We start from the raw sequence: 57,671 nt of genomic DNA, 5'->3' as shown, positions 1-57,671 counted from the left end.
TTTCGCTGGCATTGCTACCGGCGCTGCAATGAACGGTTTAAGACCAATTGTTGAATTCATGACTTTCAACTTTTCATTGGTAGCGATTGATCAGGTAATTAATGGTGCTGCGAAAATCCGCTCGATGAGTGGCGGCCATTTCTCTGTTCCGATTGTTTTCCGCGGCCCGACTGGAAATGCTGGTCAGCTAGGTGCACAACACTCTCAAAACTTCGAGAACTGGTACGCTAACTGTCCTGGTTTGAAAGTTGTTGTACCGTCAACTCCTTACGAGGCAAAAGGATTACTAAAATCGTCTATCCTGGACCCTGATCCTGTGATTTTCATGGAATCAGAAGTGATGTACGGCGATAAAGGACTAGTACCTGACGAGGAATACTACATCGAGATTGGCAAAGCGAACGTGGTGAAAGAAGGAACTGATGTTACCATCGTAACGTTTGGTAAAATGCTTTCACGAGTAGTTAACCCAGCTGTTGAAGAGCTAACAAAAGAGGGAATCAATGCTGAAGTGATCGACCTTCGTACGGTTCGCCCGATCGATTATGCAACAATCATTAATTCAGTTAAAAAGACAAATCGTTTGGTAATTGTTGAAGAGGCTTGGCCACTTGGTTCCATCGCAACTGAAATTACCTACAAAGTTCAGCAGGATGCTTTCGATTATCTGGACGCCCCGGTAACCAGAGTTGTTTCTGCGGATACGCCACTTCCTTATGCACCTACTTTAATTAAAGAGGCCTTACCAAATGCAGAACGTGTGGTAAAAGCGGTAAAAAATGTACTGTACGTAGCAAAGTAAAAACTGCTACTCAAAATAAAACCCGGTTTGAAATTTCAAGCCGGGTTTTTTTATGAGTGAACAATTGCTGTATTAGCTGTTCAGGCTGATCTGCCGTTTGATACTTTCCTCCAGAGAGATAAACGTTTCCGTGCGCTGAATTCCTTCTACCGATTGAATGCTATCATTCAACACTTCCCTCAAATGATTGGTATCCCTGCAAATGATCTTTGCAAACATACTATAGGCGCCGGTACAGTAGTGCAACTCCACGATCTCCTTCACTTTCCTCAGCTTTTCTACCGCATCTTTATAAATGGAACCTTTCTCTAAAAAGATACCAAGAAAGGCACAGACATCATAGCCAATCTTTTGAGCATCAACCAGTAAGTTAGAACCTTTGATAATTCCAAGGTCCTGCATTTTTTTCATCCTTACGTGAATAGTTCCGCCAGACACGATCAGCCTTTTAGCGATCTCTGTGTATGGAATGGTAGCATCTTCCATGAGTAAGGAAAGTATCTGGATATCCAGATTATCAATTTCTGAATTTACGCCTTTTTTTTCCATGGGATATTTGAAGGATTCTAATTTATATACGAAGTAAATAAAAACTTTATAAAAATTAAAATAAAATGTTAAAATATTTGCAAGGAATATTCAATTTGCTTTAAATTTGTATCAAGCAAGTAACAAAAAGCTTTGCTTAACACTGTAGGGTGGTGAAACAGGCAGACACACCTCCTTGTCTCGGTGGCGGAGAATCTGGGAAAGCCAGCAACGGTTCAACCACTCCTTGAAGGTTCGATTCCTTCCCCTACAGCTCCTTTCGTTTAATTTAGGTTTATAATTGGTTAGTTTGAGCTCTCGCCCATCGAGAGCTTTATTTTTTTCTAAATATCCCATCAATTTTTCTAAGTTGTTACTAGGTTCAGAGCTATATTTAGCCTTTCAGCTGACCTCGCTTCTGGTTTTACCAGAGCGAATTCCCCTTTCCTCCAATATTTTGACAACAGCCTCAAGCAAAATTTGGGAAGCTTCTATTTCTTCCTTTCGAATGGATACGCTTTCAATATTCAACCCAAAGGGTATCTTCTTCGAATCGCAGAAATCAATAATTTCCTCAGCTATTTTTATGCACATATCTACTGAAGTCCCTAATATATCATGGCAGTGAGACAATTCATTAGCTAACCAGGAAGGCACATGAATTCCAAGCCAGTCGAGGAACTTCAGCGTTTTTAACGAACCGCAAGGAGTCAGAGTGAATATAAGCGTAGGAAATTCTAAGTTTCGCTCCTTGCTGTGATAATAAACATCAGAGATTAGATTCTTTACATACTCGATATTGTAGACACACTGAGTGATGAAAAATGAACAGCCGTGCTGCATTTTATTCAGCATCTTAAGATGTTCGTCTTTTTTCGAAAAATGCCTTTCGGGAATGGCTACAGCTCCCAGCGGCACGTTACCAGCTGTTTGTTTCCAAATTTGATAAGCCCGGCTCAATGTAATGTTTACCGGATGTTCTTTGGAAGGAACCCCAACAAATACTGTTGCATTGCCGTCAAACTTCTGCTCCAGGCGCGCCTGCAACTCGGCTTCCTGCAACTTACCTACCGAACAGTAAACTACTTTAGGTGCTTGTAATTGCTGGAGATACTCGGTAGCGTAAACATAAGCATCTAAGGTTGAAGAAAAAGGAAATGGCCGCTCGCTAGGGTTCCTGGACGTTTCATCCTGCAGATCGTAAATCACCAAGCCGTCCACGTTTAGGTTATTTACCCTATTGATTGTTTTATCTGCGATTTCTGCAATCTTCTCACTGGTATTGCTCGCCTTGGGTGGAGTAATGCCGTAAAGTAGAATTCCGGATTCTTTCCTTTTTATCTTTTCGTTAAACATTAATGCAATTCATTTTGACTGACAAGGTTCAGGCATTCAAAACTCAAATTTAGGATTTTAAATAGACACTGAATCATCTGCACGTAAATTCAACTCCATTGTTTAAAATTCACCCCCCTAAGTTTTTTTCAAAAAATAAAAACCATAGCCCAAACCCGTTGTTTTGACCTACTGACGAGGATTAAACCGCTTTTCAGGTTTCCGAACGGTACAAGTGTGAGTGATGAACAGGGTAACAATTCTTTTTTACCTCTCATTTATTTTAAGTACATCAAAGAAACTGCTCTCAAGAAAAGTATGATGACGTTCAACTTTGGATATATAGTTGCAGAAATGCGATGCTTTAATACATTTTATAACCTAGGGTAGCAATACTTTCATGAGTTCCCGGCTTTGCCAGGAATATGGCCAACTAGTCGATTCATTATATAAATATATGGAACAGGAAATTTTGTTAGAGAAGGAAAACACTAACCACCTTGCCACAGAACTAGAAGAGTCTTTGGATTTGAAAGAACTTCTTAATGTACTTTCCCAGGTTAAGAATGGGAAACTAAACGTTCGGATGCCAGTAACTCAGGCAGGGATTAGTGGTAGAATTTGTGAAGTACTGAACGAGATCATCGATATGAATGAGCGTTTGGTGACAGAAATCTGTACCGCCGAAAAAGTAATTGGAAAGAAAGGAAATCTTTCGAAACGGATTGAACTACCTGATGCCCGCGGAGAGTGGGCCGTTGGAGTAAAATCCTTAAACAATCTTATCACCGACCTTACATATCCTACCCTTGAAATTGCCGGAATGATCAATTCCGTTGCAAATGGAAATCTATCTAGACAAATTCCATTGGAGATAAACGGCCAGCCGCTTAAAGGAGAATTCCTTCGTATTGCGAAAGAATCGAACCAGATGATCGAGCAGCTCCGTTTATTTACAATGGAGGTAACACGGGTTGCTCGTCAGGTAGGTGCTGAAGGAAAACTAGGAGAGCAGGCAAAAATTAAAGGAGTAGACGGTGTATGGGCCGAGCTTACCGATTCAGTAAACCTGATGGCAGGTAACTTGACAGCCCAGGTACGTAATGTTGCTGCGGTAACAACAGCGGTGGCAAAAGGCGACCTTTCAAGAAAAATCACGGTAGAAGCTAAAGGAGAGATCCTGGAGCTGAAAAATACAATTAATACGATGGTGGATCAGCTAAACTCCTTCTCATCCGAGGTAACGCGTGTGGCGCTCGAGGTGGGTACGGAAGGAAAGCTGGGTGGACAGGCAAAGGTACCGGGGGTTGCCGGAACATGGAAGGATTTAACAGACTCCGTAAACCGGATGGCCGGTAACCTGACTTCACAGGTGCGTAATATTGCTGGTGTAACGACGGCGGTAGCCAACGGTGACTTGTCTAAGAAAATTACCGTAGACGTAAAAGGGGAGATGTTGGAGCTGAAGAAAACCATCAATACGATGGTGGATCAGCTGAACTCCTTCGCATCCGAGGTAACGCGTGTGGCGCTCGAAGTAGGTACTGAAGGTAAGCTGGGAGGCCAGGCGAAGGTAAAAGGTGTCGGCGGGGTTTGGAAAGATTTGACAGACTCTGTAAACCAGATGGGATCTAACCTTACCGACCAGGTGCGTAACATTGCGGACGTAACAACGGCGGTAGCGAAGGGAGACCTTTCCCGTAAAATTACGGTAGATGCGAAAGGTGAGCTTCTCGAGCTTAAGAATACGATCAACACGATGGTGGACCAGCTGAACTCCTTCTCGTCTGAGGTAACTCGTGTGGCGAGAGAGGTAGGTACAGAAGGGAAACTGGGTGGACAGGCAAATGTACCGGGTGTTGGAGGTACCTGGAAAGATTTGACCGACTCGGTAAACCAAATGGCTGGTAACCTTACGGGCCAGGTGCGGAACATCGCCGAGGTAACGACGGCGGTAGCCAAGGGTGACCTTTCCAAGAAAATTACGGTGGACGTAAAAGGGGAAATGCTGGAGCTGAAAGTAACTATCAATACGATGGTGGATCAGCTGAACTCCTTCGGTTCGGAGGTAACGCGGGTAGCACGTGAGGTAGGTTCTGAAGGGCAGCTTGGAGGTCAGGCAAACGTACCCGGAGTAGGTGGTACCTGGAAAGACTTAACCGACTCGGTAAATAAGATGGCCGACAACTTAACGTCTCAGGTACGTAACATCGCTGAGGTAACAACGGCGGTAGCAAAGGGTGACCTTTCCCGAAAGATCACGGTAAATGCAAAAGGCGAGCTCCTGGAGCTAAAAAATACAATTAACACGATGGTGGACCAACTTCGTGGCTTTGCATCCGAGGTAACTCGTGTAGCACGGGAGGTGGGTTCTGAAGGTCAGTTGGGAGGTCAGGCAAACGTACCGGGAGTAGACGGAACCTGGAAAGACTTAACTGACTCGGTAAATAAAATGGCCGGTAACTTAACTGCACAGTTACGTAACATAGCGGATGTATCCATCGCGGTAGCAAACGGTGACTTGTCTAAAAAGATTACGGTCGACGTACGAGGCGAGATCCTGCAGCTGAAAGAAACGATCAATACGATGGTGGATCAGCTTCGCGGTTTTGCATCCGAGGTAACTCGTGTGGCACGGGAGGTAGGAACCGACGGTAACCTGGGAGGTCAGGCATTCGTGCCTGGGGTAGCGGGTACCTGGAAAGACTTAACAGACTCGGTGAACCAGATGTCGTCGAACTTGACATCTCAGGTACGTAACATCGCCGAGGTGACGAAAGCGGTAGCATCCGGAGACTTAAGTAAAACGGTAATCATCGATGCGAAGGGAGAGGTATTGGAGTTGAAAAACACGATCAACACGATGGTGGATCAGCTGAACTCCTTCGCATCCGAGGTAACGCGTGTGGCACGTGAGGTGGGTACAGAAGGTAAACTGGGTGGTCAGGCACACGTAAAAGGTGTGGCGGGTACCTGGAAAGACTTAACAGACTCGGTAAACCAGATGGCTTCGAACCTGACGGTACAGATCCGGGGTATTGCGAAAGTAGCGACGTCCGTGGCGAAAGGTAACCTGAAACAACGGCTGTCGATCAATGCGATGGGTGAGGTTGCTCAGCTGACCGATGCAATTAACGAGATGATCGACACACTAGCCGTATTCGCTGACCAGGTAACAACGGTAGCACGTGAGGTGGGTGTGGAAGGTCGATTGGGTGGTCAGGCGAGTGTACCCGGAGCATCAGGAACCTGGAAAGACTTAACAGAGAACGTAAACCAGCTGGCACAAAACCTCACGGTTCAGGTGCGTTCCATCTCGGAAGTAGCATCGGCGGTAACGAAGGGAGACTTAACCCGGACCATCCGTGTGGAAGCAAAAGGAGAGCTGGAAGCATTGAAAGATACGATCAACCAAATGATTGCCAACCTTAAAGGAACAACCTTAAGGAACCACGAGCAAGACTGGCTGAAATCGAACTTAGCAAAGTTCACGCAGATGCTTCAAGGTCAGCGCGATAGAAATGCGGTGGCTAACAAAGTACTTTCTGAGCTGGCAGAACTTGTAAATGCACGTTACGGAGCATTCTACATTTTGGAACAGCCGGAAGCGGCCGAAGCAAAGCTGAAACTATTTGCGGGATATGCATACAACAACAAGAGAAAGATCAACGAGGAGTTCTCTTTAAGCGAAGGACTTGTTGGACAATGTGCTATCGACAAAGAAAGAATATTACTAACCAACGTCCCCGGAGATTATCTCCAAATAAACTCTGGTATCGGAAATGCCACCCCTTCAGCATTGGTAATCCTTCCGGTACTATTCGAGAATAATATTAAAGCCGTAATCGAACTGGCCTCGTTTGAAAACTTTAGTCCAACTCACTTGGACTTCCTGGATCAGCTAACTGAATCTATCGGTATCGTACTAAATAACATCGAGACGAATACCCGTACAGAGGAACTTCTTGCGCAGTCGCAATCTCTTGCCAACGAGTTGAAGGCGCAGCAGGAAGAGTTAAGAAGAGCCAATGACGAGCTTCACGATAAAGCACAGCTTCTTGAGAAACAAAAAGAAGAGGTGGAGCAGATCAACAAGGAAGTAGAAGAAGCCAGAAGATCATTAGAAGAAAAAGCAGAGCAGCTCACGCTAACATCCAAATATAAATCTGAATTCCTTGCAAACATGTCGCACGAGTTGAGGACACCGCTCAACAGCTTACTGATCCTTGCTCAGCAATTGTTTGAAAACCATGACGGGAACTTAACCGAAAAACAAATCCGCTTTGCGAAAACTATTCACTCTTGCGGATATGACCTGATCCAATTGATTAATGACATCCTCGATCTCTCTAAGATCGAGTCGGGAGTTATATCGGCAGACATTATGCCGGTTAGCTTCCGGGAGATCGCTTCGTTCGTGGAAACCACATTCAAGCCGATTTCAGAAACCAAGAACCTTAACTTCGAGATCGACATCCAGGAGGATCTGCCAGAGATCATGGAGACCGATATTCAGCGTCTGAATCAAATCCTGAAAAACTTACTTTCAAATGCCTTCAAGTTTACTGAGAAAGGTAGTGTGAAGCTTCGTATTCAGCGTCCTGACGCCGCAGTTCGAAATCCGCTGACAGGTGTTGACCATGTGATTGCATTCTCGATTGAAGATACCGGTATTGGTATCTCGAAGAAAACCCAGGGAATTATCTTCGAAGCCTTCCAGCAGGCGGAGGGATCTACCAGCCGTAAATACGGAGGTACAGGACTGGGACTTTCTATCAGTAAAGGCTTTGCCGAACTTTTGGGGGGTACAATTACTGTAGAATCAGAACTTGGCCGGGGAAGTGTATTCACCCTATTCCTGCCATTGAAGTATAAAGAAGGAACAAAGGCAATAGGCGAAACTGCAAAAGCTACCTATCCGGCAGCGGCTGCAAAAGCCACTCCTGAAGTTACGGAGTCTTTAGTGGATGACGACAAGCACAACATCGCTCCTGGCGACAAGGTAATCCTGGTAGTTGAAGATGACCTGCGCTTCACCAAAATCATGGTTGACAAAGCTCGCGACTTTGGTCTGAAAGCGATAGTGGCGGTTAACTATCTCGAGATATTTGACGCCCTTCAAAACTACAGTCCTATCGCTATTACCCTGGATGTTAACCTTCCGGAATCGAACGGCTGGAAAATCTTGAAATTACTTAAGAACGATCTTCACTTAAGGCATATTCCTGTTCACCTGATTTCTGGCGAGGATAACCGGGCATTGGCCTTGAAATACGGTGCAAAAAGTTTCCACCTAAAACCATTATCGAACAAGTCGCTCGATGAGTTGATCACGGAAATCTTATCCTTCCATGAGAAGAAGAGTAAGAAGGTGTTGATAATTGAAGAGGAAAAAGACGAACTACAACGCTTAACACGAACACTAGATAATACCAGCCTGGAGCTGTCTACGGCACCTAATGCGAATCACGCCGCCTCTCTGCTTAAAGAGGAAAGTTATGATTGTATCATAGTTGATTACAGCATACCCGAATCAGAAAAAATAGCAAACCACCTTAATCTGAACAAGCAGTTCCAGACATCGATTATCATCCATTCGAAGAAGGAGTTTAGCCAGGATGATCTGATTCACCTAAAACGCCTTCCTCACAAGACGGTGATGAAGTCGAACAATTCTGACGCTCTCATCCTGGATGAGGTTTCTAAAATGCTTCACGTAGATACGAAACTGCTTGCAGAAGAAAAAGCGCAGCTACTTGCTCGCCTTAGGAGCGGAAGCGATATCCTCGATGATAAAAAAGTATTAATCGTGGATGACGATGTGCGTAACCTTTTTGCGCTGACTGCAGCTTTCGAACGTTCCAGGCTGCAAGTTGTTACGGCAGAAAGCGGCCGGGAGGCACTGGAAATATTGAATGAAAACAAAGACATCGATATTGTGCTGATGGATATCATGATGCCGGAGATGGATGGCTATGAAACGATTCAGTGGATCAGAAAAGAGCCTAAAAACAAACAGCTGCCAATCATTGCTGTAACTGCAAAGGCTATGATCGGCGATAGGCAGAAGTGTATTGCATCGGGTGCATCAGATTATATTACGAAGCCCGTGAAAACCGATCAGTTGCTTTCATTGATGCGGGTTTGGTTATATAAATAGTACCTTTTGGGGAATTTACGCGATAAAAGAGTGGTTTCTGATACGATAAAAATACTTTTAGTTGACGACCGGGAAGACAACCTGATGTCGATGGAAATCGTGCTTGAAAAACAGGGTTATTCATTTGCCAAAGCCACGTCTGGCATTGAGGCTTTGAAAATCCTCCTGAAAGAGGACGATTTCTCTCTCATCCTACTGGACGTTAAAATGCCTATTATGGATGGGTATGAAACAGCGGAACTTATTTACCAAAGAGAGAAGCTAAAAAACATCCCCATCATTTTTATCACCGGTCAGGACTACGAAGAAACAGCGGTTTTTAAAGGCTATCAGGCGGGGGCAGTAGACTACATTCGAAAACCCTTTAACCCTCAGATACTTCGCTCGAAAGTTGCTGTATTTGCAGAACTTTACAAAAAAAATCAGCTCCTGAAAAAACAGGAAGACAAGCTGAAAGCGATTAACGAAGACCTGGTGAAGCTTAATCAGGATTTGGAAAATCGGGTTAGAGAACGCACGCTTGAATTGGAGAACCTGAATCACGAGTTAAGAGGATTGAATATTGCAAAGGACAAAATCTTGTCAGTTATTTCGCATGACCTCCGCAATCCCTTTACTGCACTTCTTGCTTCTTCAGAAAAGTTAAATAGAGACTTTGAACGCCTTGAGCCGAGGGAAATTAAGAATTTCTCGAACATCATCTATAGAACTTCCAACCGCATTTTGGGCCAACTTAATGACCTGGTAGAATGGGCAAAGCAGCAAAACGAAAAAAGCCGCTTCAGCCCAACAAAAATTCATTTGGTCGAAGGACTGAAAGAATCGCTGGAATTGCTCAAGAGCAATGCTATTCAAAAGGGTATCCGCCTCGAAAACAACGTTCCTAGCAACATTTTTGTAAAAGCAGACGCGCTCATGCTACGTTCCATCCTTCAGAATATCGTAACTAATGCCATTAAATTCACTCCTGAGGGAGGTTCAGTTAGGCTAAAGGCGGATGAAGTTGAAGCAATGGCCGAAATTTGTGTAGAGGATACCGGAGTTGGCATGAGTGAGGAGATGAAATCAAAACTTTTGCTCGAGCCGGGCTCGCATTCTGTGTCGGGCACTAACAATGAGCAGGGATCTGGCCTGGGACTAATCCTGGTGCGCGACTTTGTGGCCCAGCATGGCGGTGTAATAAAAGTTGAAAGTGAAATCGGAAAAGGGACTTGCTTCAAATTCACTATCCCATTGTATAACTAGTTTTAGCGGCCTTACTGCTAAAAACACTTTTTAGCTGATGAAAATATCAACTCTGATTTTTTTGGGGTTTTCCGTTGTTCTTACACTCTCTCTGGTAGACTCGTATGTAAATAATCTTTTATCCCGGCAGGTAAACAAGAACACAGTGTTTCTTGCCAACTCAGAGTCGGTGATAAGAAATTCAAGCAAGCTCCATAAAAGCATTATCGACATGCAAAGTGCTTTTAGGGGATATCTTCTTACTGATGACGAGAACTTCCTAACACCTTACGACTCTGGATTGAAGGAAATCCCGAGGCTCTACATAGAACAACGCAGGCTGGTTAAAGACTCTGCGCCTCAGCTATCCAGACTGGATTCTATTTTCGCTTTACATAAAAATTGGGTTAACTACGCTAACGATCTTATCTCTTCAAGAAGGGAATCGCTGGCAGCAAATGGCAGTAGCAACCGCTACCGGGAGCTTTTCGACACTAAGTTCAGGAAACAAGTTGGGCAAAAGCTGAACTCCAAGATCAGTGATATTTTCAGGGACTTCGATCGCTTTGAGTACAAGATCAGAGAAACCCGGCGAGACACCTTAACTATGTCTATTGAACGCACGGAGACGTTCTCTTTCACCTTCGTAATACTTACCATCGTGGTTGCAGTCACCACCAGCGTGTATGTGGTAAAACTTATTTCAAAACGAATTGCAATGATGGTAAACCTGGCCGAAAGTATTTCCAAAGGTAAATTTGCTATTGTTAAGGACAATAAAAACGATGAGCTTACCAGTCTTTCTACCTCATTAAACATCATGTCGGAAAGATTAAGTAAGAACATTAAAGAACTCGAAAAAAGAAACTCGGAGCTTAACCAATTTGCCTATGTAGTCTCCCACGACTTAAAAGCTCCTATTCGCGGTATTTATAACGTAGTTCAATGGATCGAGGAGGATTTGGCCAACGAAATCTCTCCACAAATGCGGAAATACCTCAGCTTTATTCCTCAACGGATCAACCGGATGGAAGGACTGATCGATGGCTTGTTGGATTATGCAAGGATTAGTCGAGACAAGGCGTTAAAGGAAGTAGTCGACGTCAACCTCCTTCTTAAGGACATTGTTGACTTATTGGTACCAAAGCAGTTTACTGTCCAGATTGGAGAAATGCCGGTTCTTTTCACGGAGCGAATTCGCCTGGAGCAAGTCTTCAGCAACCTTATAAGCAATTCGGTAAAGTATACCAATCACGCTGACAGTCAGATCCGCATTTCTTATAAAGAACTAAACCACTTTTATGAATTTACTGTTGAGGACAACGGTATAGGTATTGATCCCGAGTACAACGATAAAATTTTCGAGATTTTTCAAACCCTGCGGGAAAAAAATGATCAGGAAAGCACCGGAATTGGCTTGGCAATAGTGAAAAAGATTATCGACGATCAGCATTGTACAATCAGAGTTAAATCAGAACTGGGTCAGGGAGCTAAATTCATTTTTACCTGGCCCCAAAATTAATAAGCACATGAAAAAGGTTATACTACTTGTAGAAGATGATGAACTGGACGTGATCAGCGTGGAAAGATCTTTGAAAAAAAATGATCTCGATTACGAACTATATACTGCCTATAATGGGATAGAAGCAATGGAGATGTTGAAGAGCAACAACGGCGAAATAAAACTTCACCCCGATGTAATCCTGTTGGATCTTAACATGCCAAAGATGAACGGTATCGAATTTTTGAAGGCGCTCAGGAAGGATGAAAAGCTAAAGGACATTAAAGTGTTCGTAATGACAACATCCGGGGACGAAGCCGACCGTAAAACAACAGAGCAACTTGGAGTTTCAGGTTATCTTATCAAACCCTTGAATTTTAACAATAACAGCAAGCGTACCGACTCGATGGATGGCTTCTTTCAATTTCACATCCGTAAAATATTTGCTTCGTAATTCAATTGAAATAGGGAAAGCAATAACTTTTTCGTTATTTTGATCCAACAAATTAAAACTCAATGTATCCAGCACTACTCGAAATTCACTCTATCACACGCTTTGTAATACTCATTGCCATAGTGGTGGCTATCTTATTAGCCTTTGCGGGATGGTTTGGAAATAAAGAATATTCGAAGGGTAACAAAATATTCAATCTGCTGACACTGATATCCACCCATATTCAGATCGTTATCGGAATCATTCTATACTTTGTTAGCCCACTGGTAATGACCAACGATATGGGCGCAGCAATGAAAGATGAGTTGGCAAGATATTGGACAGTGGAGCACGGGGTAATGATGATTATCGCTGCGGTACTCATTACTGTGGGGTATTCTAAGCACAAAAAGGCTACTTCTTCTTTAATAAAACATCGTACTATCGCTATATTTTTCACGCTTGGCTTACTGACTGTTCTAGCTGGAATACTCCTTAGCGGCCGTCCCTTACTTGCAACTACAGTCTAAAAAATAAACTTGCGTTTTTAAAAATCTTTACTTTTTTTTGTGCAAATGTTAGACTCTCTGCATACTAAGATCTGGTGGTGGCAAGCAACAGCATGCGCCGGGTAAGGTATGTTTATTAGGATAGGATCATTCAACCGAAAAATAAATATAGCCCGACGCGAAAACGTCGGGTTTTTTATTTTAAATCATCAAAAACATGAGAAAATTTTCGTTAAAAACTTCATATAAAAAACTGCTTGCAGACACCACTACTCCGGTAAGTATTTACCTGCGGTTAAGGGATGTGTTTCCGAACAGCTTGCTTCTTGAAAGTTCGGACTACCACAGCCGGGAGAATAGTATGAGCTACGTCTGCTGTGACCCGATGGCAGGAATTGTCCTTGACAAGAATACCCTCAGCACCTACTTTCCCGACGGCACCACAGAAGAGGTAGCGATCGGCGGTCTGAAACTTGCTGACGAGGTTACCAAATTCCGCAGCAGCTTTGAATCAAGCCTCGATACTCCGTTTAAATTTAGCTCAAATGGCCTCTTCGGCTACTTCGCCTATGAGACCATCGAGTTTTTTGAAGATATCAAACTTACAACAGAACGCAGGGGAGAGCGAGACATCCCGCTAATGCAGTATCATCTTTATCGCTATGTTATTGCAATAGATCATTTCAAAAACGAATTATACCTTTTTGAACACCTGGCAGACGAAGAACAGGAGTCGGGTCTGGAGCGCCTTCAGTACCTGATACAGAACAAGAACTTCCCTGAATATCCCTTTGAGTCGACAGCAGAAGAAAATTCAAACTTCACCGACGAGCAGTTTATTCAGGTAGTTGAAAGCCTGAAGCAACATATCTTCCGCGGAGACGTTTTTCAGATAGTTCCTTCCCGTGGTTTCTCGAAAGCTTTTACTGGGGATGAATTCAACGTCTACAGAGCCCTGCGATCCATCAACCCATCACCGTACCTCTTCTACTACGACTATGGTAACTTCAAGCTGTTCGGATCTTCTCCTGAAGCTCAGTTAACTATTAAGAACAGGGAGGCTACCATTTACCCGATTGCCGGAACATTCAGAAGAACCGGGAATGATGTTTTGGATGCCGAGCTGGCAACCAAGCTGGAGAATGATCCAAAGGAAAGCGCCGAACACGTGATGCTGGTGGATCTCGCACGAAATGATCTGAGCAGGCACTGCGATAATGTGCAGGTAAAAGCGTTTAAGGAAGTGCAGTACTATTCGCATCTTATTCACCTGGTATCAAAAGTTACTGGCCAGCTTCAGGAAAACGCGAACCCGTTCTACGTAGTAGGAGACACCTTCCCTGCAGGAACATTGAGCGGTGCACCGAAATACATGGCGATGACTTTAATAGATCGTTTCGAAAACGGACCAAGAGGCTTCTACAGCGGTGCTATCGGTTTTATGGGCTTTAATGGCGACTTTAATCATGCCATTATGATTCGCTCATTCATGAGCCGGAACAACGTATTGCATTACCAGGCAGGAGCAGGTATCGTGGCAGACTCAGATCCACAAAGCGAATTAAACGAGGTAAATAATAAAATAATGGCTTTACGAAAAGCGATAGAGATGGCGGGCAGTATAGTTCCACAAGTTGAAAAGATATAACGATGAAGATTTTAGTTGTTGATAATTACGATTCATTTACCTTTAATCTGGTGCACCTGTTGCACGAGTGCGGATATGAACCTACAGTTTGGAGGAATGACAAATTTGACCTGAGCGATGTGGAGCAATTCGATAAAATATTGCTTTCTCCCGGGCCTGGAATACCGTCAGAAGCGGGCTTATTGTTAGACGTTATCAAAACCTACGCACCAACCAAAAGCATTTTAGGAGTGTGTTTGGGAATGCAGGCCATGGCGGAAGTGTTTGGCGGAAGCTTATACAATCTATCATACCCCGTTCATGGCCGCGCCACTGCAATGCAAGTGCTGGACGAAGAGGAAACACTTTTTTCGGAACTCCCTTCATCCTTCAACATTGGCCGGTATCACTCCTGGGCAGTTAGCAGAGAAGGTCTGCCTGAAGAAGTAAAAGTGACAGCAAAAGATGCCGAGGGGGTAATAATGGCCTTACGCCATTTGAAATACGATGTTCGGGGCGTTCAGTTTCACCCTGAATCGGTACTAACAGAACACGGCAAACAAATGATTAAAAACTGGTTAACAAAAAGTCCGGAAAAGGCCTAAAAAGAATGAGTACAGGATATACGCCAATCACAGGTTCAGGAAATACAATACTGGACAAAATAGTGGTGCAAAAGCATAAAGAGGTGTTGGAAGCACGTCAGAACACCCCTATTATCAGACTGGAAGAGAGTGAGTACTTTCACCGGGAATGCTACTCTATCCGCCAGTTTATTTTGGATCCAGAACGCACAGGTATTATCGCGGAGTTTAAAAGGGCCTCTCCCTCAAAAGGAGTAATAAACAGTGAAGTCTTTGTGTCGGACGTAACGCAGGACTATGCAAATGCGGGAGCATCCGCTTTATCCATTTTGACGGACCAGAAATTTTTTGGCGGACATATGGAAGACGTGTTGCAGGCTCGTCCGCTTAATCAAATCCCCATCCTGCGCAAGGAATTTATTCTTGATGAGTATCAAATCCTGGAAGCAAAATCGATCGGTGCCGATATTATTTTACTTATTGCCGCAATTCTTAGTCCGGAACAAGTTGCCCAATTTGCCAAGCTAGCCAAGAGCATCGGCTTGAACGTCCTTCTGGAAGTGCACAATGCTGCTGAATTGGAGCACACTATCTGCGATGACTTGGATGCAATTGGTGTAAATAATCGAAATCTGGCAGACTTCTCCGTCTCCCTGCAACACTCTTACGATCTGGTGAATTTGATTCCGGATCAATTTTTAAAGATTTCAGAGAGTGGAATTAGTAACCCGGCAACTATTAAAGACCTCAAAAAAGCCGGATTCAATGGATTTTTGATCGGGGAAAATTTTATGAGAGAAAAGGATCCGGGGGCAGCTATTCAACAGTTTGTAGCACAGTTGAAATAATCCGATCTCATTTTAACCTTTAACAAATCAGATACTCATATTAGTTGTTAAAAAAGAATGGCAAGACAGAAATTTTACGATACTGCTATTAAGCCCGAGCGGGCCGTTTTAGTGGGAATCATCACTCCCGATGAGTCTGAAGAAAAGGAGCGTGAGTATCTGGAAGAGTTAGAATTTCTGGTAGACACCGCAGGCGGAGTAACAGAAAAAACATTTACACAGAAGCTTCAGAGAGCTGACCGGGCCACTTTCGTGGGAACAGGTAAACTCGAAGAGATAAAAGCATACGTTGAATCTGAAGAGATTGACATCGTTGTTTTCGACGACGAACTTAGTCCCTCGCAGCTTCGGAATATCGAACGCGAGTTGAAGATTAAGATACTGGACCGAAGTAATTTAATCCTGGATATTTTTGCGAGAAGGGCACAAACGGCGCAGGCCAAAACGCAGGTAGAATTAGCCCAACTCCAGTACTTACTACCGCGACTAACACGTCTTTGGACTCACTTGGAGCGACAAAAAGGGGGTATCGGGATGCGTGGACCTGGAGAAAGTCAGATCGAGACCGACCGCCGGATTATTACCGACAAGATTTCCCTCCTAAAAGAACGGCTAAAGCTGATCGATAAACAGAATGCGACTCAACGGAAAAATCGCGGCCAGCTGGTTAGGACGGCGTTAGTGGGATACACCAACGTCGGAAAATCAACGATCATGAATATGATCTCGAAATCGGAGGTTTTTGCAGAAAATAAACTATTTGCGACGCTGGATACTACCGTACGCAAAGTAGTCATAGAAAACCTGCCCTTCCTTCTTTCAGACACCGTCGGTTTTATCCGGAAATTGCCGCATCACCTGGTAGAGTGTTTTAAATCTACCCTGGATGAAGTAAGAGAAGCAGATATTTTGATTCATGTTGTAGATATTTCTCACCCTAATTTCGAAGATCATATTCGAACGGTGAATGATACGTTGAAGGATCTGGGTGCGGTTGACAAAGAGATCATTACCGTCTTCAACAAAATTGACGCTTTCAAACCAGAAGACCATGAAAGCGGAAGAGTTATTACCCTTGAGGATTTTAAAAACACCTGGATGAGTAAACATAACAGTCCGGCTGTATTTATTTCCGCCTTGAATAAGGACAATGTGGAAGAGTTTAGAGAGCTACTCTACGGAAAAGTAAAAGCGATACATCAGCAACGCTACCCATACGATAAGCTACTTTATCCGGATATCGACATGGAGAACGAAGACTAGGAGTCATCGCAGCAAAAAAACAAACTATCAGAACCAGTCTGATCATACTAAAACAACCTTCGTTATGGAATCCAAACGTCAGCAGAAATTTGCAGGAGTAATACAAAAAGACCTTGCAGCAATCTTCCAAAGGGAAGGGATGAATTATTTACCGAATACCCTGGTAACAATCACGAAAGTAAGAGTAACACCAGATTTAGCAATAGCACGGGTTTTCCTTAGCTTTTTCAACAATCAGAATACAGCTCAATCCCTCAATACTATAAAAGCACATGCGAGCGAGATTCGTTACAAGCTAGGAAGCAGAATAAAAGATCAGGCTCGCATTGTTCCTCAGCTGGAGTTCTTCGTAGACGATACGAACGAATACGTAGAGCGGATGGACAAAATTTTTGATAAGATAAGTAAAGAACCGAGACAACCGGATTCCGAAGAATAAAATTAGGATTTGAAAAGTAACTCTAAAATTGCTCTGCTACTTACTGATACCAAGATCAGCAAAGTGGTAGAGTTTGATAAAACGAAGGACAAAGTACTTCCCCTTGATTTTACTGGCGCCAATAAGAATTTGAATTCGGAGTTGCTGGCAGATACACCGCTCTTTACAGACTGGGTAAAGAGCGAATTACAAAAAGCCGCCTGCAGGTACGGAGTTGGTGGCTACAATGAGCATCGAACTATTTACAGACGAAGCGAATTGTTCGACACTGCGAATGAGCCAAGAAGGTTGCATTTAGGGGCAGATATCTGGGGCCCCGTGGCAACTACCATTTACACTCCTATTGATGGCTTTGTACACAGCTTCAACTTCAACGATAATTTTGGCGATTACGGAGCTACTATCATTTTGGAACACCGGTATCCGGAAACCTGTTTTTACACTCTTTATGGCCACCTCAGCCTGGCGTCTATTGCAGGACTTCAGGAAGGACTACTTTTCGAAGCCGGATCAAAGCTGGCTGAATTGGGAGATGCTTCTGAAAATGGCGGTTGGCCACCTCATCTTCATTTTCAACTTATTCAAGATATGCAAGGGTTGAAAGGAGACTATCCCGGAGTTTGCAAATTTTCTGAACGAGAGCAATACCTCAAAAACAGCCCCGACCCGAATATTATTCTTTGTCACACATTTGAATAAATCCACTGTTATTCAGTATCTTGCTATATGATGTTGAACTGGCTAACAAGTTTTTGGCTACTTCTCGCTACGGTTTTTATAAGTAGCGATACTCCTAGCTTCAAGGGAGGCCAGAAGAATTTGGACGCCTTTATCTCGCGCAGTATTATTTATCCTGAGTACTCGCGGCAAAACTGCCTGCAAGGGACTGTCCAAGTAAGTTTTCAGTTAAACAAGGCAGGAAGAATTGTAGATTCGAAAATAGAAAAAGGTTTTGGTACTGATTTGGATGATGAGGCGCTGCGCATCATCCGCCTCACTTCTGGTAGATGGCTAGTGCCTTCGTCATTTGACACTACTCAATATCTTACCCTTCCTATAAACTTTTCATTACGTGAATATAATTGTGATGAACGAACTTCTGATGATATCCGGGAAGCGATAGCCACGTATAAAGCCCGGGAAGACTTAACAAACGCAATTACAAATTACTATGCGAAGCGGTCGGCAGGAAAGCCCGCAGGTAGCGAAGAACAGCATATACTCAACTTAAAGGAGCAGCTGGGCTACAATGAACGATTTATTGACAGGATGATTCGACAAGCGCAGCAGAAGTTGAAGCAGGGAGATAGAGAAAGTGCTTGTGAAGACTTAAATTTTGTCAAAAACTTAGGCAGCAATAAGGCCGATAAATTGCTTGAGGAACGCTGCAACTAAAAAACCGGGATGACAGGACGCCACCCCGGTAAACTAAAACTAAATAAAATGCAAGCCTGAAAATTTCTTATTGAGGATTCCGTTATCCTCTACATCTAACCATTTATCAAGTACGGTCGCGTACACTTCCCTAAAGTCAATTTTATATCTTAAATCTCCATTTTCAAGATTAGTAAGATCGGGTGCTTCGTTGTAAATCCCCGGCTTTTTTAGTTTTCCTCCAAAGATGAAAAGGTTGTTCGCTGTTCCGTGGTCGGTTCCGTTGCTTGCGTTCTGCTCCACTCTGCGTCCAAATTCCGAGAAAGTCAAAACGAGGGTGTCGTCTAGCTTGCCAGTGCCCTTCAGTTCCTTGATAAAGCAAGCCATCGCTTCGCTGTACTGCTTTAACAACCTCCCCTGCTGACCCAGTTGCCCTGTATGAGTATCAAAGCCACTTAATGAAACGTAATACACGCGTGTATTTAAACCACTGTTAATAAACTGGGAAACAGTTTTCAGCTGATTAGCGAAAGCAGTTTGTGGATACTCTATAGTACTGCGATACGTTTTTGACCGCTCCTGAATGTAACTCGCTGAAGACTGCGTTTCGATCATCGTTTTGTACAGGTACCCCAGGTTATCTTCGTTAAGGTGATCATCTTGAGCTTTAATCAGTTCTTTAAAAAATGGCTCCCTCGTGTTTCGAAATAGCTGCTGGGGGTCTTTCACCGCGATTCCCTTCCGCAGCTGTCCTTTTAATGCAAGAGATAGTGTATCATCTACTTCTACCGCAGTATGCGGATCTTTACAGGTTTGACAATTTGAATCGAGATATCTTCCAATCCATCCTGTGGTCAGGTATTCGCTCGAGTCACTCGCCGAATGCCAGATGTCCATAGAACGGAAATGAGACCTATCGGGATTAGGGTAACCCACACTATTAAGAACTGACATCCAACCCTGATCGTAAACTTCTCGCAAAGCAGTCATATTAGGATTAAGTCCCTGAATTTCGTTCAACTTTATCAATTGGTTTTGAGGTAGGGCAATGGTCTTCCGTTTTTGATAGTAGGCATCCATTCCGAAGGGAACTACCGTATTCAATCCATCATTCCCCCCCGAAAGTTGCACAACCACCAAATTCTTATATCCCGAAAGTTGACTGGTAGCCAGGGCTTCCAGTGGTTTTAAAAAAGAGGGAATAAGATAGGCTCCAGATGCCAGGGCCGTATTTTTCAGAAAATCTCTTCGTTTCATTTTCTATTATATTAATTGGAATTCAGGGGTACTTGCAAGTTGAATTACAGCTTCTTTCAGATCTGTTGATGAAGTGATGATCTTCATAGCTTTGCTACTAGGTGGGACTTGTAGCAAATAGGCGGCAAGCAAGTCGGGTGGAGTATTTGTGCTAAATTGCTGGCTAAATTTCTCCCATCCCACCTTGGCGGCTACACGACGTCTCACCACAGTTCGCTGCAACCGATTCATCGCTATCTCTGCCTCATCCTCAGGATCCGGCTTGCCAGAAAAGTCAATTTCACCCTCGTTGAGAATCAATGAAGGAATTTTTAGTCGCAGCATCAGCGAAGAGCTATCGATCCAATTTCTGCCTCCGGGCCAACCGGCAACATTTGGTGGATAGAACAGCGTCTGCCCCAGAGCGTTCTGCAGCTGAAGCAAAATCCTGTCATTCTCGTATTTAATGTTAAACGTGCGGGTCAGACCGGTTAGTAGTTCAGCGGGCGATTTAATCTTCCCGCCCTGGTTTTTTACCTCGTAAAACCAAGGGCTAGTCAATATGTGGGACACTAGTTTACCTATCTCGTAATTCTCTTTATAGAAGTACCTTCCTAATTCTCTTATAAGCTCCCGATCGGGCTCATCATTCACAAGATAGATGTAAACTTTTCCAGCAATCGATTCCGCTGTTTTAGGTTGCTGCAGCAGGATATCTATAATTTCCTCTCCACCAAAGTTTCCTTGCTTGCCCAAAAACACCTTCTCACCCGCGTCGTGAACAGAGGGCCTAAACTGAAATTTCCCTTCTCTGTTGAACGACCATCCCGTGAAAGCCCTGGCGGATTCTTTCACGTCGTCCTCCGTATAATTTCCTCTCCCAATAGTAAACAACTCCATAAGTTCTCTGGCAAAGTTCTCATTGGGATGCCCTTTACGGTTTTGCTGATTATTCAAAAATTGAAGCATCGCCGGAGCTTTAGCAACTTCTAACACCATTTCCCTAAAGTTTCCCAGCGCATGCTTTCGGTGAATGTTGTTAAGCTGCTCCAAAAAAATGGGATTTTGGGATCGGCAAGCAAAGTGTCCATGCCAAAAAAGCGTCATCTTTTCCCTCAGTTGTTCAGGGGCACTAGCCATCTTTTTCAACCAGGTTGTATTCAAAAGTCGCACTCCCTCTCGTGCTTGTCGTAAGGCCATCCGTCTTTCTTCTTCAGACAACGTCCTTAAATCCTTCGTATAAACCTCCTCTGAACCTAGTTGTATGGGGCTAAAGGCAGCAGAGGCCTTGAAGATTTCCTTGACTTCCTGATGGATGTTCCCATTTCTATTTTTGGTAAGATTCTCGAAACTAATGCCGAAGCCGGCCCGTGAATGAAGATGTTTGAGCTTGGTTTGATAAGGGGTAAGCATTGTATTTATTTTGTTGTGAGACGGGGTGCAAGGAAAAAGGTTTAATTGTCATGTAGAAATCATCAAATATTTTTACTTTTAGCTTTCACCTTATCATTATCATAAAATGAACAGATTTCTTCTGGCCACGATAATTCTTTTCGTCGGCCCCCTCCTGGCGTATTCACAAAATGAAGTTCAATCTTTTGGCAAGGTCGACGTGGCCGACCTGGAATTGAAAGAGTGCCCTTTCGAGAAAGACGCGAATGCGATGGTTCTCTTTGATCAGGGCGACTTGTATTTTGACCACCAGTTTGATGTGGTACTTGCACACCACAAGCGTATCAAAATATTCAATCAGAAGGCCAAGGATGAAGGCAACATTCGCATCGAGTTCTACAGCTTTGAGAAAATCATCGATGTTAGTGCCCAAACCATAAACTATGAGGGCGGCAAACCGGTGATCACTAAGGTTGATAAGAAACAGATCTTTACCGAAGTGGTGGATAAGAGCCGATCAGCTCTCGTATTTTCTTTTCCTAATGTTCAGGATGGATCAATTCTGGAGTTTAAATATAAAAGAAGCAACGGCGGGTACATTCCTACCTGGTTCTTCCAGTCTGACATTCCAAGCAGGTATAGCGAGTTAAAAACAGCTATCCCCGAGATGCTGGTCTTCCGTCCTCATTTTCGTGTGAAATATCCTTTTGCAAAAAACAAAAAGTCGTCTGAAACCCGTACAGGATACTCATTAGATACGCATCTGTATGCAATGAAAGATGTCCCCTCACTTCCCACGGAACCCTTCATGACCTCTCGCTTCGACAACCTGGAATCAGTGATTCATCAGCTTGTTATGATCAAACCTATTGGGGGATTTGTAAAAAGTTTCAACGATACATGGAAAAAGGTTGCCGAGGAGTTGCTTGAAGACGAAGATTTCGGTTTACAGCTGAAGAAAAAAATATCAGATGAAGAAGTTTTAATCAGCAAGGCAAAGCTTCTGAAAACTGACGATGAGAAGATTAAATATCTGTTTAACGAAGTAAAAAACAACATGAAACAAAACGGCCTGGACAGGTACTATACTATAAATGGGACGAACAAAGCATGGGAAAAGAAGGTAGGAACTGCCACCGAAATCAACCTTATCCTTTACCGCCTGCTAAAACAATCGGGAGTTCCCAATACCTATCCGATGCTGGTAAGCACCCGGGACAATGGCAAAGTGAACATAGCTTTTCCGTCCCTGTATCAGTTTGACCGAACTGTTGTTTACATCCCGGTGGATAGCCTAAAATCTTACGTGTTAGATGCGAGCGAGAAATACAACAGTTATAATATCTACCCGGAGAATTTCCTCAATTCCTACGGCTTTTATGTTGATCGGGAGACAAAGTCTGGAGAAACGGTATCCCTGACGAGCAGTGTTGCTTCAAGAAAAAGCGTTTTTTTAACAGCAGAAATCAAGCCTGAAGGTAAACTCGCAGGAAAAGCACAAGTAGCGTGTTTCGGCTACAATAAGCTGCATGAACTCGAAACATTCAAAAAAGATGGCGAGGAGAAATTGAAGGAGAGGTTCACCACCAGCAACAACGGTCTAAAAATTAAGGCCTTACAACTAGAAGGTGCAGATGTTGATTCAGTACAACTAAGCGAAACGCTAGACTTCGATCTGGAATTAACAGGGTCGGACGGCACTTATATTTACTTCAATCCTAATCTCTTTACCAACGTTACAAAAAATCCTTTTTTAAGTGAAAACAGAGTAACCACTATTGATTTCGGTTATAATAACAGAGTCTCGCTGGTTGGCAGTTTCAAAATCCCTGCTGGCTTTAAGGCTGAAGGGCTTCCTCCAAATATAAATTTTGTAATGCCCGACAAAAGCATCGTTTTCCAGCGCGTTGTGGCAGAAGCAGAGGGGCAGATCTCTGTTAGATACTCAATTGACTTCAAAAAGTCCGTTTACACCACAGACGAGTATCCCATGCTGCGTCAGTTTTATAAACAGATGCTGGAAATGTTAAATGAGCAGGTGGTCTTGAAAAAATCTTAAGATGAAGACGCTTTTACAACTTTCAATCACGACAGTACTTTTGTTAGCGTCGTTCGGCTCTTATGGTCAAAAGACTACTATCCCGCCCGAATATTATCTGGCGTCCGCAATTCCTGAAGAACTGAAGAAGGACGCGAACTATGTGACCCGCTACTTCAACCATGAAACCGTAGTAGAGGCTCCCGGAAAAGCCTCGGTTAAATACCATTACATCACTACGCTGCTAAATGAAAAAGCGGAGCGGGAAGCGGCTTTGGTACTGGGATACGATAAAATGACCAGTGTAAACCGACCCACGATGACGGTCTATGACGCAACCGGTAGTCCCATCAAAAAATATAAAAAGAGCGATATGGTTGACCATTCTGCCTCGGACGGTGGAATGACGCTGGTATCAGACGACAGGGTATTATATTTAAACCACACAGTCGCTTCGTATCCCGTTACTGTCGAAGTTCAATTCGAATACGTTTATAACAACGGCTATCTTGACCTATCAGACTGGAATATTCAAGACCCGGAAAATTCGGTACAAGAAGCTCATTGCAAAGTAAGCGTAAACCCAGCTGTAGGATTCAGATACAAAGCGAAAAATATCGCCCTAAATCCACAGAAAACAGTAGAAGAGGGACTGGAGGTGTATAAGTGGGAAGTGAAAAATTTGAAGGCTGTTAAACTTGAAAAACATGCGTTAAAGTGGCAGGTGTTACCGAAAATCACATTTGCCACCAACAGCGTAATCTTTGGTGATATTAAGGCGGACTTTAGCAGTTGGAAAGGCTTTGGCGCCTGGCAGCAGGAACTGAATAAAGGACTAACAGAACTCCCTCCTGCCCGGGTAGCAGAGCTGAAACAGATGGTTGGGCATTTGAACACGGACAAAGAGAAAGCTAAATTTCTTTACGAGTACATGCAGAAAAACGTTCGCTATGTGGGCATTCAGTTAGGTATAGGAGGATGGAGACCTTTCCCGGCAAGCTTCGTTGATCAGAAAAAATACGGGGATTGTAAAGCGCTCTCCAACTACATGCATGCGCTGTTAAAGGCGGTAGACATCCCTTCTTACTATGCGATCATTCGAGCAGGAGAAAACGAAGAAGGAGCAGATGAAACCTTTGTAAATAGTCCATTTAATCATGTTGTACTTTGTATACCCTTCAAAAATGACACTACCTGGGTAGAGTGCACCAGCAATACAGCTGCTTTCGGGAAATTAGGCACGTTCACTGAAAACAGAAATGCACTCATTGTCACTGAGAATGGGGGAAGGCTGATCAACACGCCTAAGAGTAAAGCAGAAGATAACAAATTTACGAGTGAGGTAAACATCAACATAGAACCTGATGGATTAGCCAAAGCGAAGGTAAGGCTTGCCACTTCGGGTGCTTTTCGGGACAGGTTTATTGGCATTTCTTACGAGAAGCTCGACGATCAAAAAAAAGCAGTGATTAACACACTGAATCTGAAGCAACCCGATATTTTTGACTATAAGCAAAACAGTGACAAAGAAGGTTTAAAAGAGCTGGAGCTGAACATGGAGTATGAAAAACTGAGTGAGTTTAGCGCGGGTAACAAATTGTTCTTCAAGCCGACTATTTTCGATCTTTGGAACGATACTTTTCCAGCAGCTGAAGTTCGTAAATCGGACTTTTACTTTGATCACCCAATGCTGAAGACAAACAAAACGACCTATCAGCTTCCACCCGTTCTTGAACTTGAATCTCTGCCGCCAGATGTAAACTTAAGATTTTCATTTGGGTCCTATCAGGTAAAATACACTTATGATAAGGATAAAAACGAAGTGGTTAATAACAGTACATTTGAGCTTAAGACCCATGTTATCCCAGCTAACAAATACGGAGAGATGCAACAATTCATGGACGAGATTGCAAAATCCATGACGAAAAAGCTGGTAATCCGCAAGAAGGGCTAACTTTGCAAATGTGATATTCCGGCTTGACGAAAAAGACATAACATTTCCGCCTGCTGAACTAGCTGAAGAGGATGGCCTGCTAGCAGTAGGCGGAGATTTAAGTCCGCAGCGTTTACTTTCAGCCTATCGCCAGGGCATTTTTCCCTGGTACTCGGAAGAGACACCTATCTTATGGTACTCTCCGCATCAACGTTTTGTCTTGTTTCCCCAAAAATTAAAAATTAGCAAGAGCACCAGGCAGGTATTAAGATCCGGTAAATTTCAGATTAGCGAAAATCAGGCGTTCGAGCAGGTGATTGCTGCCTGCGCCCAAACCGAGAGAAAAGATCAGCCAGGAACCTGGATTGTGCCCGAAATGCAGGAAGCGTACAACAAGCTCCATCAACTTAAGCACGCGCATTCCGTAGAGGTTTGGCAAGATGAAAGATTGGTAGGTGGGTTGTACGGCGTCGTAATTGGGAACGTCTTTTGCGGCGAAAGCATGTTTAGCACTGCTTCTAACGCTTCCAAAATCGCCTTAATTGCCTTATGTCAGCAAAAAAAATATACGCTTATTGATTGCCAGCTTCACACGGAGCATCTCGAAAGTATGGGGGCTGAGTTTATTTCCCGAGAAGAATACATGTCCTATCTGGACATTAGTTCAGAATCTCCCTGATATCATCCGCCGTAAGCGACTTAACAAAACTTTCTTCCGTAGTAATTAATGATTCAGCTACAAAGCGCTTCCGGTTCTGCAGCGCAAGAATTTTCTCCTCTACCGAGTCTTTCGTGATAAACTTGTAGATGAAGACGTTTTTCGTTTGGCCAATCCGATGCGTCCGATCCACTGCCTGCTGTTCAACAGCCGGATTCCACCAAGGGTCTAACATGAACACATAATCTGCCTCAGTTAAATTCAGGCCTACGCCGCCCGCTTTAAGTGATATCAGAAATATTTTAATATCCTCATCAGACTGAAACTCCTTTACCACCTCTCCCCGGTTTTGAGTAGCGCCGTCCAGATAAGAGTATCGTACACCTTCTCTGTCTAAATATCGCCGGTAGATATCCAGCTGCTTCACAAATTGAGAGAAGACCAGGACTTTATGACCTTCCGCCAAAACACTTTGCAGGGCATGAATCACGTTTTCAAACTTCCCTGACTCTCCTTCATATGCGTCGTCAATCATCTCCGGGTGGTTCGCGATCTGTCGCAGCTTTGTCAATCCTTGTAATACCTGAATTTGAGACTTTATGAAAGTACCGTCTTCCAGCGACCGTAATAAATCATTTCGATACTCTGATTTCACCTTTTCGTAGTACTCCGCCTGCTCCTCACTCATCTTACAGTAGAATAACTGCTCCGTTTTTTGCGGCAGCTCCTTCGCTACCTGCGATTTTGTTCTACGTAGAACAAAAGGCTTGATCAGGGCCTGCAGGCGTTTTGATTTTTCTTCGTCCTTCTTTTTTTCTATTGGTGTTACGAAATCATTCTGAAAGAAGTGCTGATTACCCAGTAGTCCCGGGTTTATGAACGACATTTGCGTCCACAAATCATTGACAGTATTTTCTACAGGGGTACCACTAAGAATCAGCTTATGCTGCGACTTCAATTCTTTGACAGCCTTATAAGCCTTCGAGGCTGGGTTTTTTATGTTTTGACTTTCGTCGAGAATGATATAATGGAAGAAAAGACTTTTTAAGATGTCTACATCTACACGGGTAACTCCGTAAGTTGTAAAAACGACATCGAAATTCATAAATCGCTCTGCATCCTTATTCCTGAAACTTCCTGTATGCACCAAAATTTTCAGATCAGGTGCAAACTTTTCTGCTTCATTCAGCCAGTTATAAATGAGGGAAGTAGGCATAATAATGAGCGAGGTACAGCTCGCACCTTTTTCCTTGCTTTCCTCTTTGATCTTTTGAAGTAATGCGAGGGTCTGCACCGTTTTTCCCAAACCCATATCATCGGCCAAGCAGCCTCCAAAGTTGTATTTCCTTAGGAAATGAAACCAGTTATAACCGGCCCTTTGATATGACCGGAGCCGGCCATGAAAATTCACCGGAAGCGTCGCCTCTTCAATCTGCTGAAAATCGGTGAGCTTCTGCAGCTTCCGATCCAGTGTTACACCAGCGAGGTCGCTTTCTGCAAAATCTGAAATTAGTCCAATGTGGTGTTTCTTCAAGCGAAGTTGCGATCCGTCATTTTCAGTAAAATTCAACAAATTACCGTATTGCGAGAACCAGCTCTCGGGGATAACTGCAATTTCGCCGGAAGGGAGTGTAAATTCTTTTATCCGGTTTAAAATATGATGTTTAAGATCAATGAAAGGAATTCTGTAAGGCCCGAAATACACGACAGCACGAAGATCAAACCAATCGTTATCCTCCCTAAACTCCAAATCCACTTTGCTGGTACCAAATAAGAATCGTTTTCCTCCTTCGGGCTGCTCTATTTCATAACCCTTTTCGAGTAGCACCTGATGATGCTCGTTTAGCCAATCAATAATGGAGAAAGAACTATCGGCCTCTTCTGCTGGCTTTTCCCGCACCTCCAGGTTCACGAATAGAGAGTTTACAGAGGTTAGACCCATTGATTTAAGCTCCTCTAACTTACCAGTCTCCCAACTCAGGGAACGTTTTATCCGATGGAAAAGATAAGTGTCCCCATTTTTCTCCATTCTCACGGAAACCTTTTTATCACTCCCCGCAGCAAACACATACTCCCCATAACGGAAATAAAGCTGGAGCTGAGAAACACCCCCCGGCACATACACGACCTTCAAAATCGGTTTAGCCTCAAACCTCTCGGTGTTTATTTCAAAGCCTTCCGCATACACATGATGCTTCTCGATAAGAGGAGCTACAAATTTCTCGAAATACGTTTTTTCTGACGACTTAGGGATCGAGATGTATCGCTTATTGAGGAAAGGCTGTAGTTTCTTTCCTTCAATATCTCCCTCGAAATGGTAGAGAACATCGTCTAACAGCAGCCGTGCAGGACTATTGCAAACGATCTGCGCATCTCTAAACATAAACTCGATCCTTATGCCCTGATACTTGATAGTAGGGAAATACCTTGTCTCCTCCTCGTTACGTCTGAAATGAAACAACACTGATGCTGGCTCTGTAGCGAGGGTAAGTCGCTTTTCGACCGGCCAGCCCTCCTTACTCATCATAAAGAAATCTTTTCCGGATAGAAGAGCGAGAGCTTCAACCATCTTTTTCTCAATCTTCGGCCTGATCACTTCAAATAGCTTTTGATCAAAAACCTTAGTAAAATATTCAATGGGGCGAACAGGCTTCTTGTAGTACCGCTTTATAATGTTGCCCTGCTCAGTCTCCTCCAGCAACTTGATCAACTTCAGGTCGTCCTCTTTCAAAATTCCGCTAAACTCTTTAGCTGTGGTGGAAAAAAGACGCTGATAGGTAAGCGAAAAATCGCCATCAGGATTCAATTGAACTACATGAGGCTCAATCAGATACCCTAAGTATTCATGATAACATAATGAATAGACAATTTTACAAGGCTTTGAACTATCAACTCTCAACATTGGTAAATGCTTGGAAAATAAAAAAAGCTAGCATTAAAGAAATGTTAAACTTAAGGAGAAAATGAGAGAAATGACAAACAAAAAGTAAATTCTCCTACCTGTAGGCAAGGCAGGGACATCGCTGATTGAATAAGTATCTGAGAAAAACTGTTCCGGGAACCAAAACGCAGAATTCACATGAGGCCTGGTTGCACGAGATCAAGGGAAGTTTACCAGGCAATTCTGGCTGCCCATGTACTAAAAAGCCCCCTTGGCGAAGGGGGCTTTTTACTTTATCTTAATTCATTGATTGGAAAAGTATCCATGTCGGTGTAAACCAGGTTTTCCCCGGCCATTGCCCAGATGAATCCGTAATTTGAGGTTCCGCCGCCAGAATGAATAGACCACGGTGGCGAAATGATTGCCTGGTGGTTTTGAACGACCAGGTGACGGGTTTCCTGCGGCTGCCCCATCATGTGAAATACCACTTGTCCGTCCGGTACATCAAAATAAAAGTACGACTCCATCCTGCGATCATGCACGTGTGAAGGCATAGTATTCCACACGCTACCTGGTTTTAAGATGGTTAGTCCCATCACCATCTGGCAGCTTTGAATTCCCTCCAAATGAATATACTTGTAAACCGTACGCTCATTCGCAGTTTCTTTGCTTCCAATTTCTAGAGGAGAAGCGTCTTCCTTTTTCATCAAACGGTGCGGATAGGAGTGATGAGCAGGCACAGAATAAAGGAAAAATTTCGCCGGATTCTCAGCAGAAACACTCTTAAAGCTTACTGATTTGCATCCTTTTCCTGCATATACGGCGTCAAGTTTTGATACCTGGTAAGTGGTCCCATCTACGATCACTTCGCCATCTCCTCCGACGTTAATAATTCCCAGCTCCCGTCTTTCCAGAAAATAGTCAGAACGAAGGTTCTCATAAGTAGGAAGCTCGAGCACTTCTGCTACAGGAGCTACGCTCCCAATAATTGCTCTGTCGTAATGAGAATATGTAAAGTTAAATTGATCTGCCTGCATCAAATCTTCAATAAGAAAATTCTCACGAAGCTCTGCTGTTTTCAGGGCGGCTACTTCATTTGGGCCCTGGGCATAGCGTTGATTCATTATCATCTTAATATCTTTTGTTTATTGTAAAATTTAATTAGCGTCCCATCCAACCACCATCTACTGTCAAAATCGTTCCGTTGACATAGTCACTCGCTTTCGATGCAAGGAAGACGATAGGGCCCTTAAAGTCCTCAGGCTCACCCCATCTGCCGGAAGGTATACGGTCAAGGATAGATTTGCTTCTAACCGGATCGTTTCTTAATGCCTCGGTATTATCTGTAGAGATATAGCCTGGAGCAATTGCGTTCACATTTACGCCTTTTGAAGCCCACTCATTTGAAAAAGCTTTCACCAAACTTCCGATGGCGCCTTTACTGGCTGCATAACCGGGAACATTTACTCCTCCCTGGAAGGTCAGCAGCGATGCGGTAAAGATGATTTTCCCGGAACCCTGTGCAAGCATTTTTGCGCCGATATCTCTAGTAATAAGAAACTGACTATTGAGGTTAATCTCAATAACCTTGTACCAATAGTCGTCTGGGTGCTCAGCAGCAGGTTGTCGCAAAATAGTCCCAGCATTGTTAACCAAAATATCTATTCTTTCGTTTTCAGCCAGTACCGTTCCCAAGAAGTTTTTTACAGACTCCCGGTCGTTAAAATCACATTGATAGGCTTTAAACTCTCTTCCTAATGCCCGAACTGCCAGCTCTACTTCACTTCCGCTTAACGCGATTGAAGATGAGACACCAATAATATCAGCACCCGCCTCCGCTAAAGCCTCAGCCATAGCCTTTCCTATTCCACGGTTGCAACCGGTGACAAGAGCTACCTTGCCTTCTAAGCTAAATAAAGATGAAGTACTCATAAATGTTTAATTGGCGATATAATCGACCGCAAATTAGTGTTTCTACACAAAAATTTCAGAAGCAAAGAAAGTTTTATTTGCGAGGAGTACCAACCTTTTTACAAAAAGGCACACGATCAACATTTTAGTTAAACGATACCAATTATTTAACGAGCCTCTCCATCATCTCAAAGCAAGTAGCGAGATGCCTATTAAAACGGAAAGCTGGCGAAACAATAATATCAGCTCCATGATAAGTGAGCTGAATAGGGAAAGATGAGTGCGTATGCTGCTGCAAAAGTGGACTAAGAATGCTTGCCGGAATGTGGCTACTGAATGGGTAAAGCTCAATTCAATATAAAGAGTGAATGTCTCGGTGCAGTACTTTTCTAAGTTCATTATCAGTCCCAGTCCTACAGCAAAAGCGTCTGAGTTTGTCAGTGGCCTATATCCTACAAAGATGGAGGGATCTTAGCGACTCTTGGAAAAAGCAGCAAATGAATAAGAAAGTTTTGGCTTAAGTTGAAACCAGCAGTAGCTGGCTTTTCTCATTTCTATTGCCGTCATAATAAAGCCATTAACCCTTGTTTTCGCTTCCCAACATGTTAATCATCACAATATTAATTTGACCACCCGTTATAGAAAGCTATAGAGACTAAGTGTAATTTTTATTACTTTCGGATGTTTACAACCTGCAATGAAGTTTGAAACAATTACTATAAAAGACATAGCAAAAGCGCTAGGACTTTCTACTTCAACTGTATCAAGAGCACTGAGAGGCGGGTATGAAATAAGTGAGGAGACTAAAAAGATCGTTCTTGATTATGCAAAGAAAATCAATTACAAACCGAACCCAATAGCTTTAAGCTTAAAGGAAAGGAGAAGCCACTCTATTGGAGTGGTGGTTTGTGAAATTGCTAACAGTTTCTTTTCTCAGGCTATCAACGGAATTGAGTCGATTGCATACGGAGCAGGATATCACGTCATCATCACTCAAAGTAATGAGTCGTACGAGCGAGAAATTATAAACGTCCAGCATTTGGCTTCGCGGTCTGTAGATGGATTGCTTATTTCGCTTTCTGCTGGTAGTTCAGATATCTCTTACCTCAAAGAACTTCATGCGAAAGGATTACCGATAGTATTTTTCGATCGGGTGTCGTCAGAGATTCAAACACATAAGGTTATTGCCAATAATATTAAAGGCGCCCACGAAGCGACTGAATATTTAATCAACCTTGGCCATAAACGAATAGCCCATTTTACTAATGCGGCGCACCTTTCCATTACCAAAGAGCGATTGGAGGGGTATAAGGGGGCATTGCAGAAACACGGTCTCCCGTTCGAAGAAAAGCATGTAAAATACAGCGAGTATGGCGGAATGCGAAAAGAAGAAGTAGACCAGTTGGTAAAAGAGCTGCTCGATTTGCCTGAAAGGCCTGATGCTATTTTTATTGCCCAGGATAGATTAAGTACCGGCTTCTTAAAATCGGTTAAAAGAGCAGATCCAGATTATGCCCGCAATATCACGATCGCTGGATTCACTAATTCTAACGTTGTCGATTTGTTCAGTCCTTCTATTACAGCCGTCAGGCAACCAGCGTTCGAAATTGGACAGGCAGCAACACAGCTGTTAATCCAGCTAATTGAAAGTAAATATCCTGTGACTGAATTCGAGACAAAAGTACTTGATACAGAGCTAATTGTAAAATAACAGTAAAGCTGGACAACCCCCTGCTTCGACGAACGGGCTCTTTTTATCGACCAACTGGTAAGGGATTAAAAAAAGGTTTGATCGCTTTGCAAGGCCGTTTATCTAGAAACTTGTTATTTTAGTCTAATCCATTTTTTCTCTGTCCTCACATGTCGTTGATTTGAGTAATTAAAACTTAAACGACATGAAAAAGCAATTTAACTTAGCGTCACCATTTTTAATACTACTAATCCCGGCTTTATTGGTAGTTGGCTTTACAGACTTAGAACAGGTGAGGAGTGACGAAGGCGAGGAACGGGCAAAAGTTACCAACTGCCTTGAAATGCCAAAATTGAAAGGAATAATAAAAGTAATTCTGTGAAAAGCAGAAAGGTAATACTTACCTTCCTGCAATAAGATCTATACTGTGGTTTTGATGTTCAATTCCTTCAATTGTTCATCAGAAATACTTGATGGAGAATCAATCATCACATCTCTACCAGAATTATTCTTAGGAAAGGCAATAACGTCTCTGATAGAATCCAGGCCTGCAAAAATAGACACCAGACGATCAAAGCCAAATGCAATACCGCCATGTGGAGGAGCACCATATTCAAAAGCGTCCATCAAAAATCCAAACTGCTTTTGAGCTTCCTCCTCGCTAAAGCCGAGGTGCTTGAACATTAAGGCTTGCAACGACCGATCGTGAATACGAATCGAACCTCCACCGATCTCAGTTCCATTAATAACCAAATCGTAGGCATTTGCCCTAACCTCCCCTGGTTTTGAATCCAGGAGTGCAATATCCTCCGGTTTAGGCGAAGTAAACGGATGGTGCATTGCGTGATATCTTTGAGAATCCTCATCCCACTCCAACAAAGGGAAATCAACTACCCAGAGGGGAGCGAATTTGTTTTTATCTTTTAATCCTAAACGGCTTCCCATTTCAAGACGGAGCTCATTTAACTGTTTTCTTACCTTTTCCGTAGGACCGGCCATAATAAGCATCAGGTCTCCTGGCTCCGCTTTGAAAGCTTCTGCCCATTTTTTCAGATCGTCTTCTGAGTAGAATTTGTCAACAGACGATTTTAGCGATCCATCCGGGTTATAACGGGCATATACCAGGCCAGTAGCTCCGATTTGAGGACGCTTAATGAAGTCGGTCAATTCGTCCACTTGCTTCCTGGTATAAGCAGCACAACCTGGTGCATTGATTCCCACGACCAACTCGGCTCCGTCAAACACCGGGAAACCTTTGCCTTTCACCAGATCGTTCAGCTCAGTAAACTGCATCCCGAAGCGGGTATCAGGCTTATCCGAACCGTACAAACGCATAGCGTCGTTATAAGCCATTCTTGGAAACTCTTCAAGTTGTATCCCTTTCACCGTGCTGAATAGGTGACGCGTCATCCCCTCAAACAAATTCAGAATATCTTCCTGCTCAATGAAGGACATCTCACAGTCTATCTGTGTGAATTCCGGCTGGCGGTCAGCTCTCAGATCCTCATCCCTGAAACACTTCACAATTTGAAAATAACGGTCAAAGCCGGATACCATCAGCAATTGCTTGAAGGTTTGGGGCGATTGAGGAAGAGCGTAAAACTCGCCTGGATTCATTCTGCTAGGAACCACAAAGTCTCTGGCTCCTTCCGGAGTAGATTTTATAAGAACAGGAGTCTCTACTTCTATGAAGTTTTGGGCATCAAGATACTTCCGGATTTCCTGCGCCATCTTGTGACGCAAGACTAAATTATTTCTAACCGGATTTCTGCGTAGATCGAGGTAGCGGTATTTCATACGCAGATCTTCACCGCCATCTGTCTCATCCTCGATCAGAAAAGGCGGTAGCTTCGCTGCATTTAAGATTTCAAGAGCGGCAACCTTTATTTCAACATCCCCTGTCGGTATCTTAGGGTTCTTGTTTGTTCTCTCTACAACTTTGCCTGTAACTTTTATTACAAACTCACGGGATACCTGGCGAGCCTGCTCACATAAATCAGCGTTCTCATCCATATTAAACAACAACTGAGTGATGCCATAACGGTCGCGGATGTCAATAAAAGTCATTCCACCCAGATCCCTGGCTTTCTGTACCCATCCGGCAAGAGTTACCTCTTTTCCTAAATCATTGATATTTAATTCACCGCAGGTATGTGTTCTATGCATAAATTAGTGGTTAGAGCTGCAAAAGTAGGTTTTTTACAGCAAGGAAAAAGTATGTGTTTTTAAAAATTGGGGTGGATGACAATTATAAAGAGCTCATGGCTTTCACAAGCTCTTTTAACAAAATCAGAAAATAGTTTTTTTAGACTAGATAGTAAATGAGCGGTTAATTGCCCAAAGCTGCTTATCCCTTTTTCTAATCGAAACCGTCAGCGAGAGTTGGAGCTATTAAATATCAATATCCCCCTCGAATACATACGTTGCTGGTCCTTCCAGAAAAATATCTGAGAATTTCTGACCATCGTAGTTGAAGCGAATGTTAATGTCTCCTCCCAAAACCTTCACCGGCGTGCTCACAGCTCCTTTTTGTCCTTTCATTTTTGCCATAGCTAATGCAACCGCTGTCACCCCTGTCCCACAGGCGTAAGTTTCATCTTCTACCCCCCGCTCATAGGTCCTTACAAAATAATGATCTCCAAAATCCTCAACAAAGTTGATATTGATCCCCTCTTTCGCATACCGTTCGTTGTATCTTATCACCCGGCCATCAGCAAAAACATTTTTATCCCTGAGGTTGCTGGTACAGCTTACATAGTGCGGAGAACCTGTGTTTAATACAAATGCTTCTCCGTCGCGCTCAATTTTTTCCACGTTGATCATTTGAAGACTGACCCAGTTGCCCTCTTCGGAAATTGTGGCATAATGAGGCCCATCAACTGCCAAAAAGTTAGTTTCCTTTTCAAAAATCTCCAGATGCTTTGCAAATGCTACTATGCATCTTCCGCCGTTACCACACATACTGCTAGGCTGGCCGTCCGAATTGTAGTAGACCATTTCGAAGTCAAAACCTTCTTTGTTCTGCAGAAGCATTAAACCATCCCCTCCAATACCAAAGCGGCGATCGCAAAGACCCGCTATCAATGAAGGATTTTGGTGGTTTAAACCCAGGTGCCTATTATCAATCAAAATAAAATCGTTACCTGCACCCTGATATTTATAAAAATGTACTTTCATCCGTAATGCAAGATTACAAATTGTGGAAGGAATTTTGCAGTACCTGCGGTACATAAAATTGTAATATCTGCTGGTGCTCGGCTATCTTTTTAACTGTGGTTTAACAATTTTTAACAAAACTTACCATACCTGTAAATTGCAGAATCCGTTTTACTGGTATTAAATTTGAAGCACAAAACACACGAGAGGAAAATTAATAGTATGAAAAAAATAGGCGTAACTCTTCTTGCTGCATTTATTGGAGGTGCAGTTGCTGTTGGTGGGTACAAGCTTATTGAAGATAGGCAGACTGCTAACATGAGTCTTGAAGAAAGACAAAAAGTTTATTTCGCAAATAACCCACAGGCAATTTCGTCTGCTGGCGATGTCGATTTTGTTCAGGCAGCGGCAGCGGTGACTCCCGGGGTTGTACATATCAAAACTACGTATGAAGGAAATGCTAGTTCGCGTCGCGGAGGTGGAGATCCTTTTGAAGATATGTTCCGCGATTTCTTTGGAACACCCAGGGGTGGCGGTGGCCAGCGTGCTCCACAAATGGCATCTGGTTCAGGAGTGATTGTTACTGATGACGGATACATTGTGACTAACAATCACGTAGTAGAGAACGCAACAAAAATTGACGTGATTTTACCTGATAAAAGAGCGTTTGAAGCGAAAATAGTTGGCCGCGACCCGAACACGGATTTAGCTGTGATCAAAGTTGAAGGTTCTGGCCTTCCAGTTGTAAAACTTGGTAACTCTGACCAGGTACAGGTGGGAGAATGGGTACTGGCGATCGGCTATCCTTTTACACTTAACACCACGGTCACCGCTGGTATTGTAAGTGCTAAAGGCAGAAGCATCGGAATTTTGGGAGAACAGCAACAGCGAGGCTATGCCGACCCTAACGAACCTCGCGTAAACTCAGCGATTGAAGCTTTTATTCAAACAGATGCGGCTATCAATCGTGGTAACAGCGGTGGAGCTTTGGTGAATACCCGGGGAGAGCTGATTGGTATCAACGCGGCGATAGCGTCACAAAGTGGGAACTATGAGGGCTACGGATTTGCCATTCCGATCAATCTCGCTAAAAAAATTATGGACGACTTTATCAAGTTCGGCAGCGTAAAACGTGGACTTGTAGGTATCACTTTCAGAGAGTTGGACGCAACAGTAGCTAAAGAACTAGGCGTTAACCAAATTAATGGTTTGTATGTGAACACTGTAGTTCCGAATGGCGGCGCGGCTGCAGCCGGAATTAAAGAAGGTGATATCATTACTAAAGTAGAAGGAAATCGTATCACCTCGTCTGCAGATCTTCAGGAACGCGTAGCCCGTCTTCGTCCGGGAGACAAAGTGCAGTTAACCTACGAGAGAGGTGGAAACGAGCGCAACGTTACTGTAACTCTTAAAGGAGAAGGAGACCTGAAAATTGCTAAAAACACAGCTGGCACGGAAGACGTAATGAGAAAACTTGGCGGAACCTTTGCTCCACTTACCGCTGCTCAAAAGCAGAAGTACAAAGTGAATTCAGGGGTGATTGTTGCCGGAACTCGTGAAAACGGCCTTTTGGAAGAAAACGGGATTACTAAAGGAACAGTTATCACCAGCATCAACGGCAGGGCAGTGTCCAAACCTGAAGATGTAAGCAATGCGCTAAAAGCTACGCAGAACAATGTGGTTCGGATTAACGGCATATTGCCTGATGGTTCCAGAATCATCGGCGGAATTCCTGTGGTTCAATAAGTATTAAGAAATATATTAAACAGAAAAGCCTTTCGTTTATAGCGAAAGGCTTTTTTACTTTTGAGGGATGTTACTGAAAGGATTGCAGTGGGAGTTTAAGGGGCAACAATTTATGCTTTTACCAGAAAAGGCGCTGTACTGGAAAGAGGAGCAGACGCTGATTGTTGCAGATCTGCACATTGGTAAGGTTGGGCATTTTCGCAAAGCCGGAATTCCTATCCCGAAAGTAATGGAGCAGGAAGAGCTGGCGGTCCTTTCAGATTTAATCCGGGTATTGAGCCCCAAAAAGCTCCTGCTGCTCGGAGATCTTTTTCACAGTGAATTGAATAATGACTGGAACTGGTTGCAATTATGGGCGGCCCAGTTCCCCTCACTGAAGATAATCCTGATCAAAGGGAACCATGACATTTTACACAAGGACATCTATGAAGAGGCTGGAGTAATCGTACTCGATGAGCTGGTACTTGGCCCTTTTACATTTGTGCATGAGCCTCCCTCAAAAGCTCTCCCTATACCCGCCAACACGTATTTCATTTGCGGGCATATCCACCCTGGTGTTAAAATACGGGGACAAGCCAGACAGTCGCTGTTACTCTCCTGTTTTCATTTTGCTGAGCACCAGGCGGTGCTACCAGCGTTTGGCAAATTTACGGGAAAATACTGCCTTCCGGTGACAGCGGGAACAAAGGTTTTTGGAGTCGTCAAAGAACAGGTAATCGCTCTTTAAAATCCCCTTTTCGGCGTTTTTAAAGCTGTCTGCCTACCAAATTAGAACGTTTCTAAATAGCTCTTAATTTTTGCCAGCTCCATTTTACTGTCTATATATTCGAGTATTATTAAATACTTTTGCACTCCTAACAAATCAAAATCAAACAAAAGGAAATGAGCAGTTTTACTAAAGCTTTCTCGTCAACATTGGGGAAGAAATTGATCATGGGCTTAACGGGGCTCTTTTTATCCCTGTTTCTGATAGTCCATTTAATTGGAAACCTACAATTGTTCAAAGATGATGCAGGCAAGGCATTTAATGAGTACTCTTACTTCATGACTCACTTTTTGCCCATCAAAATTATTTCGTATTTACTGTATGCATCTATCGTTTTGCATGCTGTATATGCGTTGGTGATAACCATCCACAACAAGAAGGCACGTCCAGTTAGTTACGCTTCGTATAACGGAGCAGCCAACAGTACCTGGAGTTCCAGAAACATGGGTATCCTCGGTACTATCCTCTTAATTTTCATCGTTATCCACATGGGTAACTTCTGGTTTAAGTACCACTGGGGCGGGCTGCCTTACACGCAGTACGAAATGAGTTTATCGAACCCTTCTGATGTAAAGGTAACTAATCTGCCAATTAGCGGCGAGCCTTTAATTCATGCAGAGTACGTAAACACGCAGACAGGTCGCGAAGTACTGGTGGCTAAAGATTTGTATCAGGTGGTGGTATTCTCTTTTAGCAGCTTGTGGTACGTGGTGTTGTACGTGATCTCCATGATAGCGATGGGCTTTCACTTATACCACGGCTTTCAAAGCGGGTTTCAAAGCTTAGGTTTTGACCACACTAAGTACAAGCCGGCAATTAACTGGTTAGGAACGTGGTTGTTTGGAATCATCATTCCAGCAGCATTTGCAGCGATCCCGATTTACATTTACATCACTACTTTAAATCAATAACCACTCCCATTGTAAGGGATAAAAATATTTTCTGAGATGATTTTAGATTCTAAAATACCAGATGGCCCTTTGGCAGAAAAGTGGTCAAAGCATAAATTTAATCTGAAGCTGGTTAACCCGGCTAACAAACGTAAATATACTGTTATTGTAGTTGGTACCGGTCTTGCTGGTGCGGCAGCCGCAGCGTCTCTTGCTGAGCTGGGGTACAACGTAAAAGCTTTCTGTTTTCAGGATAGCCCTCGTCGTGCACACTCTATTGCCGCTCAGGGAGGTATCAATGCTGCAAAGAACTATCGCAATGACGGAGACAGTGTTTACCGTTTATTCTATGATACAATCAAAGGAGGTGACTACAGAGCTCGCGAAGCAAACGTTCATCGTTTAGCTGAAGTTTCCGTAAACATCATCGATCAGTGTGTTGCACAAGGCGTTCCTTTTGCGCGTGAATACGGTGGCTTGTTAGACAACCGTTCATTTGGTGGTGCACAGGTATCGCGTACCTTTTACGCCCGCGGTCAAACCGGACAACAGTTGCTTTTAGGAGCTTACTCAGCTCTTAACCGCCAAATTTACGAGGGCAAAGTGAAGATGTACAATCGTCACGAAATGCTCGATTTGGTGAAGATAGACGGCGAAGCTCGTGGTATCGTTACACGTAACCTGATTACCGGTGAAATCGAAACACATGCCGGCCACGCCGTTCTTCTTTGTACAGGTGGTTACGGAAACGTATTCTATCTTTCAACCAATGCAATGGGTAGCAACACGACGGCTATCTGGAGAGCGCACAAGAAAGGTGCATTATTTGGCAATCCTTGCTTTACGCAGATCCACCCAACTTGTATCCCTGTTACCGGAGACCACCAGTCAAAGCTAACGCTGATGTCTGAATCTCTTCGTAATGATGGCCGTGTATGGGTACCAAAATCAAGAGAAGTAGCTGCCAGAATCCGTAAAGGAGAGTTAAAGGCTAGCGATGTTAAAGAAGAGGATAGAGATTACTTCCTGGAGCGTAAATATCCTTCGTTCGGTAACCTTGTTCCCCGCGACGTTGCGTCACGTAACGCTAAGGAGGCTGTGGATGACGAGCGTGGAGTTGGAGGTTCTGGTAAAGCGGTATACCTTGATTTTGCTGATGCGATCAAGCGTCTAGGGAAAGCTGCTGTGGAAGCTAAATACGGTAACCTTTTCGACATGTATTATCAAATTACTGACGAAGATCCGTACACTCAGCCAATGCGTATTTACCCTGCGGTTCACTATACAATGGGCGGACTTTGGGTGGATTATAACCTGATGACCACCATCCCTGGATGTTATGCGCTTGGGGAGGCCAACTTCTCCGATCACGGTGCGAACCGTTTAGGTGCTTCTGCCTTGATGCAGGGACTAGCCGACGGATATTTTGTAATTCCGTACACGCTTGGAGATTACCTGGCGACAATCGGTCCGAAGCCAATTGATGATAAACATCCCGCTTTCGCGGAAGCTAAAAAGGCAGTAGAAGATAACGTTAAGAAATTGCTTTCCTTAAAGGGAACTAAAACGGTTGATGAGTACCACCGTGAATTAGGGAACATCATGTGGGAATACTGTGGAATGGCTCGTAGTGCTGAGGGATTGACCAAAGCAAAGGGCCTGATCGCAGAATTGAAAGAAGACTTCTGGAAAAACGCGCGGGTGATGGGTATCAATGAAGAGCTTAATATGTCGCTTGAAAAAGCTGGTCGTGTAGCCGACTTCATCGAGCTTGGAGCCCTGATGGTGGAAGATGCGCTTCAGCGTGCTGAATCTTGTGGTGGTCACTTCCGGGTGGAGAGCCAGACCGAAGAAGGTGAGGCGTTGCGTAATGACGACGAGTTCGCATACGTAGCAGCATGGGAATACACTGGCGATAACCAGCCTGAGAATCTTCACAAAGAAAACCTGGTGTACGAGAACGTTAAATTAACACAGCGTAGTTATAAATAAGAAAACTGAAGTATGAAGTATTGCTCTTCGAGTTGATACTTCATACTTCCTAACTCAATAAAAAGATGAGCGGACACATGAATTTAACCCTGAAAGTTTGGAGGCAGAGAAACGCTTCTGACAAGGGAGGATTTGTAACATATAAAGCAGATGGCATTTCACCAGATATGTCGTTTCTTGAGATGTTGGATGTAGTGAATGAGGGATTAGTAAAAAAAGGAGAGGACCCAATACATTTTGATCACGACTGTCGTGAAGGTATTTGCGGTATGTGTTCCTTGTACATCAACGGTCGTCCTCACGGACCAAAACGAGCAATTACTACTTGCCAGCTGCATATGCGCAGCTTCAGCGATGGAGAGACCATTACCATAGAGCCATGGAGAGCTACAGCCTTCCCGGTAATTAAAGATTTAGCAGTAGATCGTTCTGCGTTCGACAGAATTCAGCAGGCGGGTGGTTATATTTCAGTAAATACAGGAGGTGTTCCTGATGCGAATGAGATCCCTGTTCCGAAACCAATTGCAGATGAAGCATTCAACTCTGCTACTTGTATCCAGTGCGGTGCTTGTGTAGCTGCTTGTAAAAATGCTTCTGCGATGCTATTTGTGTCAGCGAAAATTTCTCAATTAGCACTATTGCCTCAAGGTCAACCCGAGCGTTACCGTCGTGTGCAATCAATGGTTGCTCAGATGGATGCAGAAGGCTTTGGAGGTTGTACAAATACCGGAGCTTGTGAAATTGAGTGTCCTAAAGAAATTTCTATGACGAATATCAATAGAATGAGGCGTGATTATTTCACTGCCAAGTTTTTCAAAGAAGAAGAAATTCGTTAATTTTGTGCCACGAGGCAAGGAGGAAATTAAAGAGCCCTTACGCGAAAGCGAAGGGCTCTTGTGTTTTTATTGTTTTTTGCTTGTAATAAGGATAAGACCTTCTTTTCCTTCCGGAACGTTGTACTGACTGAATTCAGCTACATCTTCTTTTATTACCCTGATAGATTCAATTTTCGCAGAGTCAATTTTTAGCATTTCCTCGCGGCTGATTGGCTTTCCATCCAGCAAGATGTAAGCCTTATCTAATCCATCTCCCCTGATCATGAAGTCTCCATTACCCAGCGTTTGAGAGTTCAACATAACAGGAAGGGTATATTGAATTCTTACGGGCTTGCCATTTGCCACGCCAGGGATCCATTTTCCTCCTGATTGAAGTACCCGAACAAGTTCTTCTCCAGTTCCATGCCCAAGGTCCCGTAAAGACCGGATCCCGCTCAAGGTCCCGTCCTTTTCTACAACAAACGTTGCAATCAACCTGCCCTTAACGCCCTTTTCTTTAAGTATTGCAGGAATCTGATAGTTGTTTCCTACGAACTTGTAAAATTTTTCTATTCCCCCCGGAAACTCTGGTAGTTTATCCACCTTCGAAAAATCGTAAATACTGCTGTCCTGCAACGGCTTTATTTCGTCCTTATGAAGACCGTTAGATACAGTAGGGAACGAACGTTCAACAGACTCCAAGGTTGTTTTTGAATCATCCAGTCTAAGACGTATTTCTCTTGTTTCTTCCTTCACCGGCCCCGGCTTCGGCTCATTCTGCGTAGTAAACACTTCCTTGGATGGAAGCTCCAACGACGCTTGAATTTGTTCAATTTTCTCTTCTGCTGCTGCAGTTGATATAACTGCTGCTAGCATAAATAGCGGAACTGAAAGTCCGTACTTCAAAATGGCGACCTTCGCCGATCTTGCTTTTTGTAACATAAGTATCCTCCTTTTTAATAGTGACTCGTTGAAAAAGCTGTTGGCTAATGCTTTTGGCTTTATTCCCATGGCATTACTAAGCAGCAATAGCGCATACTTGGATTTCCCCGTTTTGCTGGCTGTCGCTTCATCTGCAATGTATTCGTGAATGTGTGTGATCGATCTTTTATATAAGTAGACTACCGGGTTGAACCAGTTAACAATGGCAACTAGTTCAAACCAGATTACATCAGCAGAATGGAAATGACGTGCGTGTACTTCTTCATGCTTCATAATCGAATCACGACCTTCTACGTCCGCTGAGACGACTATCCGGTAGAAAAACGAATAGGCATTTTTGGCTGACGGAGGCACTGAAGTCAGAGAGTAGAGCGCAAAAAGAAATCGTGCAGCACAAACCACGACTCCTGTTAGGTAAACTGCTGTGAGAATATCAATAAGAGCCGGGCCAGTATCCTGTTCGGCGAAAACAACTATTTCTGCGTTCGACATGACCACTTGTGTCAACTCCCCGACCTTAGGCGCTAAAAACAGCGACTTTACCCAATCGCTCCGTAACACTGGAATAAGGAACGAGCAAATACTTGCACCAACGAGATAGGCCCTGTTTAAGTTGAAGAAGGTCTCATTCCTGAGTAGCATGATATAGAAACCGTAAAATACTAGTAGGAATAGGTTTACCTGGATAATAAAATTGAACCAGCTCATAATTTCTTATTTTTTAGGTTTTCGATTAGTTTCATTATCCCGTCAGCTTCTTTTAAGTCTATCTTCTCCTTTTTGACAAAGAAAGAAAACATGCTTTCGACAGAGTTACCGAAGTATCCTTGCAGAAGCTTTTCGGTGGCAAAACTTTTGTATTGCTCCTTACTTATTTTGGGAAAATACTGGTGGCTTTTCCCGAAGGCTTCGTGGTCCACAAATCCTTTTGTTTCTAAAATGCGAATGATAGTAGACACCGTATTGTAAGCCGGCTTAGGGTTAGGAAGCTGATCAATAACATCCTTCACAAAACCTTTTTTTAAATCCCACAATACCTGCATCACTTGCTCTTCTGCTTTGGTTAGTTCTTTTATTTCCATAAAGGTTGAATTAGTTAAATCAAATCTACAACTAAGCATTTAGTTTATCAACTATAATCTTAGTTAATTGTTTGCAAACTTTAAATCTTATTTTGCTGTTGAGCTTATCACAACTAAAAACGAATGACGATTACTTTTCACGGCGCTGCAAGAAATGTAACAGGCAGCAAGCATTTAATAAAATTGGATAACGGCACTCAAATCCTCTTGGATTGTGGGATGTTTCAGGGACTGGATGAAGCTGACGAACTAAATGAGCACTTTGGCTTCCGGCCGGACCTGGTAAGTTACGTAATACTCTCTCACGCGCATATTGACCATTGCGGCCTTCTGCCCCGGATGGTAGCAGAAGGGTTCAAAGGAACAATATTCGCCACGGCACCCACCATGGACCTGGCAGGAATTCTACTAGCAGATTCAGCAAAAATTCAGGTACAAGATGCCGAGTTTAGTAACAAAAACCGGCGAAGATCAGGGCAAGCGGAAATTCAACCGCTCTATACGGAAGAAGACGTGATCGCTACCATGGGGCTTTTTAAGATTGTAGATTTTAATGAAGACTTTGAGATAGAGCCAAGAATTACACTACGGTTTACAGACACTGGTCATATCATTGGCAGCGCCGCAGTCCACCTCACCATCTTGGAGGACGGAAAGTTCCATCAGCTTACTTTCAGTGGCGACGTGGGCCGGTACGGTGATCTGCTGCTAAAGAGCCCGCAAACCTTCCCTCAGGCCGATTATATTCTGCTGGAATCGACCTACGGTGATTCTCTCCATAAAGATCTGGAACCTATTGAGGGCCGGCTGAAAGAAGTCATTCAGCATACCTGCATCGTTAAAGGAGGTAAGCTCATCATTCCCGCCTTTAGCGTCGGAAGGACGCAAGAACTTTTGTACGCCTTGAACGCCTTGGAACTGAAGGGAATTCTACCGGATGTTCCTTTTTATGTGGACAGCCCTTTATCGCTGAAGGCAACGGAAGTATTGAAAGACCACCCGGATGAATACAATCGCGGAGTGCAGGAAGTAATGAAGCGCGATGACGACATCTTTATGTTTAAAGGTCTGAAATTTATCGAATCGGTGGAAGAATCAAAAAGCCTGAATGACGATCCGCGCCCCTGCGTAATTATTTCTTCGTCGGGAATGGCGGAAGCGGGTAGGGTAAAACACCACATCCGTAACAATATCAACAATCAGAAGAACACCATATTGATGGTCGGGTACGCTGAGCCGTCCTCCCTGGCAGGCCGTCTACTGCGGAATGAGAAAGTAGTGCGGATTTTCGGAGAAGAGTACGACGTGCGGGCGGACATCGAGGAGATTAAATCGATGAGCGCTCATGGCGACTATGAAGATCTCCTAAAATTTATCTCTTGTCAGGATCCCGAGCAAGTCAAAGCAGTTTACCTCGTACACGGGGAATACGATGTACAAACAAGATTCAAACAGAAAATAGAGGAAGCTGGCTTTAGAAATGTGAGGATACCGGCCCAGCATCAAATGGAAGAGTTGTAAAACAAAGGAAGCGCTTCACAGCGCTTCCTTTTAGCATTATGCTGTTTTTCTTATTTTAATAATTCTAGTCCAGTGCAGCACTTTCATCACCGGATAAACCGGGTCGACTTCAAACCAGCGCTTTGCAAAGTTTGGACTGTTAGGAAACTTGTGATGATTGTTCTGAAACAGCTCGCCTAACATCAGGAAATCAATCGGCGTGGTGTTTTTGGAATGATCACCGTTGTCGAAGTTAGAGTAGCCGTATTTATGACCACACCAATTAACCGTTGCGCCGTGTATAGGGCCCATCAAATAATGAATAGGAAGCAGAAGGAACATCCAGGGGCTGGTTGCGAAATACACATAAAACAAGGTATAGCCCACACCAAATCCTATTCGTGAAACCCATGACGAAGCCATGATGTCGACAGTTCGCCACTCGGGATAGTTCCCCTTGAAACGAGTTTCCGGCTCCTTGTTCATTTTAACATAATCCTGAAAAATCTTTTTAGTTGCCCACATCATTTGAAAAACATCCCTGAAAAAATGTGGTGAATGCGGATCTTCCTTTGTATCACTGTACGCGTGGTGCATTCGGTGAAGGATAGCATAAGCCCTAGGATTTAAGAAGGAAGCCCCTTGAGAAAACCACGTGAGCAAATAGAAAGCCCGTTCCCAAAACTTGTTAGTGGTAAACATTTTATGGGAAGCATATCGGTGAAGGAAAAAGGTTTGAACGAAAAGCGATAGAAACCAGTGGGAGAGAAAAAATATAAGAATATACACGTATTAAAAAATTTTACAATGATACAGAAATCGGAGGGATTTGGTTTTTTGTTTTTAAATTAGATGTCCACCTACAACGGTTTTTACCCTCGGATATTGCCCTCGCCTTAAACACCGCTACTTGCAGGATTTACAGCAGCTCTACTATATATGCGGAACAGGAAATAATGCTCGCCGGGGATCTGCATTTTTGCAACTGCGAGAGATGACACCTCGGGTGAAGTGGATAGCCCGCAGCGAGTGCAGGTAGCGTAAGGCCAAAGCGAGGACTATGAACGAAACACGGGACCACAGCTGGGCAGGGAACGTAAGCTGGTTTTCAAAAAAAAATTGTAGTAACGGATTAACAATCCTCACATCCGGATAACAATCAATAATTTTCTTCTCAACCGCTTGACAATTAAACTATTTAGCCTATCTTTGCAGTCCCAATTTAAGGGGTATAGTATATTGTTTAATTAATTTAATATCAAGCAAGTGAATACGTTAAGTTACAAAACTGTCTCTGCCAACAAAAAGACCGTTAACAAGGAATGGGTAGTTGTTGACGCACAGGGCGAGATTTTGGGGCGCTTGTCTTCTAAGATCGCTATGATGATCAGAGGAAAACACAAGCCTACATTCACCCCAAACGTAGACTGCGGAGATAACGTGATTGTTATCAATGCAGACAAGGTAAAACTGACCGGTAACAAACTAGGCGACAAAGTTTATGTTCGTTACACAGGCTACCCAGGCGGTCAGCGTTTCGTTTCTCCTAAAGAGTTAATGGCGAAGCATCCGGAGCGGATCATTGAGAAAGCCGTTCGTGGTATGTTACCTAAAAATCGTTTGGGCCGTGCATTATTCGGCAATCTGTATGTATATGCTGGTTCTGAGCATCCACATGCTGCACAAAGTCCAAAAGAAATCAAACTTTAATTAGAGGAGAAAAGAAATGTCAACTACAAACACTTCAGGAAGAAGAAAAACTGCAGTTGCCCGCATTTATTTAAGCGAAGGTAGCGGCAACATTACCGTGAACGGTAAAGACTATAAAGAGTACTTCCCTACTTTACCATTACAATTCATCGTTAACCAATCATTAGACGTATCTGGTTCTACAGGTAAATTTGATGTGAATGTTAATGTTGCTGGTGGTGGTGTTAAAGGACAAGCGGAAGCTGTTCGTTTAGCAATTGCTAAAGCTATTGTTGAATTAGATCCGGAAACGAAATCAGGATTGAGAGCGAAAGGTTTAATGACCCGTGATGCCAGAATGGTTGAGCGTAAAAAACCAGGACGCAGAAAAGCTCGTCGTAGATTTCAATTCAGTAAACGTTAATTTAAGGAGGATCAAACAATGGCTAGAACAACATATCAGGACTTACTTGATGCAGGTGTACACTTTGGTCACCTTACCCGTAAATGGGATCCGAAAATGGCTCAGTACATTTTCATGGAGCGTAATGGCATCCACATCATCGATTTAAACAAAACTTTAACAAAAGTAGAAGAGGCAGCTGCTGCGATCAAACAGATCGTGAAGTCAGGACGTAAAGTATTATTCGTAGCTACTAAAAAACAAGCTAAGGATATCGTTGCTGAGCAAGCTAAAGCTGTAAACATGCCTTTCGTAACTGAACGTTGGTTGGGTGGTATGTTAACTAACTTCGCTACTGTACGTAAGTCGATCAAAAAAATGTCTAACATCGACAAGATGTCAAAAGACGGAACGTACGACGTACTTTCAAAGAAAGAGAAGTTAATGATTCAGCGTGAGCGTATTAAGTTAGAAACCCTTTTAGGTGGTATTTCTGACCTAAACCGTCTTCCTGCTGCATTGTTCCTGATCGACGTAAAGAAAGAGCATATTGCTGTTACTGAAGCGTTGAAGCTGAACATCCCTACGTTTGCGATGGTAGATACCAACTCTGACCCTACCAACATCGACTTCCCGATCCCTGCAAATGATGACGCTACTAAATCAATCTCTTTGATTACCAGCATTATCGTTCAGGCTATCCAGGAAGGTTTAGATGAGCGTAAACGTGAGAAAGAAGACGAAGCTGAAAAAGAAGCAGCTGCTGCGAAAGCTAAAATCGACAGTGGCGCTGCTGATGCAGAAGCATCTCGTCCTGCTCCTAAGGTAGCTGCAGAAGCTGGCGAAGGTTCAGCAGAGTAAGCAGCACTGGTCCTTAAACCGGACATTGGAAAGCTTATTAAATCCTTAACAGGAAGATTATATTAAATAACAAAATTAATCAAGCCTTCGCCTTAAGGCGGAGGCTTTGAAATTTAAACCCAAAAACGGACATGTCTACAGTACAAATCTCTGCCTCAGACGTAAATAAACTGCGCCAGCAAACAGGTGCAGGTATGATGGATTGCAAAAAAGCTTTAACAGAAGCTAACGGCGATTTCGAAGCTGCTATCGATTACCTTCGTAAGAAAGGTGCTAAAGTTGCTGCAAGTCGTCAGGACCGCGAATCTAACGAAGGTGTTGTTATTGCTAAAACTACTGCTGATGGAAAACGCGGTATTGTAGTGGAAGTAAATTGCGAAACTGACTTCGTTGCTAAAAATGCTGATTTCATCGCCTTCGCGAACAGCATTGCTGATCTAGCAATCGAGCAAAATCCTACTTCTGTTGATGAACTTACTGCTCTTGAATTAAACGGAAGCAAACTTTCTGACCTGATCTTAGACCAAACCGGTAAAATCGGTGAGAAAATTGGCGTTTCTAAGTTTGAAGCTGTTTCTGGCGAGAAAGTGATTGCTTACATCCATGGTAACTATCGTTTAGGTGTATTGGTAGCTCTAAGTGCTGATGCTGCTGGTGCTGAAGAAGCTGGTAAAGACGTTGCAATGCAAATTGCTGCAATGAACCCTGTGGCTATCGACAAAGGCGACGTAGATGCACGTACTATCGAGCGTGAGCTGGAGATCGCTAAAGAGCAAATCCGTGCTGAAGGTAAACCAGAAGAGATGGTTGAAAAAATCGCGCAAGGTAAATTGAACAAATTCTACAAAGAGTCTACTTTATTGAACCAGGAGTTCGTGAAAGATTCATCTAAGTCAATCGCTCAATTCCTTGACAGCGTTTCTAAAGGCTTAACTGTAACTGCTTTCAAACGCGTTCAGTTAGGAGCGTAAACAGACTTTTGTCTAAGAAATTATAATCCTCGCCTATCCAGCGGGGATTTTTTTGTCCTCCCAACAATGCTGAAAGCCCTGTTTTAACCTAAATATTAATTTTTTACATTTGCTCCTGTAATTCTGTGGGTATTACACACGTACTCACTACAAACTAGTAAAACTAAACCCTGGCTTTCACAATGGAGCTCCGTCTTTATCGCTACAAGTGCCGAGTAAAAAAACTGATTTGCTTTTTTTCTGTCCTCCCTATTTTTGCTTTCTCAAACCCCATCAATACTGATAGCACTTCTAATCAGCTAGATGCGACAAGAAAAAGAAGATTAATTACGACAACGGCAATAGTGCAAACGGGAGCGCTAACAGGGGTATTTGTTGGACTTAATGAGGCCTGGTACAAGCAATATCCACGTACATCCTTCCATGTCAAGAAAGATTTTATGTGCTGGCAGCAGATCGATAAAGCCGGCCACGCCTGGACAACTTATCAGTACAGCAGATTATTTACGGGAGTCTGGCGGGAAGTCAAGCTAAAGAGAATACCGAGCATGATTATCGGGACGAGTACAGCAATTTTAGCTCAGTCTACCATGGAGAGCCTGGACGGATTCTCAGAGGCCTGGGGCTTCAGCTGGGGCGATATGACAGCAAACACCATTGGTGCTACCACTTTTGCTGCACAGGAAGCAATATGGGGAGAGCAGCGGGTTACGTTTAAGATGGGATACATGCCCGAACCTTATCGGGAATCGAGCTTAAAGGAGAGAGCGTCCGAGCTCTATGGGAAATCTTTTAACCAGAAAATACTTAAGGATTATAACGCACAAACGTACTGGGCGAGTTTCAATCTGAAAAGCTTTGCCAGAAATTCAGGCATTCCTTCCTGGTTAAATGTGGCTGTTGGCTACGGAGCTTCTGGTATGTACGGAGCAATGGGGAACGGATGGGCTGATGCCACGGGCACCTACCACAATCGGGAGGACATCGCCCGTCTCCGCCACTTCTATCTGGCGCCTGATATTTCACTCTCCCGAATCAACACCCGACACAAATGGCTGAAAAAAGTCCTTTTTGTTGCCGATATGATCAAGATCCCTGCACCTACGCTGGAATATACTTCTGAAGGCAAGCTGTTGTTCAAACCGTTTTGGTTATAGCTCTTGCAAGAGCAGGCCTGATGAGTAAAACGCAGTCTTCAAATTCGCAGAAATTACTATTTTTGCCAAACTTTTCTATTAAATGAAGTACAAGCGCATCCTTTTAAAACTTAGCGGCGAATCCCTAATGGGGGATAAACAATACGGTATCGATAGCGACCGTGTTTTGCAATATGCCAAAGATATTAAAGCAGTACACGACCAGGGAATGGAAATCGCGATTGTTATAGGTGGTGGAAATATTTTCAGAGGACTAAGCGCGGAAAAATCAGGAATGGACCGTGTGCAGGCTGATTACATGGGGATGCTGGCCACAGTTATCAACTCCATGGCCTTACAAGATGCTCTTGAAAAACTGAGTGTGAAAACAAGGTTGATGACTGCCATTAAAATGGAACAGATCTGTGAGCCCTTTATTCGCAGAAGAGCCGTTAGGCACCTTGAAAAAAGACGTATCGTAATTTTCGGTGCCGGTACCGGAAATCCATATTTTACCACCGACACCTGTGCTTCTTTACGGGCCATCGAGGTGCAAGCAGATGTGGTATTAAAGGGAACAAGAGTAGATGGAATTTACACCGCTGACCCAGAGAAAAATCCGGATGCTACGAGATATGACGAGATCACTTTTCAGGAGGTGTACGACAAAAGCCTTAATGTGATGGATATGACGGCCTTTACGCTTTGCCAGGAAAACAAGCTACCAATTATCGTGTTCGACATGAATAAACCGGGCAACTTCATGCGAATAGCTAACGGAGAACAAATTGGAACACTGGTTAAAGGATAATACAAACGCAAAACTGAATATCTTCTAATACTTGAAACCATGAACGACCTGATAAAGAAACAACTTAATGATGCGAAGAGCCTGATGGAAAAAGCAATTGCCCATACGGATTCAGAACTGACTAAAATTCGTGCAGGCAAAGCCACTCCTTCTATGCTGGATTCCGTTGTTGTTGAGTACTACGGTACCCCAACTCCTCTTAGCTCAGTAGGAAGCATTAATACGCCAGATCCACGGACTATTGTTGTGCAGCCATGGGAGAAATCATTATTAAGTGCTATTGAAAAGGCAATCGTGGATTCAAACGTAGGGTTGAATCCTCAAAACGACGGTTCTGTCATTCGTTTGAACGTTCCGCCTTTAACAGAAGAGCGCCGCAGAGACCTGGTTAAAAAAGTGAAGGAAGAAGCCGAAAGAGGCCGGGTAGCCATTAGAAATATCCGGAAAGATGCAAACGGTAAAATACAACGCCTGAAATCTGAAGGAGTATCTGAAGATGAGATAAAAGGCGGAGAAGGTGAAGTTCAAAAGCTCACCGACTCCTTTATCGTTAAGGTGGATAAGCTGGCAGAAGCGAAAGAAAAAGATATCATGACAGTTTAAGCTTCTAATCTTAAAGTAAAAAGAAAGGGAAGGAAACTTTGGGTTCATTCCCTTTTTTATTTTTGTTATAGATGAAACTACTGCTCAACTACTTAAAAAACTATAAAGGATTGCTGGTCCTGGCTTTACTGCTGGCGGCAATCAACCAGATATTTTCCTTCCTCGATCCCTGGATCTTCCGAAAGATCATCGATAAATACGTCACCCACTATCAGGATTACACGAATGAGGAGTTCTTCAAAGGCGCTGGCCTTTTGATTCTTGCAGCAATGGGAGTGGCGATGGTATCCAGAATTGCGAAGAACTTCCAGGACTATTACGTCAACGTGATCACACAGCGTCTGGGAGCAAAAATCTACTCCGATGGTCTGGCTCATTCCCTGGAACTTCCCTACCAGGTCTTCGAAGATCAGCGTAGTGGAGAAACACTGGGGATTCTGCAAAAGGTGCGCACAGACTCTGAAAAGCTCATCATCGCATTTATCAACATTGTCTTCACCAGCATCATCGGCATTACCTTCGTGTTTGTTTATGCCATGAGCATCCACTGGGCCATTGCAGTCTTCTACATTTCCGTTATTCCAGTACTGGGAACTATCAGCTCGGTATTGAGCAAAAGGATTAAAACGGTGCAGAAGAGCATTGTCACAGAAACTACCGCCCTTGCGGGATCAACCACCGAGTCCTTAAGAAACATTGAACTGGTAAAAAGTCTGGGCCTGTCTTCGCAGGAGATCAGCCGCCTGAACAATACGACAGAAAGAATTCTCGTCCTCGAACTTAAGAAGGTGAAGTATGTGAGAAGCCTCAGCTTTGTTCAGGGAACGCTGGTTAATTTACTTCGGAATGCGATTATCTTCCTAATGATGTACCTAATCTACGATGGACAAATCACTGTTGGAGAGTTCTTTTCGCTGTTCCTGTACTCATTTTTCATATTCGGCCCCCTGCAGGAGCTCGGAAATATCATCAACACGTACCGAGAGACCGAAGTCTCCTTGGCTAACTTCAAAACTATTCTGAATACTCCAAAAGAAGCAAAGCCTGCGAATCCTGTTAAAATAGGGACAATACAATCTCTGGAGTTTCGCAATGTAAGCTTCAAACATCTTACGGCAAGCAGAAATGCGTTGAACTCGATCAGTTTCTCCACGCAAACCGGCGAAACCATCGCTTTCGTTGGACCTTCGGGATCAGGAAAAACGACACTGGTGAAATTGCTTGTAGGATTATATCCACCGAAAGAAGGCGAAGTTTTGTACAATGGAACGTCCTCCCATCGGGTTAATCTGGACGAGTTAAGGGAGCGCATAGGATTTGTCACACAGGATACTCAACTTTTTTCCGGAACCATCCGGGAGAATCTCCTTTTTGTACGCCCCGGGGCTACAGATGAAGAATGTATGGAAGTACTCCAAAAAGCAGCCTGCCACAACCTGCTTGCCCGCGCCGACAAAGGACTTGACACGGTGATCGGTGAGGGCGGGGTGAAAGTGTCAGGCGGGGAAAAGCAACGGCTCTCCATTGCCAGAGCACTATTGCGCCAGCCAGACATTTTAGTGTTTGACGAGGCCACTTCAGCATTGGATTCCTTAACAGAAGAAGAAATCACCAAAACGATCCGGGCAGTGTCGAACATGCACGAGCACATCACCATTCTTATCGCACATCGCTTATCTACCATTATGCACGCAGACAAGATCTTTGTGCTGGAAAAAGGCAACATTATAGAATCAGGCAAGCACGCAGAACTGTTGGAAGAAAAAGGCTTGTACTACGCGATGTGGAGGCAGCAAATTGGTGAGAAAATACCGCTTGAAGCCTAGGCTGTTGCGGTCTAAGTCTCGTTATATCAAACGAAAAGCTTAACTTTGCGGCTTCAAAATAAAAGCATGCTTCACTTTTTTTTAAGTCAGCCTGATACAGTTTACGCTTTGCAAACTGAGAAGGATCTTAGTTCTACCGATATCCAGAAACTTGAATGGCTTTTTGCTGGTGCTACCCTACAACAGGCGAGCTCTTTGGAGGGCTTTTTTGTTGGTCCACGGGCAGCGATGGTCACCCCTTGGAGCACCAATGCGGTGGAGATCACCCAAAACATGGCTATTGAGGGGATCATCAGGATTGAGGAATTTAAAATTGTAAACGAAGATTTTACTGATTTCGACCCCATGCTTTCTCAAAAGTACAAGGGGCTTAACCAGGATATTTATACGATCAATATTCAGCCGGAAGAGGTTCTTCCTATCACTGATATTGCTGCTTACAACAAGCAGGAAGGTCTTTCGCTGAGCGATGAGGAGGTAGAATATCTCAACCAACTCTCGGCAAGGATCGGAAGACCACTGACTGACTCTGAAGTTTTTGGGTTTTCGCAGGTAAACTCGGAGCACTGCCGTCACAAGATCTTCAACGGTAAGTTTATCATTGATGGGGAAGAAAAGGAAACGTCCTTATTTAAACTCATCCGGAAAACTTCAGAAGCAAATCCAAACGACATCGTTTCTGCATACAAAGATAACGTCGCTTTTATAAAAGGTCCTGTTGTTCAACAATTCGCCCCTAAGCGTGCCGATGAGCCCGATTTTTATGCCATTTCTGAATTCGAATCGGTTATTTCCGTTAAAGCAGAAACGCATAACTTTCCTACCACGGTAGAACCCTTTAACGGTGCAGCTACCGGTTCAGGAGGGGAGATCCGCGACCGACTGGCCGGGGGACAAGGGGCATTACCACTTGCCGGAACTGCAGTATACATGACTGCACTTTCACGCCTGGAGCAGGACCGTCCCTGGGAAAAAGCTACTGAAGAACGGAAGTGGCTTTACCAAACACCAATGGATATCCTGATCAAGGCCTCCAATGGTGCTACCGACTTTGGAAATAAATTCGGACAGCCGCTGATCACCGGTTCTGTATTAACCTTCGAGCACGACGAGAGCTTGGATAATTTGGAATCTCCGCGAAAGCTCGGTTACGACAAAGTGATCATGCTTGCGGGTGGTGTCGGCTATGGAAAAGCTGATCAGGCGCAAAAACAACATCCTAAGCCAGGAGATAAAATTGTTATTCTGGGCGGAGAGAATTACCGCATCGGAATGGGCGGTGCTGCCGTTTCATCGGCTGATACTGGTGAACACGGTTCAGGTATTGAGCTGAACGCAATCCAGCGCTCCAACCCGGAGATGCAGAAAAGAGCGGCCAACGCGATCCGCGGGATGGTGGAAAGCGATCAAAATAAAATTATTTCTATTCACGACCATGGTGCTGGTGGACACCTCAACTGTTTGTCGGAACTCGTGGAAGAAACTGGAGGTAAGATTGACCTTGACAAACTTCCTGTAGGAGATCCTACCCTTTCTGCTAAGGAAATCATCGGAAACGAATCTCAGGAACGCATGGGCTTGGTGATCGGTGAAGAAGATATAGCGACCCTGCAAAAAATCGCTGATCGCGAACGTGCACCTATGTATACGGTAGGAGATGTAACAGGTGATCATCGCTTTACCTTCCAATCAGCCTCTACCGGCGAAAAGCCGATGGACTTGGAACTTTCGGATATGTTCGGTAGTTCACCGAAGATGGTGATGGAAGATAAATCAGTCAACCGTACTTACCAACCTGTTACCTACGAGCAAGGTAAACTTGAGGAATATCTCAACCAGGTGCTACAGTTAGAAGCCGTAGCTTGTAAAGACTGGCTGACTAATAAAGTAGACCGCTGCGTAGGTGGTCGTGTAGCGAAGCAGCAATGTGCCGGCCCACTTCAACTGCCATTAAACAACGTAGGCGTGATGGCGCTGGATTTCCAGGGAAAAGAAGGTATCGCAACCACTATCGGCCACGCACCTATTTCAGCATTGATTGATCCTGCCGCCGGCAGCCGTAATGCGGTAGCTGAGTCGCTTTCAAATATCGTTTGGGCGCCGCTAAAAGACGGATTGAAAAGCGTTTCACTCTCTGCCAACTGGATGTGGGCCTGTAAAAACGAAGGGGAAGACGCCCGCTTATACGAGGCTGTGAAAGCTTGTTCTGATTTTGCCATCGACTTAGGCATCAACATCCCAACGGGGAAAGATTCCCTGTCGATGAAGCAGAAGTACAAAAACGAGGATGTGATTGCTCCCGGTACAGTGATCATCTCGGCAGCCGGAAACTGTAACGATGTACGCAAAGTGGTTGAACCTGTATTGCAGGCTGAAGGCGGCAATATCTACTACATCAATCTTTCGAGCGATACATTTAAGCTGGGTGGATCATCCTTTGCCCAGGTAGTAAATAAAATCGGTAATGAAACTCCTGATATTAAAGATGCCGCAGCATTTAAGACTGCTTTCAATACCCTTCAACAGTTAATTCAGGAAGGCAAAATCGAAGCTGGGCACGATATCGGCAGCGGTGGTTTGATCACTACCCTGCTGGAGATGTGTTTTGCCGATAACAATCTTGGTGCTTCCATCGATCTTAGTTCTTTAGGCGAGCAAGACACCATTAAAGTTCTCTTTGCAGAAAATATTGGCGTGGTGTTCCAGGCTTCTTCTGATGTGGAAGCAGTACTGGAAGCAAACGGCGTTGCTTTTTTTAAAATCGGTACCAGCACAACAAGCGCTAGTCTCAAGTTGAAGAACGGCGCTGATACGTATAGCCTTGATATTCCTGCTTTACGCGATACCTGGTTTAAAACATCGTATTTGCTGGATATTAAACAAAGCGGGCCGGTAAGTGCAAAAGAGCGCTATGATAACTATAAAAACCATTTGCTTCACTACCAATTCCCTGAAGGATTTGAAGGCAAGAAACCAGTGATTGATCCAGCTAAGCCAAGGATCAAAGCGGCTATCATCCGCGAAAAAGGAAGCAATTCTGAACGTGAAATGGCCAATGCAATGTACATGGCTGGTTTTGATGTGAAGGATGTGCACATGACCGACCTAATCTCAGGCAGAGAAACACTGGAAGATATTCAGTTTATCGGTGCTGTGGGCGGCTTCTCCAACTCTGACGTATTAGGTTCAGCAAAGGGATGGGCAGGATCGTTCCTGTACAACGAGAAAGCACGTGTCGCCCTAGAGAAGTTCTTTGCCCGCGAGGATACGCTCTCCATCGGCATTTGTAATGGATGTCAGTTGTTCGTTGAACTGGGTCTGATCAACTCCGACCACGACGAAAAGCCAAAGATGCACCATAACATCAGTGGCAAGCACGAAAGTATATTTACTGCCTTAACCATTCAGGAGAATAAGTCGGTAATGATGGCCAGCTTGGCGGGCTGCACCCTGGGTGTTTGGGTATCACACGGAGAAGGTCGTTTCGAACTTCCTCTTACGGAAGATAAGTACCAGATCGTTTCTAAATATATTTATGAGACTTATCCGGCTTGTCCGAATGGTTCCAGCTACAATACGGCAATACTTTGTGATCCTACCGGTCGTCACCTGGTGACCATGCCTCACATTGAGCGTTCGCTATTGCAATGGCAGTGGGCCCACTATCCCAAAGGTCGTCACGATGAAGTGAGCCCCTGGATGGAGGCTTTCGTAAACGCCAGAAGGTGGTTGGAAGAAAGACAGGGATAAAAAGTATTTAATTATATACAAGCCGTCCTGCCTTTGTGGTTGGGACGGCTTTTTTGTTTGAGGAACTGAACGCAGACAGCGTTTGGAACGCTGTCTGCGTTTCGCTTCCGGTGCGCTAGCCTTTCTCTCCCGCTGGGAGAGGTGCCAAAGGGAGTGAGGGTACCCTGTCTTGTCCTGAAATAGGTTTACACAAAATGTGGACAAATGGACAAACAGACATTCAGTGAATCCTTCAAAAGGATGGTGGTGGAGCAGGTAGCTCAGGGAAGAGTAAATATTGAGGAAGCCCGACGCCTTTACAACATCAGAGGCCATAGTGCGATACAGCGCTGGCAGCAAAATTTGCTTAAGTATGGCAGATGTTCT

The 57,671-nt window shown here is 43.8% G+C and carries 45 protein-coding genes and 1 tRNA gene (1 of these 46 running past the window's edge); 34 read left to right on the top strand and 12 right to left on the bottom strand.

What is annotated here, in order from left to right; all coding sequences use genetic code 11:
* Positions 1-802 carry the 3' portion of a pyruvate dehydrogenase complex E1 component subunit beta gene (locus J4N23_RS14725; protein WP_207428399.1) on the top strand. It extends 185 nt beyond the left edge of the window, so 802 of the gene's 987 nt are visible here — the last part of the coding sequence; its start codon lies off the left edge, out of view; its stop codon occupies positions 800-802.
* 72 nt (positions 803-874) lie between these two features.
* Here the strand turns inward: J4N23_RS14725 and J4N23_RS14720 are convergent, their stop codons facing one another.
* Entirely contained in the window at positions 875-1,351 is a 477-nt protein-coding gene (locus J4N23_RS14720) for an Lrp/AsnC ligand binding domain-containing protein (RefSeq protein WP_207428397.1), read from the bottom strand.
* Positions 1,352-1,494: 143 nt separating this feature from the next.
* On the opposite strand from J4N23_RS14720, the gene J4N23_RS14715 reads away from it, so the two are divergent.
* A tRNA-Asp gene (locus tag J4N23_RS14715) sits at positions 1,495-1,604 on the top strand.
* A gap of 128 nt (positions 1,605-1,732) precedes the next feature.
* Here the strand turns inward: J4N23_RS14715 and J4N23_RS14710 are convergent.
* Positions 1,733-2,686, bottom strand: coding sequence for a methylenetetrahydrofolate reductase (locus tag J4N23_RS14710; RefSeq protein WP_207428395.1), 954 nt, complete (start codon positions 2,684-2,686; stop codon positions 1,733-1,735).
* A gap of 436 nt (positions 2,687-3,122) precedes the next feature.
* On the opposite strand from J4N23_RS14710, the gene J4N23_RS14705 reads away from it, so the two are divergent.
* The 12 genes from J4N23_RS14705 (at position 3,123) to J4N23_RS14650 (ending at position 18,648) form a co-directional block, all read left to right on the top strand.
* Entirely contained in the window at positions 3,123-8,825 is a 5,703-nt protein-coding gene (locus tag J4N23_RS14705; RefSeq protein WP_207428393.1) for a HAMP domain-containing protein, read from the top strand.
* 6 nt (positions 8,826-8,831) lie between these two features.
* Positions 8,832-10,070 carry a hybrid sensor histidine kinase/response regulator gene (locus tag J4N23_RS14700; protein ID WP_207428391.1) on the top strand — a complete coding sequence of 413 codons (1,239 nt, stop codon included), beginning with the start codon at positions 8,832-8,834 and terminating at the stop codon, positions 10,068-10,070.
* Between the two features lie 37 nt (positions 10,071-10,107).
* On the top strand, positions 10,108-11,571 hold the full coding sequence (locus J4N23_RS14695) for a sensor histidine kinase (RefSeq protein ID WP_207428389.1): 1,464 nt from the start codon (positions 10,108-10,110) through the stop codon (positions 11,569-11,571).
* A 7-nt stretch (positions 11,572-11,578) separates the two neighbouring features.
* Positions 11,579-12,004, top strand: a complete 426-nt coding sequence (locus tag J4N23_RS14690) for a response regulator (protein WP_207428387.1) — start codon at positions 11,579-11,581, stop codon at positions 12,002-12,004.
* A gap of 62 nt (positions 12,005-12,066) precedes the next feature.
* Complete coding sequence (locus J4N23_RS14685; RefSeq protein WP_207428385.1) at positions 12,067-12,513, top strand: cytochrome B; 447 nt, start codon at positions 12,067-12,069, stop codon at positions 12,511-12,513.
* Between the two features lie 196 nt (positions 12,514-12,709).
* The gene (locus J4N23_RS14680; protein WP_207428383.1) at positions 12,710-14,140 is read left to right on the top strand and encodes an anthranilate synthase component I family protein; all 1,431 of its coding nucleotides are present in this window, start codon (positions 12,710-12,712) and stop codon (positions 14,138-14,140) included.
* Positions 14,141-14,142: 2 nt separating this feature from the next.
* Positions 14,143-14,724, top strand: coding sequence for an aminodeoxychorismate/anthranilate synthase component II (locus J4N23_RS14675; protein WP_207428381.1), 582 nt, complete (start codon positions 14,143-14,145; stop codon positions 14,722-14,724).
* A 5-nt stretch (positions 14,725-14,729) separates the two neighbouring features.
* Complete coding sequence (gene trpC, locus J4N23_RS14670; protein ID WP_207428380.1) at positions 14,730-15,551, top strand: indole-3-glycerol phosphate synthase TrpC; 822 nt, start codon at positions 14,730-14,732, stop codon at positions 15,549-15,551.
* 57 nt (positions 15,552-15,608) lie between these two features.
* The gene (gene hflX, locus J4N23_RS14665) at positions 15,609-16,814 is read left to right on the top strand and encodes a GTPase HflX (RefSeq protein ID WP_207428379.1); all 1,206 of its coding nucleotides are present in this window, start codon (positions 15,609-15,611) and stop codon (positions 16,812-16,814) included.
* Positions 16,815-16,878: 64 nt separating this feature from the next.
* A complete protein-coding gene (gene rbfA, locus J4N23_RS14660; protein WP_207428378.1) occupies positions 16,879-17,253 on the top strand; it encodes a 30S ribosome-binding factor RbfA in 375 nt (124 codons plus the stop codon).
* Positions 17,254-17,262: 9 nt separating this feature from the next.
* Positions 17,263-17,952 (top strand): peptidoglycan DD-metalloendopeptidase family protein, encoded by a 690-nt coding sequence (locus tag J4N23_RS14655; protein WP_207428377.1) that lies wholly within the window; start codon positions 17,263-17,265, stop codon positions 17,950-17,952.
* 27 nt (positions 17,953-17,979) lie between these two features.
* Positions 17,980-18,648 carry an energy transducer TonB gene (locus J4N23_RS14650; RefSeq protein WP_207428376.1) on the top strand — a complete coding sequence of 223 codons (669 nt, stop codon included), beginning with the start codon at positions 17,980-17,982 and terminating at the stop codon, positions 18,646-18,648.
* Positions 18,649-18,687: 39 nt separating this feature from the next.
* On the opposite strand, the gene J4N23_RS14645 is transcribed toward J4N23_RS14650, so the two are convergent.
* On the bottom strand, positions 18,688-19,884 hold the full coding sequence (locus J4N23_RS14645; protein ID WP_207428374.1) for a DUF1501 domain-containing protein: 1,197 nt from the start codon (positions 19,882-19,884) through the stop codon (positions 18,688-18,690).
* A gap of 6 nt (positions 19,885-19,890) precedes the next feature.
* The gene (locus tag J4N23_RS14640; protein ID WP_207428372.1) at positions 19,891-21,276 is read right to left on the bottom strand and encodes a DUF1800 family protein; all 1,386 of its coding nucleotides are present in this window, start codon (positions 21,274-21,276) and stop codon (positions 19,891-19,893) included.
* A 106-nt stretch (positions 21,277-21,382) separates the two neighbouring features.
* On the opposite strand from J4N23_RS14640, the gene J4N23_RS14635 reads away from it, so the two are divergent.
* From J4N23_RS14635 to aat, 3 genes are read left to right on the top strand one after another with little or no spacing between them, the layout of a single operon-like run.
* Entirely contained in the window at positions 21,383-23,314 is a 1,932-nt protein-coding gene (locus J4N23_RS14635) for a DUF3857 domain-containing protein (protein WP_207428370.1), read from the top strand.
* A 1-nt stretch (position 23,315) separates the two neighbouring features.
* Positions 23,316-25,247, top strand: a complete 1,932-nt coding sequence (locus J4N23_RS14630; RefSeq protein ID WP_207428367.1) for a DUF3857 domain-containing protein — start codon at positions 23,316-23,318, stop codon at positions 25,245-25,247.
* 10 nt (positions 25,248-25,257) lie between these two features.
* Positions 25,258-25,905, top strand: coding sequence for a leucyl/phenylalanyl-tRNA--protein transferase (aat, locus tag J4N23_RS14625; RefSeq protein ID WP_207428365.1), 648 nt, complete (start codon positions 25,258-25,260; stop codon positions 25,903-25,905).
* On the opposite strand, the gene J4N23_RS14620 is transcribed toward aat, so the two are convergent.
* From J4N23_RS14620 to J4N23_RS14610, 3 genes are all read right to left on the bottom strand, one after another.
* Positions 25,886-28,786, bottom strand: coding sequence for a DEAD/DEAH box helicase (locus J4N23_RS14620; protein WP_207428363.1), 2,901 nt, complete (start codon positions 28,784-28,786; stop codon positions 25,886-25,888). The two genes, aat and J4N23_RS14620, sit on opposite strands and share 20 nt — an antisense overlap.
* 272 nt (positions 28,787-29,058) lie before the next feature.
* Positions 29,059-29,889, bottom strand: a complete 831-nt coding sequence (kduI, locus tag J4N23_RS14615; RefSeq protein WP_207428362.1) for a 5-dehydro-4-deoxy-D-glucuronate isomerase — start codon at positions 29,887-29,889, stop codon at positions 29,059-29,061.
* 37 nt (positions 29,890-29,926) lie between these two features.
* Positions 29,927-30,697 carry an SDR family oxidoreductase gene (locus J4N23_RS14610; protein WP_207428361.1) on the bottom strand — a complete coding sequence of 257 codons (771 nt, stop codon included), beginning with the start codon at positions 30,695-30,697 and terminating at the stop codon, positions 29,927-29,929.
* Between the two features lie 676 nt (positions 30,698-31,373).
* Here J4N23_RS14610 and J4N23_RS14605 point away from each other — a divergent pair.
* Both J4N23_RS14605 and J4N23_RS14600 read left to right on the top strand, forming a co-directional pair.
* Positions 31,374-32,387, top strand: a complete 1,014-nt coding sequence (locus J4N23_RS14605) for a LacI family DNA-binding transcriptional regulator (RefSeq protein ID WP_207428360.1) — start codon at positions 31,374-31,376, stop codon at positions 32,385-32,387.
* 184 nt (positions 32,388-32,571) lie between these two features.
* Positions 32,572-32,748, top strand: a complete 177-nt coding sequence (locus J4N23_RS14600) for a hypothetical protein (protein ID WP_207428359.1) — start codon at positions 32,572-32,574, stop codon at positions 32,746-32,748.
* Positions 32,749-32,786: 38 nt separating this feature from the next.
* Here the strand turns inward: J4N23_RS14600 and aspS are convergent, their stop codons facing one another.
* Complete coding sequence (aspS, locus tag J4N23_RS14595) at positions 32,787-34,532, bottom strand: aspartate--tRNA ligase (protein ID WP_207428358.1); 1,746 nt, start codon at positions 34,530-34,532, stop codon at positions 32,787-32,789.
* A 225-nt stretch (positions 34,533-34,757) separates the two neighbouring features.
* Positions 34,758-35,543 (bottom strand): diaminopimelate epimerase, encoded by a 786-nt coding sequence (gene dapF, locus J4N23_RS14590; protein WP_207428357.1) that lies wholly within the window; start codon positions 35,541-35,543, stop codon positions 34,758-34,760.
* A gap of 201 nt (positions 35,544-35,744) precedes the next feature.
* Here dapF and J4N23_RS14585 point away from each other — a divergent pair, with 201 nt between their 5' ends.
* The 5 genes from J4N23_RS14585 (at position 35,745) to J4N23_RS14565 (ending at position 41,752) form a co-directional block, all read left to right on the top strand.
* Positions 35,745-37,268, top strand: coding sequence for a Do family serine endopeptidase (locus J4N23_RS14585; RefSeq protein WP_207428356.1), 1,524 nt, complete (start codon positions 35,745-35,747; stop codon positions 37,266-37,268).
* 67 nt (positions 37,269-37,335) lie between these two features.
* On the top strand, positions 37,336-37,995 hold the full coding sequence (gene pdeM / locus J4N23_RS14580) for a ligase-associated DNA damage response endonuclease PdeM (protein WP_207428355.1): 660 nt from the start codon (positions 37,336-37,338) through the stop codon (positions 37,993-37,995).
* 155 nt (positions 37,996-38,150) lie between these two features.
* Positions 38,151-38,945 carry a succinate dehydrogenase cytochrome b subunit gene (locus J4N23_RS14575; RefSeq protein ID WP_207428353.1) on the top strand — a complete coding sequence of 265 codons (795 nt, stop codon included), beginning with the start codon at positions 38,151-38,153 and terminating at the stop codon, positions 38,943-38,945.
* 36 nt (positions 38,946-38,981) lie between these two features.
* Positions 38,982-40,916 carry a fumarate reductase/succinate dehydrogenase flavoprotein subunit gene (locus J4N23_RS14570; protein ID WP_207428352.1) on the top strand — a complete coding sequence of 645 codons (1,935 nt, stop codon included), beginning with the start codon at positions 38,982-38,984 and terminating at the stop codon, positions 40,914-40,916.
* Between the two features lie 77 nt (positions 40,917-40,993).
* On the top strand, positions 40,994-41,752 hold the full coding sequence (locus J4N23_RS14565; RefSeq protein WP_207428351.1) for a succinate dehydrogenase/fumarate reductase iron-sulfur subunit: 759 nt from the start codon (positions 40,994-40,996) through the stop codon (positions 41,750-41,752).
* Positions 41,753-41,818: 66 nt separating this feature from the next.
* Here the strand turns inward: J4N23_RS14565 and J4N23_RS14560 are convergent, their stop codons facing one another.
* Positions 41,819-43,381 (bottom strand): M56 family metallopeptidase, encoded by a 1,563-nt coding sequence (locus J4N23_RS14560; protein WP_207428350.1) that lies wholly within the window; start codon positions 43,379-43,381, stop codon positions 41,819-41,821.
* Positions 43,378-43,755: a BlaI/MecI/CopY family transcriptional regulator gene (locus J4N23_RS14555; protein ID WP_207428349.1), complete on the bottom strand. Its 378-nt coding sequence runs from the start codon at positions 43,753-43,755 to the stop codon at positions 43,378-43,380. Before J4N23_RS14555 ends, J4N23_RS14560 begins: the two co-directional genes overlap by 4 nt.
* A 123-nt stretch (positions 43,756-43,878) precedes the next feature.
* Here J4N23_RS14555 and J4N23_RS14550 point away from each other — a divergent pair, with 123 nt between their 5' ends.
* Positions 43,879-45,276: an MBL fold metallo-hydrolase RNA specificity domain-containing protein gene (locus J4N23_RS14550; protein WP_207428347.1), complete on the top strand. Its 1,398-nt coding sequence runs from the start codon at positions 43,879-43,881 to the stop codon at positions 45,274-45,276.
* Between the two features lie 36 nt (positions 45,277-45,312).
* Here J4N23_RS14550 and J4N23_RS14545 read toward each other — a convergent pair whose 3' ends face one another.
* Positions 45,313-46,044, bottom strand: coding sequence for an acyl-CoA desaturase (locus J4N23_RS14545; protein ID WP_207428346.1), 732 nt, complete (start codon positions 46,042-46,044; stop codon positions 45,313-45,315).
* Between the two features lie 477 nt (positions 46,045-46,521).
* Between J4N23_RS14545 and rplM the strand changes: the two genes are divergently transcribed.
* The 9 genes from rplM (at position 46,522) to purL (ending at position 57,305) form a co-directional block, all read left to right on the top strand.
* Positions 46,522-46,965, top strand: coding sequence for a 50S ribosomal protein L13 (gene rplM, locus J4N23_RS14540; protein ID WP_207428345.1), 444 nt, complete (start codon positions 46,522-46,524; stop codon positions 46,963-46,965).
* Positions 46,966-46,981: 16 nt separating this feature from the next.
* Positions 46,982-47,368 (top strand): 30S ribosomal protein S9, encoded by a 387-nt coding sequence (rpsI, locus tag J4N23_RS14535; RefSeq protein WP_207428344.1) that lies wholly within the window; start codon positions 46,982-46,984, stop codon positions 47,366-47,368.
* An 18-nt stretch (positions 47,369-47,386) separates the two neighbouring features.
* A complete protein-coding gene (rpsB, locus tag J4N23_RS14530) occupies positions 47,387-48,208 on the top strand; it encodes a 30S ribosomal protein S2 (RefSeq protein WP_207428343.1) in 822 nt (273 codons plus the stop codon).
* Between the two features lie 131 nt (positions 48,209-48,339).
* Positions 48,340-49,179, top strand: coding sequence for a translation elongation factor Ts (tsf, locus tag J4N23_RS14525; RefSeq protein ID WP_207428342.1), 840 nt, complete (start codon positions 48,340-48,342; stop codon positions 49,177-49,179).
* 182 nt (positions 49,180-49,361) lie between these two features.
* The gene (locus J4N23_RS14520; RefSeq protein WP_207428340.1) at positions 49,362-50,336 is read left to right on the top strand and encodes a DUF2279 domain-containing protein; all 975 of its coding nucleotides are present in this window, start codon (positions 49,362-49,364) and stop codon (positions 50,334-50,336) included.
* Positions 50,337-50,418: 82 nt separating this feature from the next.
* Positions 50,419-51,126, top strand: coding sequence for a UMP kinase (gene pyrH, locus J4N23_RS14515; protein WP_207428338.1), 708 nt, complete (start codon positions 50,419-50,421; stop codon positions 51,124-51,126).
* Positions 51,127-51,165: 39 nt separating this feature from the next.
* Positions 51,166-51,729: a ribosome recycling factor gene (gene frr / locus J4N23_RS14510; protein WP_207428336.1), complete on the top strand. Its 564-nt coding sequence runs from the start codon at positions 51,166-51,168 to the stop codon at positions 51,727-51,729.
* Positions 51,730-51,800: 71 nt separating this feature from the next.
* Positions 51,801-53,555, top strand: a complete 1,755-nt coding sequence (locus J4N23_RS14505; RefSeq protein ID WP_207428333.1) for an ABC transporter ATP-binding protein — start codon at positions 51,801-51,803, stop codon at positions 53,553-53,555.
* A gap of 66 nt (positions 53,556-53,621) precedes the next feature.
* The gene (gene purL, locus J4N23_RS14500; protein WP_207428331.1) at positions 53,622-57,305 is read left to right on the top strand and encodes a phosphoribosylformylglycinamidine synthase; all 3,684 of its coding nucleotides are present in this window, start codon (positions 53,622-53,624) and stop codon (positions 57,303-57,305) included.
* The last annotated feature ends 366 nt before the right edge of the window (positions 57,306-57,671 follow it).

This window comes from Pedobacter sp. SYSU D00535 (assembly GCF_017355855.1).
In the GTDB taxonomy this organism is placed as follows: Bacteria; Bacteroidota; Bacteroidia; order Sphingobacteriales; family Sphingobacteriaceae; genus Desertivirga.
This window is presented reverse-complemented; position numbering and strand designations above follow the sequence as displayed.

Coding starts and splice junctions, on each gene's coding strand:
- rpsI (WP_207428344.1), top strand. CDS start 46,982: ATGTCAACTACAAACACTTCAGGAAGAAGAAAAACTGCAGTTGCCCGC.
- J4N23_RS14550 (WP_207428347.1), top strand. CDS start 43,879: ATGACGATTACTTTTCACGGCGCTGCAAGAAATGTAACAGGCAGCAAG.
- pyrH (WP_207428338.1), top strand. CDS start 50,419: ATGAAGTACAAGCGCATCCTTTTAAAACTTAGCGGCGAATCCCTAATG.
- J4N23_RS14505 (WP_207428333.1), top strand. CDS start 51,801: ATGAAACTACTGCTCAACTACTTAAAAAACTATAAAGGATTGCTGGTC.
- J4N23_RS14690 (WP_207428387.1), top strand. CDS start 11,579: ATGAAAAAGGTTATACTACTTGTAGAAGATGATGAACTGGACGTGATC.
- J4N23_RS14570 (WP_207428352.1), top strand. CDS start 38,982: ATGATTTTAGATTCTAAAATACCAGATGGCCCTTTGGCAGAAAAGTGG.
- hflX (WP_207428379.1), top strand. CDS start 15,609: ATGGCAAGACAGAAATTTTACGATACTGCTATTAAGCCCGAGCGGGCC.
- purL (WP_207428331.1), top strand. CDS start 53,622: ATGCTTCACTTTTTTTTAAGTCAGCCTGATACAGTTTACGCTTTGCAA.
- J4N23_RS14710 (WP_207428395.1), bottom strand. CDS start 2,686: ATGTTTAACGAAAAGATAAAAAGGAAAGAATCCGGAATTCTACTTTAC.
- J4N23_RS14645 (WP_207428374.1), bottom strand. CDS start 19,884: ATGAAACGAAGAGATTTTCTGAAAAATACGGCCCTGGCATCTGGAGCC.
- J4N23_RS14585 (WP_207428356.1), top strand. CDS start 35,745: ATGAAAAAAATAGGCGTAACTCTTCTTGCTGCATTTATTGGAGGTGCA.
- J4N23_RS14560 (WP_207428350.1), bottom strand. CDS start 43,381: ATGAGCTGGTTCAATTTTATTATCCAGGTAAACCTATTCCTACTAGTA.
- kduI (WP_207428362.1), bottom strand. CDS start 29,889: ATGAATCAACGCTATGCCCAGGGCCCAAATGAAGTAGCCGCCCTGAAA.
- J4N23_RS14520 (WP_207428340.1), top strand. CDS start 49,362: ATGGAGCTCCGTCTTTATCGCTACAAGTGCCGAGTAAAAAAACTGATT.
- frr (WP_207428336.1), top strand. CDS start 51,166: ATGAACGACCTGATAAAGAAACAACTTAATGATGCGAAGAGCCTGATG.
- rbfA (WP_207428378.1), top strand. CDS start 16,879: ATGGAATCCAAACGTCAGCAGAAATTTGCAGGAGTAATACAAAAAGAC.
- J4N23_RS14555 (WP_207428349.1), bottom strand. CDS start 43,755: ATGGAAATAAAAGAACTAACCAAAGCAGAAGAGCAAGTGATGCAGGTA.
- J4N23_RS14630 (WP_207428367.1), top strand. CDS start 23,316: ATGAAGACGCTTTTACAACTTTCAATCACGACAGTACTTTTGTTAGCG.
- trpC (WP_207428380.1), top strand. CDS start 14,730: ATGAGTACAGGATATACGCCAATCACAGGTTCAGGAAATACAATACTG.
- J4N23_RS14685 (WP_207428385.1), top strand. CDS start 12,067: ATGTATCCAGCACTACTCGAAATTCACTCTATCACACGCTTTGTAATA.
- J4N23_RS14600 (WP_207428359.1), top strand. CDS start 32,572: ATGAAAAAGCAATTTAACTTAGCGTCACCATTTTTAATACTACTAATC.
- J4N23_RS14705 (WP_207428393.1), top strand. CDS start 3,123: ATGGAACAGGAAATTTTGTTAGAGAAGGAAAACACTAACCACCTTGCC.
- J4N23_RS14575 (WP_207428353.1), top strand. CDS start 38,151: ATGAGCAGTTTTACTAAAGCTTTCTCGTCAACATTGGGGAAGAAATTG.
- J4N23_RS14680 (WP_207428383.1), top strand. CDS start 12,710: ATGAGAAAATTTTCGTTAAAAACTTCATATAAAAAACTGCTTGCAGAC.
- J4N23_RS14720 (WP_207428397.1), bottom strand. CDS start 1,351: ATGGAAAAAAAAGGCGTAAATTCAGAAATTGATAATCTGGATATCCAG.
- pdeM (WP_207428355.1), top strand. CDS start 37,336: ATGTTACTGAAAGGATTGCAGTGGGAGTTTAAGGGGCAACAATTTATG.
- J4N23_RS14640 (WP_207428372.1), bottom strand. CDS start 21,276: ATGCTTACCCCTTATCAAACCAAGCTCAAACATCTTCATTCACGGGCC.
- aspS (WP_207428358.1), bottom strand. CDS start 34,532: ATGCATAGAACACATACCTGCGGTGAATTAAATATCAATGATTTAGGA.
- J4N23_RS14620 (WP_207428363.1), bottom strand. CDS start 28,786: ATGTTGAGAGTTGATAGTTCAAAGCCTTGTAAAATTGTCTATTCATTA.
- tsf (WP_207428342.1), top strand. CDS start 48,340: ATGTCTACAGTACAAATCTCTGCCTCAGACGTAAATAAACTGCGCCAG.
- dapF (WP_207428357.1), bottom strand. CDS start 35,543: ATGAAAGTACATTTTTATAAATATCAGGGTGCAGGTAACGATTTTATT.
- J4N23_RS14635 (WP_207428370.1), top strand. CDS start 21,383: ATGAACAGATTTCTTCTGGCCACGATAATTCTTTTCGTCGGCCCCCTC.
- J4N23_RS14565 (WP_207428351.1), top strand. CDS start 40,994: ATGAATTTAACCCTGAAAGTTTGGAGGCAGAGAAACGCTTCTGACAAG.
- rpsB (WP_207428343.1), top strand. CDS start 47,387: ATGGCTAGAACAACATATCAGGACTTACTTGATGCAGGTGTACACTTT.
- J4N23_RS14675 (WP_207428381.1), top strand. CDS start 14,143: ATGAAGATTTTAGTTGTTGATAATTACGATTCATTTACCTTTAATCTG.
- J4N23_RS14605 (WP_207428360.1), top strand. CDS start 31,374: ATGAAGTTTGAAACAATTACTATAAAAGACATAGCAAAAGCGCTAGGA.
- J4N23_RS14650 (WP_207428376.1), top strand. CDS start 17,980: ATGATGTTGAACTGGCTAACAAGTTTTTGGCTACTTCTCGCTACGGTT.
- J4N23_RS14610 (WP_207428361.1), bottom strand. CDS start 30,697: ATGAGTACTTCATCTTTATTTAGCTTAGAAGGCAAGGTAGCTCTTGTC.
- J4N23_RS14695 (WP_207428389.1), top strand. CDS start 10,108: ATGAAAATATCAACTCTGATTTTTTTGGGGTTTTCCGTTGTTCTTACA.